Here is a 56238-nt window from a genome sequence, read left to right on the forward strand (position 1 = left end):
CCGGCCTCAAGACGGTGTTCCGGACCGAGGACGGCACGGTCACGGCCGGGAACGCGTCCCCGCTTTCGGACGGGGCGTCCGCGGCCTGGCTCGGGTCCGAGAAGGCCGCCGGGCTGCTGGGCCTGGAACCGCTGGCGCGGATCGCGGGGCGCGGCGCGCACGCGAACGATCCGCAGTTCTTCGGCTACGCCCCGGTGGAGGCCGCGAACAAGGCCCTCGCCAAGGCCGGGATCGGCTGGGACCAGGTCGGCGCCGTCGAACTGAACGAGGCGTTCGCCGCCCAGTCCCTGGCCTGCGTCACCGCCTGGGGCATCGACCCGGGCATCGTGAACCGGCACGGCGGCGCGATCGCGATGGGCCACCCGCTCGGCGCCTCCGGCGGCCGGATCCTCGGCACCCTGGCCCGGTCCCTGCAGGCCTCCGGCGAACGCTGGGGCGTCGCCGCGATCTGCATCGGCGTCGGCCAGGGCCTCGCCGTCGTCCTCGAAAACGTCACCCCAGCCGCCCCGCGGGCAACAACACAGCGGGCAACAGCACCGTCGGCAACAACAGCAACAGTAAAGGGCTAGGACATGTTGAACTTCTTAGAGAGCGTCAACGAGGCCGTCGCCGGCATCAGGGACGGCTCCACCGTGATGATCGGCGGGTTCGGCAACGCCGGGCAGCCGTTCGAACTGATCGACGCGCTGATGGACTGCGGCGCCAAGGACCTCACAGTCGTCAACAACAACGCCGGCCAGGGCGACCAGGGCCTCGCGCTGCTGATCAAGGAAGGCCGGGTCAAGAAGATGATCTGCTCCTTCCCCCGGCAGTCAGACTCCTGGCACTTCGACGCCAAGTTTCACGCCGGCGAGATCGAGTTGGAACTCGTGCCGCAGGGCAACCTGGCCGAGCGGATCCGCGCCGCCGGCGCCGGCATCGGCGGGTTCTTCACGCCCACCGGGTACGGCACCATGCTGGCCGAAGGCAAGGAAACCCGCATCCTGGACGGCCGCGGCCAGGTCTTCGAGACCCCCATCCACGCCGACGTCGCGCTGATCAAGGCGCTCAAGGCCGACGGCAAGGGAAACCTCGTCTACCGCAAGACTGCACGCAACTTCGGCCCGATCATGGCCGCCGCGGCCAAGCACACCGTGGTCCAGGTCACCGAAATTGTCCCGACCGGGGACCTCGACCCGGAGATCATCGTGACCCCCGGAATCTACGTCAACAGCATTGTGAAGGTGGCCTGAAATGAGCGTCAATTCCAACGGCCAGCCGGCCACCCTGGCGGGCATCCAGACTTCCGGGACGCCCCTGGGCCGCGACGACCTGGCCCGCCTCGTGGCCCGGGACATCAAGCCCGGTTCCTTCGTGAACCTCGGCATCGGCCAGCCCACCCTGGTGTCGAACTACCTCGAGCCGGAGCAGAACATCACGCTCCACACCGAGAACGGCATGCTGGGCATGGGACCGGAGGCCACCGGGGACCAGATCGACGGCGACCTCATTAATGCCGGCAAGATCCCGGTGACGGAACTGCCGGGGGCTTCCTACTTCCACCACGCCGACTCGTTCGCGATCATGCGCGGCGGCCACCTGGACATCTGCGTGCTGGGAGCCTTCCAGGTCTCCGCAACGGGCGACCTCGCCAACTGGCACACCGGCGCGCCGGACGCGATCCCGGCGGTCGGCGGGGCCATGGACCTCGCGACCGGCGCCAAGGACGTCTTCGTGATGATGACACTGCTGACCCGTGAAGGCGCGTCCAAGCTTGTCGAGGCGTGCACCTACCCGCTGACCGGCATCGGCTGCGTCACCAGGGTCTACACCGACAAGGCGGTCTTCCTGACCGGGCCCGGCGGGGTGCAGGTCCGGGAAACGTTCGGCTGCACGCTCGAGGAGCTGCAGGACATGGTTCCGGTGCCGCTCACGGCCGTGTCCGCCGCCTGAAGCTGAGCCCGCGCGCAGGGATGCCGCGCACGGATACAGTGGGTGCGGAACCGAGAGGCATGGAAATGATTGAAGCAGTAAAGGGCGCCAGGGCAGGTGGCGCGCCCGCCGCCAGTGACCAGTACGTACAGTCCCTGGCGCGCGGGCTGGCGGTGATCCGCGCCTTCGACACCGACCATCCGAAGATGACCCTGACCGAGGTGGCGGCCCGGACGGACCTCACCCGCGCCACGGCGCGGCGCTTCCTGTACACGCTGGTGGAGCTGGGATACGTCCGCACCGACGGCAAGATCTTCGCCCTGACCGCCAAAGTGCTGCAGCTCGGCTACGCCTACCTGTCGGGACTGTCGCTGCCGCAGCTTGCCCAGCCCCACCTCGAGGCACTGTCCCACCAGTTGGGGGAGTCGACGTCGGCCGCCGTACTGGAAGGCACGGACATCGCCTACATCGCCCGGGTTGCGACGCGCCGGATCATGGCCGTCGGCATCACCGTCGGCACCCGCTTCCCGGCGTACGCGACCTCGATGGGCCGGGTGCTGCTGGCGGCGCTGCCGCCCGCCCAGCTGGAGGACTACCTGGCCCGGACAGAGATCCGGCCCCTGACGCCGCTGGCCATCGGAACGCCGGGGGAACTGCTGGCGGAGCTGGCCCGCGTCAGGGCCCAGGGCTGGTGCCTGCTGAACCAGGAGCTGGAGCTCGGGCTGATGTCCGTCGCCGCGCCGGTCCATGACGGACCCAAGGTGGTCGCTGCAATCAACGTGTCACTGCAGGCCCAGTCGGTCGCGAGCCGTCCGGACCCGGACGCCTACTTGGACTCGGTGCGGGAAGCAACCGTGGCCACCGCCGAACTCATCTCCGCGGACCTGTCCTCCGGCCGCTAGCGCGACTCAGCTGGCGGGGCCCGGCGCCGGCGCCGTGGAGACCGTGATAGTGACCCCACCGGCGTCGTCACGGATATTGAGGTGCAGGTCCTTGCCCACCAGCGCGGCATGGATGTCCTCGCTGTCCGCCGGAGCGATCTGCTCGGCCAGCCTTGTGACGGCCAGCGCCATGGCCCGGCCCCAGTCGTGGGGGTCCCTGCTGGACGCCTCGGCCTCGGCCGAGTAGTTCTCCTGTGGTTCGGACATGTGCTCCCGCTTCCCGCCCCTGGCGCGCATCCTGTCAGGCTTATCCGGACAGGCGGCCCGCCGGCAGATTGGTGCACGCCGGCAGGCTCCAGTACTTGAGCATGGCCAGTCTAGTGACCGCGGCGCGCGGACGTCCACGGTTCGCACCCGCTGTTCCCGAAGTTACGCGCGGATCCCCGCTAGGATTTCACTTCGGACACCCTCCGCCATCCCGCCATCGAAGGACGCCATGCCAGAGAACGATCCCGCGCCGGACAGCCCAACACAGGCCAGACGCGCAGCCGTCATCATCAACCCCGCCAAATCCGGTGGTCCGGCGCTTCAGGGCGCCATCGTCAGGCTCTGCGAGACGCAGGGCTGGGCCGAGCCGCTCTGGCTGGAAACCACCGTTGAAGACCCGGGAACCGGTCAGGCACGCCAGGCGCTGGAAGCTGGGGTCGACGTCGTGATCGCGGCCGGCGGCGACGGAACCGTGCGCTGCGTCGGGGAGGTGCTCGCCGGCACCGGAACGCCAATGGGACTGGTCCCGCTGGGAACCGGCAACCTGCTGGCGCGCAACCTTGGGGTGGACATCACCGACCCGGTCTCGGCCTGCTATGACGTGCTCAACGGAAGCGAACAAGCGATCGACGTCGTCAGGGCCCGGCTTGATCACGCGGACGACGATCAGGTCTTCCTGGTCATGGCCGGTCTGGGCTACGACGCCGCCATCATGGCCGACACCGTTGACGTGCTGAAGGACCGCATGGGCTGGCTCGCGTACGTCGAGGCCGGCATCCGCAAGCTCCCCGGTAAACCGGTGAAGGCGCAGATCAGTGTTGACGGCGGGGAACCGGTCCGCCGCCGGATCCGCAGCGTCATGATCGGCAATTGCGGCCGGATCATGGGCGGAGTCGAAATCTTCCCGGACGCCAAAATCGACGACGGTGCCCTGGATCTGTTGATCCTGGCCCCCCGCGGGCGGCTCGGCTGGTTGGGCGTCGTCGCCGGGATCTTCGGCCGGAACAAGCAGGAGACCGAATCCGTGGAGTACTTCCAGGGCAAATCCGCCGAAATCACGCTGGAACATGAACAGGAGTTCCAGCTCGACGGCGACCACCTCGGCACCGGAACGCATCTGGCCGTCACCGTCGAGCGGGACGCCCTGAAGATTCGAATGGCCGGCTAAACACGCGCCGCCGGCCCGCGGGGATACCTGCCGACCGATTACCGGCGCCAGCATTGAGGAGCAGGTCCGGGTAGTGAGTACTACCCGGATCCTGCCCTCCGGGGCCGGGCGCAAAGGCAGGTAGCTACCACGCGTGACCGTGGTTCTCCCACCAACTTTGATTGGCTCAGGCATCAAACGATGCAGCCAATTGCCTTTTGGAGGGAGTCGCAATGGCCCGCTGGTTCCTTGTCGCCCCGCTTGTCCGGCCGAATGACCGGACAGCGTCTTTTAACCCGGATGCAGCCCCGGCTGACGTCCGGCACACCGACTCTTGCAGGCGACCGTGACACCCCCGGTCGAGGGCAGGCCACTCGAACTGACCCTCCCCAGCGCCGGCCACAGTGCCGGGCGGTCCGGGAGCACGCTGGCCGACCTCGCCTACGCAACCCACACCGCCCACATCCTCAGCACAGTCCACACCGGCCATGGCAACCCGGCGGTCCTGGCGGCCCAGCGGCGGCCGCGCCCCGGACGCCCAACCGGACGCCCCACGGCGGCCGACACTGCCGCGCCGCCGGCCCGGGCCAGACTCTCCGGCCGGGAATGGGCGCTGTTCCTGCGCCGCCTGCTGCGGGGTACCGATTCGCTGCTGGTCGCCGTCTTTGTCCTGGCCGGCTTCCTCATCCACACCGATGGCGGCCAGCCCTTCTCAGGCGCCGCAGCCGACCACAACGGCGCCGTCATCGCAGCCGTCCTCGGCGTGCTGTGGATCGCAGCCCTGAGCCTTTACCGCACCCGCGACCCGAAGATCCTGGGCGTCGGGACCAGTGAATACAAACGCGTGGCCGCTGCCAGCAGCGCGGTCTTTGGCTTGCTCGCCGTCGGCCTGGTGGTCTTCCGCGTCCAGCCCGCGTCCGCGTTCTACCTCGTATCGCTCCCGCTGGGCCTGGTCCTGCTGCCCGGCAGCCGCTGGCTTGCCCGCCGCTGGTACAACGCGCGGCAGGCCCAGGGCCAGTACCTCGTCAGGGCGGTTGTCATTGGCCAGGCCGAGGATGTGCGCTACGTGCTCAAGCGGATCGCCAAGAAGTCCGGCGCCGTCTACGACATACTTGGGGTTGCGCTGCCGGGCGGGCGGCGGGGGACGTGGTTCGACGTCGACGGCCGCCGGGTGCCGGTCCTCTCCTCCACGGATGACGTCGTGCGGACGGTTGGCCTCTGTGGCGCCGAGGCTGTCATCGTGGCAGGCCCCGTACCTGGCGGCAACCAGTACATCCGCGAATTGGGCTGGGGGCTTGAAGAGCACAGGGCGGAACTGGTCCTGGCCTCATCCCTGACCAACGTTGCCGGGCCCCGGATCCACTGGCTTCCGGTGGAAGGGCTGCCGCTGATGCACGTGGATGTGCCGCGGTACAGCGGCGCCAAACATGCGTTCAAACGGCTGATGGACATCATGGTCGCCGCTGCCGCCCTCGTCCTGCTGTCCCCGCTTCTGCTCGCACTGGCGATCATCGTCAAACTCGACAGCCCGGGACACGTCCTGTTCCTGCAGGAGCGGGCCGGCAAGGCCGGAAAGCCGTTCCGGATGGTCAAGTTCCGGTCCATGGTGACGGATGCCGAAACCGCGCTGGCCGGGCTCGGAGCCCAGAATGACGGGGCCGGCGTGCTGTTTAAGATGCGCAACGACCCCCGGGTGACCCGCTGCGGACGCTGGATGCGCAAGTACTCACTGGACGAACTGCCGCAGCTCTGGAACGTCCTGTCCGGGGAAATGAGTTTGGTCGGGCCCCGCCCGCCACTGCAGCGCGAGGTCGGCGGCTACGAACGGCACACGCACCGCCGGCTGCTGATCAAACCGGGGATTACCGGGCTATGGCAGGTCAACGGGCGATCGGACCTGCCCTGGGACGAGGCCGTGCGCCTGGATCTCTATTACGTCGAAAACTGGTCAATCATGGGCGACGTCATCATCATGTGGCGCACCTTCAAGGCGATGTGCGTGCCTGTTGGCGCGTACTGACTGAGTGAGGAAACACAATGAATGAAACACGTTCGGGGTACTCACGCGGCCTGGACCGGGGAGCAGCCGGCGGGCCACTGCGGGTAGCCGTCATCGGTGCGGGCTACTGGGGGCCGAACCTGGCCCGGAACTTCACCGCAAGTCCGCACTGGGAACTGGCCGGAATCGTTGACCTGGACCAGGCCAGGGCTGCCAAGCTCGCCGCCGCCCAGGGCCGGGTGCCGGTCTTCAGGTCCATTGACGAACTGCTCGACACGGCCGACGTCGACGCCGTTGCGATTGCGACGCCGGCCCACACACACCACGGCATCGCCCTGACGGCGCTGCAGGCAGGAAAACATGTGCTGGTCGAGAAACCGCTGGCCGACAGCCGGGTCAAGGGACGGGAAATGGTGGATGAAGCGGAGGGACGCGGTCTGGTCCTGATGGCAGACCACACCTACTGCTATACCCCGGCGGTGCTGAAGATCAAGGAGCTGATCGCCGACGGATCGCTCGGCGAGATTCTGTTCATCGACTCGGTCCGGATTAACCTGGGGCTTGTGCAGCCGGACGTGGACGTCTTCTGGGACCTCGCGCCGCATGACCTGTCCATTCTCGACTTCGTGCTTCCCGATGGGCTGCGGCCGGTGGACGTGACAGCGCACGGCGCAGACCCGCTGGGGACGGGCCGGGCCTGCGTCGGGCACCTGACCTTCGCGCTTCCCAACGACGGCATGGTCCACGTCCATGTCAACTGGCTGAGCCCGACCAAGATCCGCCAGCTCGTGGTGGGCGGTTCCCGGCGGACGCTGGTCTGGGATGACCTGAATCCCCAGCAGCGGCTAAGCGTCTATGACCGCGGCGTCAGCCTTGACCGGGACTCCCGTTCGGCAGCTGACCGCAGGACCTCCGCCATCTCCTACCGGCTGGGCGACACATGGTCGCCCGCGCTGCCCGAATACGAGGCGCTTGGCCAGATGGTGGCTGAATTCGCGAACAGCATCTGGCAGCAGCGGCCCGCCCGGACCAGCGGCGCCTCCGGTCTGCGGGTGCTGTCCGTGCTGGAGGCCGTCAGCGACAGCCTCAGCGCTGACGGCAAAGCCAGCATCGTCGTCGGAAACGAACCGCAACTGGAGGCAAGCAGATGAGCATCCTGCAAGGAGCACAGGTCCTGGTCACGGGCGGAGCCGGGACCATCGGTTCCACTGTCGTGGACCACCTGCTCGACGCCGGTGCCGGCAGGATCGACGTGCTGGACAACCTGGTCCGGGGCCGGCGCGCCAACCTGGACCCCGCCATCGCCGCCGGGCGGGTCCAGCTTGTCGAAGGGGACCTCCGCGACCGGGACCTGGTCCACGACCTGAGCCGGGGCAAGGATATCGTGTTCCACCAGGCGGCCATCCGGATCACCCAGTGCGCCGAGGAACCCCGGCTGGCCCTGGAGGTGCTGGTGGACGGGACGTTCAACGTGCTTGAGGCCGCGTCGGCCCAGCGGGTCGGCAAGCTCGTGGCGGCCTCCAGCGCCTCGGTCTATGGCATGGCGGAGACGTTTCCCACCACCGAACGCCACCACCACTACAACAACGACACGTTCTACGGCGCGGCCAAGTCCTTTAACGAAGCCATGGCCCGCAGCTTCCGCGCGATGTCCGGCCTGGACTACGTGCTGCTGCGCTACTTCAACGTGTACGGACCGCGGATGGACGTCCATGGCCTTTACACCGAAGTGCTGGTGCGCTGGATGGAGCGGATCGAGGACGGGCTGCCGCCGCTGATTTTCGGCGACGGCCAGCAGACCATGGATTTCGTCCACACCCGGGACGTGGCCCGGGCCAATATCCTGGCCGCGGGCAGCGATGTGGACGAGGGCGTGTACAACATCGCCAGCGGTGCCGAGACCAGCCTGCTGGAACTCGCGGAGGCGCTGCTGCGGGCCATGGATTCCGAGCTGCACGTGGAGCACGGCCCGGAGCGGGCCGTCAACGGTGTTGTCCGGCGCCAGGCGGACACCACCGCGGCCAGGCACGACCTGGGATTCAGTGCCGAAACCGGACTTGAGGAAGGCCTGCGCGAACTGGTCGACTGGTGGCGGCCGCTGCGCACTGAAATTTCCGACGCCAGGGTCGGAGGTGCGCGGTGACGGTCAGTCACGACCAAGCCCTGGGCCGGATCAACGTGATGAAGCCGTGGCTTGGGGCCGAGGAAGCCGAGGCCGTGGCCGAGGTGATCGCCTCCGGCTGGGTGGCGCAGGGACCGCGGGTGGCGCGCTTCGAGGAAGCCTTCGCCGCCGCGCAGCAGGTGCGCTACGCCGTGGCGGTCTCCAACTGCACCACCGCGTTGCACCTTACCCTGACCGTGGCCGGCCTCGGACCCGGCGACGACGTGGTGGTGCCCTCCTTCTCCTTCATCGCCACCGCCAATGCGGTCACCTACGTTGGGGCCAGGCCGGTCTTCGCCGACGTCGAGGCGGACACCGGGAACGTGTCCGCGCGAACGCTCGCCGCCGCCCTGACGCCCGCCACCCGCGCCGTAATCGTGGTTGACCAGGGCGGCATGCCGGTCGATCTCGATCCCATCCGCGCCCTCTGTGACGGACTGGGTATCACCGTCATCGAGGACGCGGCGTGCGGGGCGGGCTCCACGTACCGGGGCCGGCCGGTGGGAGCGGGTGCCGAGCTCGCCGCCTGGTCATTCCATCCCCGGAAAATCCTCACCACCGGTGAGGGCGGAATGCTCACCACAAACAACGAGGCATGGGCGGCGCGGGCCCGGAAGCTCCGTGAGCACGCCATGAGCGTCTCAGCGAACGACCGGCACGCCACCGTCCTGGCACCGCCCGAGGAATACGGCGAGATCGGGTTCAACTACCGGATGACCGATATGCAGGCCGCCGTCGGGCTCGTGCAGCTAGGCCGGCTGGATGAGGCGGTCTCCCGGCGCCGGGCCATCGCCGACGGCTACCGGAGGGCGCTCACGGGGGTCGAGGGGCTGCGCTTCAGCCAGGACCCGCTGTATGGCACCAGCAATTTCCAGTCCTTCTGGTTCGAAGTCCTGCCGAACTTTGCGCTCGGGCGTGAGGAACTCCTGGAGCGTCTGGCGCAGGACGGCATCTCGGCCCGGCGGGGCATCATGGCCGCACACCGGCAACGCGCCTACGCGGGGCGGGACACCGGCGGCGCCGACCTCTCCGTGACGGAACGGCTCACGGACCGCACCGTGATTCTGCCGGTTTACCACCAGCTGACCCTGGACGAGCAGTCCCGGGTCATCCATTCAATCGTGAAGGCTGCGGGGAAATCATGACTGAGCTCCTGATGATTGGCGCCAGCGGCCTGGCCCGAGAGGTGCTCGCCTGCGTCCGCGAAAACGGCCAGTTCGACGTCGTCGGAGTCCTTGACGACGACGAATCCAAAGTCGGGTCCACCGTGGACGGCGCCCCGATCGTGGGCCCCGCAAGCCACGCCCTCCGTTACCCGGAAGCCCGCGTGGTCATCTGTATCGGTGCCGGAAAGGGGCGCGAGAAGGTGGCCGCCAGGCTCGCCGGCCTCGGCTTCCCGGCTTACCGTTTCGCGACGGTGGTCGACCCTTCGGTGCGGGTGCCGTACTGCTGCGACATCGGTCCCGGGAGTATCCTGCTGGGCAATGTCACCCTGACGGCCGGGATTACTGTCGGCAGCCATGTCGTGATGATGCCCGGTGTGACGCTGACCCACGACGACGTAGTGGAGGACTTCGCCACGCTGGCCGCCGGCGTATCGCTGGGCGGCGGTGTCCGGATCGGGCGCGCGGCGTATCTGGGCATGAACTCCAGTGTGCGCGAAGGAATCAGGGTGGGCAGCGGTTCGAGAGTGGGAATGGGAGCCGCCGTTTTGGTTAACGTTCCCGACGGCGAAACCTGGGCCGGCGTCCCGGCGCGGGTGCTCGAACCCGCAGCGGCTGCGGCGGGCGGTGCGCGATGACCGGGCCCAGGACTGCCGGGACTTCGGTCCCCTTCGTTGATTTGGGCGCCCAGCAGGACGAGATCGCCGACGAGGTCGAGATCGGGCTGAAGGAAGTCTTCGCGCGAACCTCATTTATTGGCGGCCCCGCCGTGGCCGACTTCGAACAGTCCTATGCCCGGTTCCTCGGCGCCGGACATTGCGTCGGGGTCGCCAACGGCACTGACGCCCTGGAACTGGCGCTGCGCGCGTCCGGAGTCACCGCCGGAGGGGAAGTCATTCTCCCCGCCAACACCTTTATCGCCACCGCCGAGGCCGTGAGCCGGATGGGCGCGGTGCCGGTGCTGGTCGACGTCGATCCGGAGTACCTGCTGATCGATCCCGAAATGGTGGCGGCGGCTGTGACGCCACGGACGCAGGCCATCATTCCCGTTCACTTGTTCGGGCAAACGGCCTTTGTTGAGCGTCTCGTCCCGATTGCGGAGTCCTGCGGCGCCGTGATTGTCGAGGACGCCGCCCAGTCCCAGGGTGCGTCCCGCTACGGCCGCTTCGCCGGCACTCTGGGCCTGGCGGCAGGCACGAGCTTCTATCCGGGCAAGAACCTCGGCGCGGCCGGGGATGCCGGGGCCGTGCTGACAGCCGATGACGGGGTCGCAGCCCGGGTGCGGATGCTGGGCGCGCACGGCAGCGAGCGGAAGTACCAGCACGACGCGGTCGGCATGAACTCACGCCTCGACACCATTCAGGCGGTGGTGCTCAACGCCAAGCTGCGGAGGCTGGCAATCTGGAACGAACGGCGGCAGCGGGCCGCGGCCCGCTACCAGGAACTGCTGGAGGACCTGCCGGGCGTCCTGCTTCCGCGCACCGCCCCGGGAAACGTCGACGTCTGGCATCTGTACGTCATCCGGGTCGCGGAACGGGACCGTGTGCTCGACGCATTGAATCAGGCCGGTATCGGTGCCGGCGTCCACTACCCCGTTCCGGTCCACCTCAGCCCCGCCTACCGGCACCTGGGCCTCGGTCCCGGTTCCTTCCCGGTCGCCGAGCAGGCCGCCCGTGGGATCCTGTCGCTGCCCATCTTCCCTCACATCCGCGGGGCCCAGCAGCAGTATGTGGCGGACCAGCTGCAGCTTCCTGCACGAAGCCCGGCGCGATGACGCCCGCACCCCAGAACAGGCTGCCGCAGCTTCGCACTCCCGCCACATTCGCTCAGGGACCTAGCGCGGATTCCACCGCTGAGGATCAGCGGCGAGTTTTGGACCTGGTAGGGGATGTCAGAAAGGGGTCCATGTGGGCCGGGGCCAGCACCCTGCTCCTGCGCCTCAGCAACATCGTCCTGATGGCGGTGGTGGCGCGGATCGTCGCCCCCGACGAACTAGGCGTCTTCGCGCTGGCCGTCACATGTCATGCCATTCTTATCAGCATTGCGGAGCTCGGCGTTGCATCGGCGATCGCGCGAACGGACCTAGACGTCGACAGAATAGCTCCAACCATCGTCAGCATTTCCGTTACGACGAGTCTGCTTCTTGCAGGGCTGATGACCCTGTTTGCCGGGGCCATCGCTGGTTTTCTTGGGTCGCCCGCAGCCGAGGGGCCGATCCGCATCTTGGCTCTCAGTGTCGCCCTGATCGGGCCCTTCGCTGTCCCCGGTGCGCAGTTACAGAGCACGTTCAGGCAGGACCTTGTCTTTCGGGCAAACATGATCTCGTTTCTTCCGGGCAGTGCGGTGCTGATTCTCGTTGCACTCAGCGGTGACGGCGCGGCGGCGTTCGCCTGGTCGCGGGTTGCGGGTCACCTCGTCGCCGGATTGCTGATGCTCCTAAGCGTGCAAAAGAGATATCCATTTGGTCTCAATCGGGCGTATCTCAGGCCGCTGCTGGCATTTGGTGGGCCGCTCGCGCTGGCCAATGTATTGAGCCAGGTTCTGCTGAACGTTGACTACGTCTTCGTCGGAAGGTTGATGTCCGCAGCGGACGTTGGCCTGTACATGCTTGCCTTCAACATCTGCATGTGGTCGACCGCCATTATCGGCAGCATCCTTAATGGAATCGTCTTGCCCGCGTTTTCAAGCGTCAAGCGTGACGGCGGCGACGTCCCGCAGGCACTAGCCCATGCCACTCGTACTGTCGCCCTAATTGCCTGTCCAATCGCGGCGTTCACCTGTACTTTCGCCACACCTCTTGTCGCGGTGATATACGGAGACCAATGGGGAGACGCCGGGCCGGTGTTGCGCGTGCTTTCGTTCTACGGAGTGGTGTCCGTCCTAGGATTACTCTTTGCGAACGTCGTTATTTCCACTGGCCGCACTTGGGTCCTTTTTGCGGTTCAGGCCACTGCTCTTGTCATCCTGCTTCCGGCGCTAACGGCAGGCATTCATATCGCAGGCCTGGTCGGAATCGGCGTCGCCCACATCGTGGTGATTAGTGCGGTGACCCTCCCCGCCTACTTGTGGGCAGTGGGCAAAGCCACCGGTGCGCGCACCGGGATGGTCCTCCGATCTGTGGTCCGGCCCTCGTTGGCATCCGTGGCTGCAGGCATGGCCGCGGGGCTAGTGACCTGGCCGGTGGCGCCGGATTTGGCCAAGCTCGCAATTGGAGGTCTTTGCGGCGGCGTCGTTTACGGGTTCCTGACGTGGGGGCTCCTGGCGCCCCTGTTCCCCGTGGCCTGGTCCCGGCCGTCCCGGGGAACGGGGCGGCACCTAGTTAGCTCCCGGACAAGCCGTGGACGCGCCGGAAAGTGGGTCTAGACCGTGCCGAAGGTATTGGTTCAGCTGAATAGCCTCGCCCTGGGCGGCACACAGATCAACGCTGTGGATTTCGCAGCCTCAGTAGCCGCACACGGCTACGAATCCTATTTGGTCGGTCCTGCCGATACGCTGCCCCGAGGACCCTCGCTGTTTGACATCGCGAACGAACGCGGTGTGGAACTGGCGAGTCTGGATCGTCCGCAAAGTACCGTTTCCGGCGCAATTGCGATGGCGCGCCTTGCCAAGGCGCACCACGCTGATCTGGTCCATGTCTATGGGTCCTGGACATCCCGTCCGGCCTGGTGGGGACCGTGCCTTCTAGGGCGCCGACCCCTGGTGCAGACCGTGTACGAAATGGCTGTTGATTCGATGACTCCCCGGCACACAGAACTAATTGTGGGCACTAAGTACTTGGAGGAAGAATTCTGTTGGCGCGCAGGGACGACACTGATCAGTCCGCCAGTCGATATCTCCAGGGATGACTCCCATTCGGTGTCCGGGACGTCCTTCATCAACGGGCTCGGCCTGGACCCCGGGAATCTGCGCGTGGTTATGGTCACTCGCCTTGATGAGGATATGAAGGCCGCAGCTGTCGAGTTGACGATCCAAGCCGTCGGTGCGAACGCGAACCCGAAGGTGGATTTGATTGTCGTAGGCACCGGTGACGCCGAAAATCGGCTCCGTGCGCTCGCGGATAAAGTAAACGCTGACCTGCACCGACGCGCGGTGGTTCTTGCCGGCCCGTTAGCCGATCCACGGCGCGCTTACGCCGCCGCCGACGTGGTTATCGGGATGGGCGGCTCTGCGGCGCGAAGCCTGGCTTTCGGCAAGGCCCTCGTCGTCGCCGGTGAGGCCGGCTGGTTCCGGATGTTCAGGCCTGACAACTCGGCGGAACTCTTCCGCAACAGCTTCTGGAGTCCAGAATCCATGCCGGATCCTGTCGGCGAGCTGAGGAAGATCATTGACGCTCTACTAACGGACGGACAGCTGCGCACAGAGATGGGGCACTACGGCCGGGACTTCGCCGTGCAGAACTTCGGGCTTCCGGCTATGACCGAGCGCCTCGTCAGTGTTTACGACCGGGCACTCAGCAGCTCCGGAGTCCAGAGGTGGATCAGGGACGTCCCCCTGGAAATTGAACACCTGCAGGTGCGACTCCGGCGGAAACCGGACCCTACCACGCGTGTTGGTCCGGGTCCGCGCGGTTGGTTTGCGTCGGGGCGGGCAATCTAGAGATGGAGAAGTTATGAGAATCGGACTACTGTATCCGGTCCGGAATCCGGTGGATCCCCGGAACTGGTCCGGGACCCCGCAGGGACTTTCGAGCGGGCTCGCCAGCCAAGGCGTCACAATTGTTCCTTTGGGCGCGGACATCCCGCACGGTCTTCACGAAATAGTGGCCGTCCTGTCCAGAGTCACGGGGCGCCGGGGGGCCGTGATGGACAGGATGTTGGTGAGGAACGTCGCGCGCACCGCGATTCTGGCCAGGCGTATCGACCAAGCGGCTCCGCTGGATGCCGTCGTGGCGATGGGTACGGAAATGTATGATCTAGCAGCCGTAATCCGGGCGGGCATGCCGTGCGCAACGTACGACGACGGGACTCTGCAGCAAATGTGGGACCACCCTGGCTCCGACATCAAGAACGCAGGTTTCCCGCCTGAGCACGTACGTAGGTGGATCCGGCGGCAGTCTGACTCCAGCCGGGCAGCCAGTGTGTGCTGCGTAAGTACTCAATGGGCCGCCCGGTCCTTCGCTGATGACTATGACATTCCGCAGAACCGCATCGCCGTTGTCGGGATGGGACACCGGCCACGCGCTGCCGCGTCGGACGACAAGGATTGGTCGAAACCGATCTTCCTCTTCGTCGGGGTGGACTGGCAGCGTAAGAACGGTGAGCGGGTACTGGAAGCATTCTCTCGCGTTTACGAACGCGTCCCGGGGGCGACGATGCACGTAGTCGGGGAGCATCCGCACATTGTTGCTCCCGGCGTTATCGACCACGGGTTCCTACCCAAGGACGACGCCGCCAGCCAACAGCTCCTCGATCGGCTGTATGCGGTGGCCACTTGCTTTGTCCTTCCCAGTAAATTCGACCCGTCGCCGATCTCCTATTTGGAAGCAGCATCTGCTGGCCTTCCGGTAATCGCAACCCCCAACGGCGGGGCCTGGGAGTTGCTCGGGAGCGGAGCAGTGACGGTGGATCCCTCCGACGTCGGAAGCATTGCCGAGGCGATGGTGCGACTGTCCGCCCCTTCGCGGGCCCGGGCGATGGGGGAAGCCGCCGCCCGGGCGGCGGCGACCGCCTCGTGGACCAATGTAGCTGGGAGGATTCTTTCTGCCTTGTCGATTCCGGTAATGGACAGCCGATCCACTCATGCCGTGAAGCACGGCGAAGGGCATCGGGGAATAGCCGAGCCGGAAGGTGCAATAGCCCCACCGACCAGAGCCGGAACCGGTACCGGTGGAAAACGGACGGGTACTTCGTCGTGAAATGGTTCGAGCAACGTTCAGGCACGAGGGCGGTCGGGAGGCCGGCCCCGATCGCCTTTTACCCGGCTGCACGCCACGGCGTCATCGCACTCCTGGTCCTGTATCTGACCGCGCTCGCGTTGATCGGGTTCTGGCCAAGTCCGGTGGACCGTGCCTGGGAAGGAGCGCTGGCCGACCTCCTGACCGTTCTTCAGGGGCACCCCTTAACAGCGGGCACCGACTACGACGACGTCGAAATCGCGGCCAACATCATCTTGTTTATCCCTATGGGCCTGATGGTCGCGCTACTGGTGCCAGAGCGTCGCTGGTGGCTGGCAGTGCTCTCCGGCCTGTCCACCGCCGCTGTCATCGAAGGGATTCAGCTCGTGGTGCTGAGCCAGCGCCACGGCAGCCTGCGGGATGTTGCCGTCAACAGTCTGGGCGCATTGCTCGGTGCCGTGGCAGTGCAAATCGTGCGCAGCGGGCGCCGGGTACCTGAGACGCGCCAGAGTCCTGCCGCGCCGTCAGCCGATGAAAGGCCGCACACCGTCGCAGGTACTGCAGATGTTGCGCAAACCGCCGTCATCGGAGGCGGAACCAGGATCTGGCACCTCGCCCAGGTCCGCGAGCACGCCGAGGTGGGCGACAACTGCAATATCGGACGTGGCGCATACGTTGGCCCTGCGGTTGTGCTGGGGAACAACTGCAAACTGCAAAACTACGCACTCGTTTATGAGCCGGCGCGCTTGGCCGACGGCGTCTTCGTGGGCCCGGCGGCGGTGCTCACTAATGACCTGCACCCCCGGGCCATCACCCCGGACGGAACACTTAAGGGCGCCGAGGACTGGGACGCCGTGGGCGTGACTGTTGGCAAGGGCGCCTCCATCGGCGCACGGGCCGTTTGCGTCGCCCCCGTATCCATTGGCCAATGGGCCACAGTGGCCGCAGGGGCCGTCGTGACCAGGGACGTGCCGGACTACGCGGTCGTTGTTGGAGTCCCGGCCCGGCAGGCCGGCTGGGTGGGCGAGGCCGGACACCCGCTCAAGGAGGACGGCGGCACGTGGCTCTGCCCGGCCTCCGGCCGGAGATACATCGAAACCAACGGGCAATTGGCCCCTGCGGCACTGCTGGACTGAGGAGGCGGCATGGAAAAGCTGGATAGAAACAGGGTAATCCTGGGTGGCACACCGGTAGACCTGATGGAACCCGAACCGGCGCTGGACAGGATACTCGCCAGGGTGACCGACGGTGATGACCTCCCGCCGCTGGGAGTCGCTTCGGTCAATCTCGACCATTTGCACCACTTCGGCACCGGCGGCCGATGGGCGGGCACTCTGCATGCCGATCCCGCCAGCACCGTCGACTGGCTCTACCTTCTGGACGGCGCGCCCCTGGTCTCCCAGTCCCAGCGGATCACCGGCCACCGGTGGCCCCGGCTGGCCGGCAGCGACCTGGCATCCCCACTGCTGGCGCGGGCAGAACAACTCGGGCTGAGAGTGGGATTCCTTGGCGGATCCGAGGCCAACCAGCGGCTGCTGGAACAGAAGATCGCAGCTGAGCATCCTGACCTGCTACTCGCCGGCCTGTGGTCCCCGAGCAGGGAGGAACTCGCCTCCGTCATTGACTCTGAACGGATCGCCAGCGAGATTGCCGCTTCGGGCACCCAGATCCTCTACGTCGGACTCGGCAAGCCGCGCCAGGAACTCTGGATCGACCGGTACGCGGCGGCCACCGGGGCGGCTGTCCTGCTGGCCTTCGGCGCGGCCGTGGACTTCCTGGCCGGCAGGGTCCAGCGGGCACCCGACTGGTTTTGCGAGCACGGTCTGGAATGGGGCTACCGGCTGGCCCGGGAGCCCAAACGGCTGGCCGGCCGCTATCTCGTGGACGGGCCACCGGCTTACCTGAAACTGCGGACCGCCTCCTGCGCCGTCCCGCCGGACCGCGCGGAACCCCGGCCACAGGCGGCCGCCGCCCCACGCACGCCGGGCCGCTTCACCGGGCCGGAAGGGTCGGCGGACGCCGCCGTAGTTATTGTGACCTACAACAGCGCGGAATGCGTGGGAGCGCTCCTGGAGAGCCTACGGGGGGAAACTGCCGATCAGACGTTGCGTGTTCTGGTGGCAGACAACTCCTCCAGTGACGGCACCCTGGACCGGGTGCGCCGCCGCCACCCTGACGTCCAGGCGTTCGGTACCGGCGGAAATCTGGGCTATTCCGGCGGCATCAACGCCGCGCTGTGCAGGGCAGGCGATGCCGGGACAGTGGTGGTGCTCAACCCTGACCTCACGGTGGAACCGGGCAGCTTCAAAACGATGATGCATCGGCTGCTGGCGTCGCGGGCCGGGGCTGTGGTTCCCCGCCTTGTGAACGAGCGGGGCGAAACCAGCCGCTCACTCTACCGGGAGCCAACTGTCGCGACCGCTGTGGGAGACGCGCTGTTGGGCCGGCGGGCGCCCGGCCGGCCAGGCTGGCTGGCCGGCACGGACTACTCCCCGGAAAGCTACGCCCATCCGCATACCGCGGAGTGGGCAACCGGCGCTGCGCTGATGGTCCGGCGTCCCCTGGCGGACGCGCTGGAATGGGACGAGTCCTACTTTCTCTACAGCGAAGAGACTGATTTCTTCCGGCGTCTGCGGACGATGGGCGAAACGGTCTGGTACGAACCAGCGGCGGTCATGCGCCACACGGGAGGGGCCTCCGGCGCGTCAGCAGAATTGAACGCGCTGCTCGCCGTCAACCGGGTCCGCTACATCCGCAAATACCATTCCGCCGCCTACTCGGCGGTGTTTCACGGCGCCGTCGTGCTTTCTGAACTCTTGCGATGCTGGAAGCCGGAAAACCGGGGCGTGCTGCGGACGGTGCTGAACGAGGGAAGCTGGTCAGCGCTGCCTGGCCCGAGCCTGGACACCGGGCAGAACCTGGACGCCGAAAGTTTCCCGCACGGTTCGGTGATCATTCCGGCGCATAATGAAGCCGCCGTGATCGCGCGGACCTTGGCTCCGCTGGCCCCCCTGGCGGCGGCAGGACAACTTGAGGTGATCGTGGCCTGCAATGGTTGCAGCGACGACACGGCCGCAATTGCGCGCGCGTTCGATGGCGTGACAGTGCTGGAGTTGGAGCAGCCTTCCAAGACGGCAGCGCTCAATGCCGGTGACGCCGTCGCCTCCCACTGGCCCCGGCTGTATCTCGACGCGGACGTGCAGATCAGTCCGGGCACGGTGCGCGACGTCCTCAATGCGCTGCTCTCCGGCCAGGTCCTCGCCGCACGCCCGGCCGTGCGGTTCGACCTTCACGATGCGCACCCGCTGATCCACTCGTACTACCGCACCCGGCTGAAGCTCCCGATGGCCCGCAGCGGACTGTGGGGAGGCGGCGTCTACGGCCTGTCCCAAGAAGGGCGGCAACGTTTCCAGCAGTTCCCCGACCTGACCGCGGATGATCTGTTCGTGGACCGCCTTTTCGAGCCCGCGGAAAAAGCCGTCCTGGAAGTGGACCCGGTGGTGATCTGCCCGCCGCGGACACCCAAGGACCAGCTGGCCGTGCTGCACCGCGTATACCGCGGCAACGCCGAGCAGAACGGCCGGAGCGGTACGGCGGGCCAGACGCTATCGGAGGTCGTCCGCTCAATCCGTGGTCCGCTCTCCGCTGTCCACGCCTCGGTCTACCTGGGATTTGCCCTGGCCGGCCGCCGGGGGACAGCACATCCGGGGGGTTGGGAACGCGATGCCAGCAGCCGCGGGCCGGCTTCCGGCGGGAACCAGACTGAGGGCACACGGTCCCGGCACTGAACCCGGCGGGAACCTGAAGCGTCACCGGCCGGCGACCGGCCGGTGCGCGAGAATCTCGGCGAGCTCGGCCAGCCGGTGCGCCCGCGCTGATTCCGCCGGGGTGAAGGGTTCGCCGGGGCGGGAAAAGGTGATCGGGCCGTGCCACGCGGTCGGGATCCTCAGCACGGTCCCGTCCGTTGCCGGCAGTGAGCCGGCGCCGGCGGTAGCCGCCGGAGCCACTGAGCCCGTGTCCGTTCGCGCCTCGATCCGGGCGTGCAGGAGTTCCGCCACGGCGAGCGGCAACTCCTCGGGGTTGGCCGCGATCCTGGCCGCTAGGCTCAGCGCACCGGTCTGCCCGTCGGCCATGGCCAGCGCGGTGGTGGGCCAGACGTGCGGATCGCTGCCGCCGCCGTCGCGCAGGGCCTTCAGAAGTTCCCCCTCGCGCAGCTCGCCGGGAGCGGACAGCACAAACTCGTCCAGCACGCCGCCGTCGACCGGGTGGACATGGATGCTCAGGATGTTGCTGTCCAGCCGGGCCAGCGACTGGGTGAGTTTCTGCAGCGAGCCGGGGCGGTCCTGCAATACCGTGCGGGCCCGCCACAATGCCGGCGCGGCGCCGAGCCGGCTGCGGTGCCGCAGGGCCGGGGCGTGCAGCCAGCGCCGCAGCATCCGCGCGGCAGAAGGTTCGGCCACCCAGATCACCAGAATGGTGGCGGTCAGGGTGAGGACCAGGACCTTGGCCGCATAGGGCAGATGGGTCCCGACGACTGCCGCATGAACCACGAGCTCGATGGGGAGCATCACGGCGATGTTGGCGAGGGTCAGCCGGGTCTTGGTCGGTTCGGGCATCTGGCCGCAGACTTCGCAGCTCAGCTCGGCGGCGGCGGTGGCGCGGGTTGTATCGGTTTTCCTGCCAGGGGCTGAGGACTTCATGGTCCCATGATGTCCGCCGGCTGTTACCGGCCCATTGCCGGCCGGTGACGATTACGCTCGCGCTACACTGCAACGCGGAGTCACCTACGGCCTATCCCGGAGAGGATTATCGGCCGGAAGTGACCCCGCGTTGCTGGTTGTGGCTGGCGTCGTGGCCGTGCGCGGGACCGGCGAGCTGGGCCAGCAGGTCACGGATCTCGGCCAGCAGGGCCGTGTCGGCGGGGAGCGCCTTCTCCTCCGGCTCTGCGGTGGCCAGGCGCTTCTTGACCAACTGGTTGATCCGGTTCATCGGCGCCACGAAGATGAAGTAGACGACGGCGGCGGTGATCAGGAAGGTGACGAACGCGGTGATGACCGCTCCGAAGTTGAGGAAGGTCTTGTCGTTCCCCGCCCAGATGCGGAAGCCCAGCCCGTCGGTTTCGACCCCGCCGGCCGCCGCAATGATGGGGTTCACGATGTTTGACGTAAACGCGCTGACCAGGGCGGTGAAAGCGGTGCCGACCACGACGGCGATGGACAGTTCGATCACGTTGCCGCGCAGGATAAAGTCCTTGAATCCTTTGAGCATGGGGTCCTCCGGTGTGCCTTGAAATAAGTCTGGGTGCCGTGTCCCGGCAAGGGAATCAACCGCTAGACGCTATCACCTCCACAGTCCTGGGCCGGTTCCACTGAATGGATTTTGATGCCGGGCTCCGTGCCTGCCGGCGTAGAATTCAGCTGGATGCCAGCGCCGCCGTCGTTACCATCCGACCGCAAGAAAGGCACCTCCCGCCCGTGAAGCTGCTCGCCGAGCTGTTCACCTTGGCTCCTGCCAACAAGGACCACCAGGTCGCCATCCGCTGTGCAGTCGGTGTCTTTGTCCCGCTGATCACGCTGGTGCTGCTGGACCGCCTCGACCTGGCCATCTTCGCCTCCTTTGGTGCCTTCACCGGAATCTACGGCCGAAACCAACCGCACGCCACGCGCTTCGTCCTGCAACTGCGCGCCGGGTCGCTGATGCTGCTGGTGCTCCTGGCCGCCGCCCTGACTGCCCGTGCCGGGACGGCTCTCGCGCTTCCGGCCGCGCATACCATCTGGCTCCAGGTCTTCGCCACGACGTTGGTGGCAGGCGGCTGTTCGCTGATCGTGGCCTGGTGGCGGCTCCGCCCCGCAGGCTCCTTGTTCCACATCTTTGCCTTTGCCGCGATCGCCTCGATCCCCGACCAGCCGCCGCTCTGGCAGGGCATGCTCGTGGCGGTGCTGACCGTCGGCTTCTCTTTGCTGGTCGGCATGTCCTCCCGGGTGCTCCGGCGCCGCCGGACGCCGTGGGTCATCCCGGCCCGTACCCCGCCCAGCCAGGCTGAAAAGCGCGCGGCTCTGCTTGACGGCAGCAACCACCTTGTGGCGGCCGGCCTGGCCGGAACCCTGGCGACGCTGTTGGGTGAATGGCTGGGCTTCGGCCACAACTACTGGGCCATGGTGGCCGCCGTCGTGCCGCTCGTGGGGCACTCCACCCGGCACCGGGTCAGCCGCGGGGTGCAAAGAATCCTCGGCACGGCGATCGGGCTGGTGCTGCTGGCGGGGATCCTGCTGCTGCAGCCCGCCCCCTGGCAGACCGTACTGGTGATCGCCGCCTGCCAGTTCGGCGCCGAGCTGTTCATCGCGCGCCAGTACGTCCTGGCCCAGATCTTCGTCACCCCGCTGGCGTTGATTTCAACGTTGCTGGTGGTGCCTTCCTCGCCCGGCGCCCTGCTGCGCGACCGGATTTTTGAGACCGTCATCGGAGCCGCCGTTGGCGTCGCCGTCGTGCTCGCCCCGACGGTCTGGCGGCGGTTGCGCGGCAGCCAGGCTGCGCTGGCAGACGGCCCGGCGCGCCCCGCTGACCCGTCAGGACGGGTCTAAGGACCCTGTCCCGGCGGATGCCCGCACGAAAGGCTACTCTGGGCACAGCCGTGTGCGCCGAGACTTTGGGGGAGTGCTGTGGAAGTTGTTGAGGTACGAACGAAGGACGTGCTGCACGTCAGCGGACTCGTCAAACGGTACGGCGAGCTGACCGCCGTCGACGACGTTTCGTTTCATATCCGCGCCGGGGAAACGTTCGGGCTGCTGGGCCCCAATGGCGCCGGCAAGACCACCATCATTTCCATGGTCGCGGGCCTGATTCCGGCCAGCGAGGGAACCATCCGCGTGGCGGGCCGGGACATGACCCCGTCCGAGACGGAGGCCAAGCGGGTCATCGGCCTGGTCCCGCAGGAACTGGCCATCTACCCGGACCTGACCGCCCGGGAAAACCTGAAGTTTTTCGGCCGGCTGCAGGGACTCACCGGCAAGGGGCTCACCGAGCGCACCAACGAGGTGCTGGAGCTGATCGGTCTGAGCGACCGTGCCGGCGACCTGACCAAGAAGTACTCCGGCGGCATGAAGCGCCGGCTGAACATCGGCATCGGCCTGCTCCACCGGCCCAACCTGCTGATCCTGGACGAACCGACCGTCGGAGTGGACCCGCAGTCCCGCAACTCCATCCTGGAATCCGTGGAAAAGCTCTCCGTCGAGGGCATGGCGGTGCTCTACACAACCCATTACATGGAGGAAGCCGAGCGGCTCTGCGACCGGATCGCGGTCATTGACGAGGGCCGGATTCAGGCCGAGGGCACCCGGGACCAGCTGATCACGCTGACCGGCGGGGTGGACCGGATCAACCTCCGCGGCGGCGGCAACATGTCCCGGGCCGCGGAGGCCCTCCGTCTGCTGCCGGCCGTGCAGCGCGTCGACACGGACGGGACCGGGCTGATGCTCACGGTCAGCGATGGACCCACCGCGCTCGCACGGATCGTGACCGGCGCCGGTGACGCCGGGATGTCGGTGACCTCCGTGGAGATCGTCCGGCCGGACCTTGAGTCCGTCTTCCTGCACCTGACCGGCAAAGCGCTGAGGGACTGATGATGCGGGGATTGTGGACCATGGTCGGGAACGACCTGCGCCAGCGCGTCCGGGACAAGTCCGTTTTCATCTTCTCCCTCGTCGTCCCGCTCGCGCTCATGGGAGTGTTGAGCCTGGTGTTCGGCGGGGTGGGCGAGGACACCGTTGAACTGCGGCCCGCCACCGTCGTCGCCAGCGCGGACGACGCCGACCAGTTGGCGGCGGCGCTGCTCGGCACCGTCGATTCACTTGAGATTCTGGACGTCACGGTCAAGCGGGTGCCATCCGACGCCGTCCGGACGGAGACCCGGGCCAGCGGGGCCGAGCTCGGCATCATCATTCCGGCGGGCTTCAGCGACGCCGTGCTGTCCGGACAGGCCGTTTCCGTCCAGCTCGTCGAGGGCAACGGCGCCAGCCTGGAAACCAACGTACTGATCACCGTAGTCCGGGGGATCGTGGACCAGTTCGCGGCCGGAACGGTGACCGCTGCCGCCGGCAGCATTTCCGGGCTTCCGGCCCAGGACCTCGCGGCGCTGGCCCGGCAGGCCTCGGCCGGGGCGCCCCTGCTGACGCTGGCCGAAGGCCAGGCCGCGGCCGAGCAACTCTCGCTTCGCGGCACACTCGTGGCGGGCCAGGCCGGGCTGTTCCTGATGTTCACGGTCGGGTTCGGCGTGCTGGGGCTGCTCGCGGAAAGGGAACAGGGCACCCTGGCCAGGCTGCGGTCGATGCCGGTCAGCGGCGGCACGGTGATAACGGCCAAGGCCTGCACCGGCTTCATCCTCGGGGTGGTCGCCACCACCGTCCTGCTCACCGCCGGCTCCCGGCTGTTCGACGTGTCCTTCGGCTCCCCGCCCGTGGTGGCCGTCCTGATCCTCGCCGTGGTGACGGCCGCCACCAGCCTGACGTTCGTGGTGGCGCGCCTGGTCCGGACAGCGGAGCAGGCCAACGTGGCGCAGTCCATCCTGGCGATGGTGCTGGGGATCGCCGGTGGCGCTTTCTTCCCGGTCCAGGGCACCGGCTTCGCCGCCACGCTGCTGGACCTCAATCCGATCGGGGCGTTCATCCGGGGACTCGGGATCTCCGCCGGCGGTGGAAGCTTCGGCGACATCCTGGCGCCGGTTGCAGTGATGCTGGCCTTCGCCGCGGCCGGGCTGCTGCTCGCTCGCCTGCTCCCGAACCGGGGGGCCCAGGTATGAGCGCCATCGCCGCGATCGCCGCCGTGGAACTGCGGCGCTTTCTGCGTGACAGGTCGAACATCTTCTTCGTCTTCATCTTCCCGTTCCTGCTGATCCTGCTGCTCGGTTCCCAGTTCGGTGCCGGCAGCAGCCAGGCACGGGTGGCCATCGCCGGTCCCAGCAGCGCTCTCTCCCAGGCCCTGAGCGCGGAACTCACCTCAGCCGGCGCCCACGTCGTTGACAGCAGCGCGGACGCCGCGCGGGCGGACCTCAGTCGCGGCCGCACCGACGTCGGGTTGTTCCTGGACGAGGCCGCCGCGAAGGCCTTCGACGCCGGTCAGCCGGCGGAGCTCGACGTCGTGATGGCCTCGCAGTCCTCCGCGCAGGCCGTGATCCAGCAGGTCCGCACCGCAGTGCAGGCCGTGGGCCTGGAGCGGACCCGCGTTGCTGCCCTAACCGGCGCCGGAATCCCCGAGGGGCAGGCGCGCCAGGCCCTTGACCAGGCCGCCGCGCAGGTGGCGGTGCCGAACGTGGAGATCGTGGACATCGACGCGGCCGTCCAGGAGTTCCGGGGACTGGGCCAGTTCGACCTCGGCGCCTCCCAGCAGGTGCTGCTCTTTGTGTTCCTCAGCTCGCTCGCCGGCGCGGCCACGCTGATCCAGTCACGGCGGTTCGGAGTGGTCGGACGGGTCATGTCCACGCCGGTTTCCAGCGGCCAGATCGTGGCCGGTCAGGCGCTCGGACGGTTCGCCATCGCCTTCGTCCAGGGCGGTGTCATTATGGTCGGCACCGCGCTGCTGTTCGGCGTCGACTGGGGCAACCCGTGGCTTTCCGGCCTGGTGCTGGTGATCTTCTGCGCCGTGGCGGCGGCCGCCGCGATGATTGTCGGTTCGGTGGTGGACAACGACACCGCCGCCTCCGGCGTGGGCGTGGGCGGCGGGCTGGTGCTGGCTGGCCTGGGAGGCTGCATGGTGCCTCCGGAGATCTTCCCGGAAGCGCTGGGCGCCGTCTCCTTCGCAACCCCGCACCGGTGGGCCTACGAGGCATTCGCCACCATCCAGCGGCAGGACGGCACTCTCGGTGACATCCTGCCCCAGCTTGGTGTGCTCGCGGGCATGGCAGCGGTGTTGCTCCTGGTCGGCGCCGGGCTCCTGCGGCGAAGCCTCGGCCGGGCCCTCTGACGAAGCCGGTCCGGCGCCGCACACCTCGTACCGGCGCCGACCGGCAGCGTAGAGTGGACGCAGAATCCATTCAACGGAAGTGAGCGTTATGGCCAACTCCGGCACCGGGGACTCGGTGGTTGACCGCGTAGTGAGGGTGATCGCAGCGTTCCCCGCGGGCGTCACCGTGCTGCCGCTCTCCGAGCTCGCGGACCGGGCCGGACTGCCGCTGAGCACCGCCCACCGGCTGGTCCGGCAGCTCGCCGGACACGGGCTCCTGGAGCTGGGCGGCGGCGGGTCCGTGCGGCTGGGACTGCGCCTATGGGAGCTGGTCAACCGGAATTCCCCCACCCTGGCCCTGCGCCAGGCGGCGATGCCCTTTATGGAGGACATCCAGCAGGTGCTGAACCAGAATGTAAACCTCGCCGTGCTGGAAGGCTGGGAGGCGCTCTTCGTCGAGCGGCTGTCCCGCCGCGGTTCCGTGGCCAACCGGGCCCAGATCGCCGGCCGGATGCCGGTACACGTCTCTTCTGCCGGGCTGGCCCTGATGGCCAACCAGCCGGCGGCGGTCCAGGCCGAGTACCTCCTCCAGTTCCACGATCCCGACGGCAGGGTGCAGCCCGACGAGCTCCGTACCCTGCTGCAGGAGACGGCCGGCCATGGCTTTGCGCAGCTGGCAGGCGTCGTGGACTCCGACACCTGGGGGATTGCCGTGCCGGTGCGGGACGCGAGGAACCGCACGGTGGCGGCGCTCGGCGTCGTCGTTCCGTTGCGGGAAGTGCGGCTTCAGGCGCTGGTTCCGGCCCTGCAGACGGCCGCCCGCGGCATCGGGCGGCAGCTGCAGGATCCGAGGGACACCCCGGCATTCCATTCAGCGGAATCTCTGTAACGCCTGTCACGTGTCCGGGCGCACACTGTAGCCAGAGAAACCATCCGGCCCCGGACGCCCAGCAGTCCGGGCCCCGCAACGAAGCGAGGACAGCATGGCACAACGCAAAGTCATCACCACCCAGGTCGCGATCATGGGCGCCGGCCCGGCAGGGCTGATGCTCTCCCACCTGCTGGCCAAGCAGGGAATCGAATCCACCGTGATCGAGATCCGCAGCCACCAGGAAATCTCGGAAACCGTCCGCGCCGGCATCCTTGAACACGGGTCCGTGAACATGCTCGTGGACAGCGGCGTCTCGGACCGCGTCCTGCGCGACGGCGACCGGCACGACGGGATCGAGCTGCGCTTCAACGGCGAGAGCCACCGGATCGACTTCCAGGACCTCGTCGGCGAGTCGGTCTGGCTCTACCCGCAGACCGACGTCTTCCTCGACCTCGCCGCCCGGCGCCAGTCCGACGGCGGCGATGTCCGCTACAGCGTCACCGACACCACCATTCATGACCTTGAGGGCAAACCGAAGGTCTGGTTTACCGATGCCGAGGGCGTGGAATGGGAGCTGCAGGCGGACTTCATCGCCGGCGCCGACGGCTCCCGCAGCCACAGCCGCTTCCAGATCCCCGAGGCCCAGCGCAAGTGGTATTTCCACGAATACCCGTTCGCCTGGTTCGGGATCCTGGCCGAGGCGCCGCGGAGCTCCGACGAACTGATTTACGCCAACTCCGAGAACGGGTTCGCCCTGATCAGCCAGCGGACCGAAACCGTGCAGCGGATGTACTTCCAGTGCGACCCGGACGAAGACGTCAACAACTGGAGCGAAGACCGGATCTGGGACGCCTTCCGCAGCCGGGTCAACGGCAACGGCTTCGAACTCAAAGAGGGCCCGGTGATCGACAAGACGGTGCTGAAATTCCGCAGCTTCGTGCACGCCCCGATGCGGCACGGCAAGCTGTTCCTCGCCGGCGACGCCGCCCACACCGTCCCGCCGACCGGGGCCAAGGGCCTGAACCTGGCGCTGCACGATGTCAAGGTGCTGTTCGAAGGCTTCGACAGCTTCTACAAGACCGGGAACACCGTGCTCCTGGACGCCTACAGCGACCGGGCTTTGGACCGGGTCTGGAAGGCCCAGCAGTTCTCCTACTGGATGACGTCCATGCTGCACACCCCGGCCAACGGCGATGACTTCGCGCGTGCCCGCCAGCTCGGCGAACTCAACTCCGTGGTGTCCTCCCGCCACGGCCGGGCTTACCTGGCCGAGGCCTACACCGGCTGGCCGGGATCTCACTAGGTCTCATTCTGACGGCCCGGACGTCCACCGAGACTCCGCACGTCGTGCATTAGTCCATCGACAGGCTCCAGGGCCAGGACTAGCCTATATACGTTCCAGCACGACCCGACAAGGACGACGGAGAGGTGTCCGATCATGGGAACCGCAGAGAATGCTGAACTGGTCCGGCGGGGGTTTGAGGCCTTCAACGCCGGTGATATGGCGAGCCTCAGCGAGATGTTCGCGGAGGACGCGGTCTGGCACGTTGCCGGAAGCGGCGTGCTGTCCGGCGCGAAGCAGGGCCGCGACGCCATCCTGGCCTACTTCGGCGAACTGGGAGCGCGCACCCAGGGCAACTTCCAAGCCAAGGTCGAGGACATCGTCGGCGGGGAAAACCACACGGTCGCGATCCAGCAAACCCAAGCAACAATCAACGATAAAACCCTGGACATGGCCACCATCATCACCTTTGTGGTCCGCGACGGAAAGATCACCGAAGGCCGGGAGTTCTTCGAGGACACGCGAAAGACGGACGATTTCTGGGTCTAACGGGCGGCCCGAAAAGGCCCCCGGACAAGTTAGGCACTCGGTGAGTTGGCAGTCCTACCCGCGTCGGCAGGCGCCGATCAGGGCAAAAGCGCGGGATCTTTGCGCGCTGCCTCCGCCAGGACCGGCGCCGGGCCTTGCTCGGCGGCCCCGGCCTTTGCGGTTCTCGCTTGCCTCCGGCCCGTCCTGCCGTACACCAGATACATCGTCACTCCGGTGATGACCATCAGCAGCACCGTGTAGACGAAGGTGTTGGACACCCCGTCGACGCCCTCGGCGCCGTCGGTATTGGCCTTGATGACCAGGCCAAGCGGCTGGAACAGCGGGTGGGCCAGGAAGATCGCCGTGTCGTAGTCGTCCAGCATGCTGTTGAAGTTCAGCGCCGTGATTGCCGCCGCGGCCGGCAGCACAATCGGCAGCAGGATCCGGCGGAAGATGTACAGCGTCTTGGCGCCCATGATGTTGGCGGCCTCTTCGAGCGAGGAGTTGACCGACGCGAAGGACGCCTTCAGCATCCGCAATGTGAACGGGATCTTCACGGTCACGAAGGCGATCAGCAGGATGACCGTGGTTCCGGTCAGGACCGCGCCGCCCACCAGCGGGTTGGGGTGGTCGTAGCTCAGGATCAGGCCCAGGGCCAGCAGCGCCGACGGCAGGATCCACGGGATGTGGAGCAGGTATTCGAACGCCGTGGTGACCCAGTTGCGGTATTTCTGCAGCATCCGAGCCACAAAGAGCAGCCCTCCGACGGCAATCAGCGAAGCCAGGGCGCTGTAAACGATGCTGATCACGAAGGGCCGGAGGCCCGAGGACTGGGTGAGCACCCGCACGTAGTTGTCCAGGGTCAGGCTGCCCGGCGACAGCTGTCCGGTCTGGATGGCGGCGCCATCGGCAAACGAGTACACCACGATCAGCACGACAGGCAGGGTGTAGACAGCGAACAGCAGATACGCGATGACGTGGACGGCGGCGTTGGCGGCGGGGTTGCGGATCTGCTGTTTCTGCAGCCCGGAGGAGACCTTGGAGACCGAGAAGTAGGTGCCGCCCTTCTCCAGCCGGGTCATGACAGCCAGCATCAGGATGGTGGCCACGCCGAGGATAACGGCGAGCAGCGCGGCGAGGTCCCGCGACGTCGGGCTGTTGGAAAAGGTGAGGATCATCGGGGTGATGGTCTGGAAGTCCCGTCCACCCAGCACCTGCGGGGCGCTGAGGGCACCGAGGCCGGTCAGGAACGAGAGTACGGTCACGGCAAAGAGTGTGGGCTTGAGCATCGGCAGGACAATCCGCCGCAGGATCGTCCAGGTGGACGCGCCCATGTTCCGGGCGGCCTCGATGGTCTGGTAATCCACCCCTTTGAGGGCGTTGGCGACGAAGAGCATGTGGTTCGTGGTGGTGGCAAAAGTCATCACGGCAAGGACGGCAAAGAACCCGGAAAACCACCCGGGGTCCATGCCGGGAAACAGCGACAGCAGGAAACCGGTGACAATGCCCTTGTCCCCGTAGATGAACTTATAGCCGGCCGCCAGCACAATCCCGCCGTAGATAAAGGTCGAGGCGTAGCCGAGGAACAGGATCCGTGAGCCGCGAATCCGGAAGTACTGGGTGACCAGCACAATGAAGATTCCGACTGCATTGACGGTAATGGACAGGGCGACCGCCAGCAGGAAGCTGTTGCCGAGTGACTTCATGGCCCGCTGGGAGGAGAAGAGCTTCTCGGCGGCGCGTCCCGAGAAGCTTCCGTTCGGGAAGAAGGTCTGGATCAGCACGTTCGCATTGGGCCAGACGAGGAAGGCCGCGATGAACCAGGTCAGCACGACACCGGCGATCAGGACAGCGGGGGAGCGCAGCATGCTCCGGGTGCTGGCACCGTTCTGGGCGCCGCCGCTGCTCACGGCCGGGCCGCTTCCGGCAGCCGGGTGCCCAGTGACTGGCCTGTTTCCGCGTGGTACTGCAGGACGTGCCGCGGCTGGACGTACACGGTTGCCTGGCTGCCGGTATCGGGATGGTCACCGCCGTCTTCCTTGACGAGGAGCCGGACTTCGGATCCGTGGCAGCTCACGACATACCGGCTGTGTAGCCCGTGGTAACTCTTCGAGACGACTGTCCCCTGCATCGGAACGGCGGAGCCGTCCCCGCCGTCAGGTTCCAGCGAGGCCTTTTCCACCCGCAGGTAGGAATTGGCCGTGGGGTCGAGGGCGTAGGTCGACTTCCGGTTCAGTTCGGCAACGAAGTCTCCGGTGAGGCGCGAGCTGTCGCCGATGAAATTGCAGACGAATTCGGTCGCGGAGTCCTCGTAGATGTCCTGCGGGGTGCCCACCTGCTCCACCACACCCTTATTGAAGACGGCCACCCGGTCGCTCATCGCCAGGGCCTCGTCCTGGTCGTGGGTGACGTAGACGGTGGTGATGCCGAATTCGTGCTGCAGGTCCTTGAGCTGCTGCCGCAACTGGTGCCGGAGTTTGGCGTCCAGGTTCGAGAGCGGCTCGTCCAGGAGCAGGATTTTGGGCTGCAGAACGAGTGCCCGGGCGACGGCGACGCGCTGCTGCTGCCCGCCGGAGAGCTCCGTGACATTCTTGCGCAGCTGGTCGTCGGACAGCTCCACGCGCCGGGCGATTTCGCGCACGAGCCGGTCGCTCTCGGCCGACTTTTCCTTGCGAACCTTGAGGCCGAAGGCGATGTTTTCCCACACGCTCATGCTGGGGAACAGGGCGTAGTTCTGGAACACCATGCCGACCTGCCGTTTGTCGCTCGGGAGCCGGGTGACCGGCTTGCCGTCGACGTACACTTCACCGGCGGACGGCTCAATGAACCCGGCCAGGGTTCGCAGCGCCGTCGTCTTCCCGCAGCCGGACGGCCCCAGGAGCGTAAAGAACTCACCTGGTTTTACCTGGAGATTCAGCTCTGGGATGGCGGTGAAGTCACCGAAGGTGACTTCGATGTTCTCGAAACGGATCATCGGAAACCTGTTCTTTCTGGCGGCTGGGCGCTTGGCGCGAAGTACGGCAGTGGGCCCGTGTGGCCGGCATCAGCGCCGGCCACACGGGGCCGCACCCCTAGCTCATGTATTCAAGTTCGATCTTTTCCACCCAGGCGCCCATGTTCGCCTGGACGAACGTCCAGTCGATGTCCTGCTGCTTGAGCGTATTGAAGAACTCGACGACCTCCGGCTTGGCCTTGGCGACGGCCGTCTTGTTGACCGGCATGGAATTGAACTGCTGCGCCCACGCGCCCTGGGTCTCGGCGCTGCCGAACCAGTCGATGAACTTCAAGGCCTCGTCCTTTTTGTCTGTGCCCTTGACCAGGGCAACCTGCTCGATGGCCAGCGGGACGCCGACTGTCGGCATGACCGTCTCAACATTGACCTTGAAGGAGTTCTCACGCTCGGTGATGATCGAGGACGGCATCTGGCCCATGTCGGTGTCGCCCGAGGCGATGCGGGCGAAGAGGTCGGTCTTGGCGACGGCCGGGGTGCCGTTCTTGAAGTAGCCTTCGATCTGCTTCCAGCCCTCGTCCGAGATACCCAGCTCGCCGCTGTCGTCCTTGTAACGGGTCAGGATGCTGGCGAACACCAGTTGTGCGGTCGCGGTTCCGAGGCCCGTGACGCGCTCATAGCGGGACTTGAATTTGTCCTGCGTCCACAGGTCGGTCCAGTCCTTGGGAGCCTCGTCCTTGCTGAACTTGTCGGAGTTGTAGCCGAGCAGGATGGCCTGCTGCACCAGCGGCCAGTAGGCCTTGTTGGCACCCTTGTCGCCCTTGGCGGCGTCGACGTCGGCCGACCAGGAGGGTGTGATCGGCTCGATCGCGCCCGCGGCCTTGATCTGCTCGAAGTACATGTTGTTCAGCCCGAACGCGACGTCGGCGATCGGGTTGTTCTTTTCGGCAATCAGTTTGTTGGTGGCATCGGCGCCGCCCGCACCTACGATTTCGATTTTGAAGCCGGCCGCCGCGGCCTGCTGCGTGAGCCATTCGCCGCGGCCCTCACCGTTGGAATTGGTGTAGACGATCAGTGTTTCGCCGGTGGGAGGTCCGGAGGGGGCTGCGGCGGCGGTGCCGGGGGCGGGTTCGGACGGTGCGGGGGCTGCAGCGCCCGCACCGCAACCGGAGAGAAGGGAGACGGCGACAATGCCAGCGACCATGATTTTCAATCTGCGCACGAGGGAGACTCATTTCTGAATGGGACCAGAGGTCAACGTCCGGCCAGCCTATAGCGGCAGGAACCGGTTCCGCGCTCAATGGCCATCAAATCGACTAAATAACTCGGAGTGGGGCCTCGAGTCTGGTCGACCTGCCGCAACAGCTGGCTTCCCCCGTCTTAACGGGCCGTGAATATCGGTCGCGTCGGCACGGCCGCTGGCTGTCGTCGAACCCGGCTGGTCCCTAGTTCTCCGCGAGCGTCTCCGTCAGGTGGTGCGTCGGGATCCGGTCCCGGTCATAGGTGATCCCGGTGTAGCCGTGGGGTGCGGGCTTGCCGTGCGGATCGAGGTTCACAAAAACGATTTCCTCGATCGTGAGGATGCTCTGCCGGGTGATCATGTTCCGGACCTCGGCGCGCATGGTGAGCGATGTCCGGCCGAAGCGGGTGGCGGTCAGCCCCATCTCGATCAGGTCGCCCTGGACGGCCGAGCTGACGAAGTTGATTTCGGAGATGTACTTGGTGACGGCACGGCCGTTGCCGAGCTGCAGGATGGCGTAGATCGCGGCTTCCTCGTCGATCCATTTCAGCAGGCTCCCGCCGAACAGCGTGCCGTTCGCGTTGAGGTCTTCGGGGCGCACCCACTTTCGGGTGCGGAAGGTGATGTCTGCCTTTTCCATAGTGCGAGGTTAGCCGACGCCGGCACGCCGGACCCTGTGTGACGGCGGCGGCACTGCCACCGGCCCTGCCCAACGTCCCGCCCAACGCTGCGCTAGCGCCGGCCGTAGACTCTGGGCATGGACGCAATCTCGGTCATCGGCGGCGGCATCGCCGGCCTGGCGCTGGCCGCCTGCCTTGACCCCCACCGCTTTACGGTGACCGTCCACGAGCGCCGCGCAGAGCCGCCGCCGGTGGAGGCGTCGCTGGCCGTGTGGCCGGAAGCCCAGCGTGCCCTGGCCGTGCTGGGCATTCTCCCGGCGGTCCGTGCGGCCGGATCGGGCTTCGGAGCCCTGGCGCTCCGGGACGGAGCCGGGAACGTTTTGTTCACGGCCGGGGCATCAGGCGTCATCGGGGTGTCCCGTGCGGATCTGCTCCGGCTGCTGGACGCGGCGGTGCCCGACTCGGTTGCCAGGGTCCACGGCGAGGTGGCAGCACTGCCGGGTCCGGGCCTTGTGGTCGGCGCCGACGGAGTGCACAGCATTGTCCGCCGGAGCGTCTGGGGCGAGCGCACCGGGGCCAGGCTCAGCCCCTATCTTGCGCTACGCGGCATCATCGACGAGCCGGTCCCGTCCGGCGGCGGCGGTGAATACTGGGGCCGCGGACAGTTGTTTGGCATTGCGCCCGCGTCCCGGGACCGGACCTACTGGTACGCCTCGTACCGCTCGGCGCTGGGGCCCGGCGGCATCGACGTCGAAGAAGCCCTGGACCACACCCGCGCGCGTTTTTCCGGCCGGGCCGCCGGCATGGACCGGGTCCTGGCCGCCGCGACGCCGGCCGGGACGCTGGCGCAACGGGTCTGGACGGTGCTCTGTCCGGGCAGCTACGGGCGGGACGGCGCGGTGCTGGTGGGCGACGCGGCGCACGGCATGACCCCCAACCTGGGCCGCGGCGCCTGCGAGGCGCTGATCGACGCCGTCACGCTCGCGGAACTGCTCAACTCCCGCCCGCTCCCGGAGGCCCTGCGGGCGTACAACCGGCGGAGACTGCTGCGCAGCCAGGCGTTGCGCGTGGCGTCCTCGGCGATGGCACGGCTGGCACTCGCGGAGGGTGCCCAGCCGCTGCGCGACCGGCTGCTGCGGCTGGCCGGCAGCCGGGGCGGCGCCGGCGTCGAACGCTGACGGCTAGGCCATGGCGGTGTGCGCTGCGCTGTGCGAGTCGATCGCCTTCGCGTAGCAGGAGGAATGCTCCACCCCGACGTAGGGTCCGAAGTTCGGCACCGGGGCAAAGCCGGAGCTCTCGTAGAACTGCCGGCCGTCCGTCTGCACCGAACCGGCCTCCGCGGTGATGGAGGTGATGCCGAGGGAATGGGCATGTCCTTCCAGGGCCGCGAGGATGGAACTGGCCACCCCGGAGCCGCGGGTGTACGGGAGCACATAGAGCCTTTTGATTTCCGCCGTGTGCGAGTCGAGGATGCGCAGCCCGCCGCAACCCACGGGCTGCCCGGACGCCTTGTCGTGGGCGACGAGGAACACGGCCGTGTCAGCGTCCGACGGCGGCGGCCCGGGTTCGTGGTCGTTGGTGCCGAAGCGGGCGTCCAGTTCGGCCTGCTGGGCGGCGCGGAGATCCGCGCCCACCGGGTTGGCCCAGGTGACCTGACGGATGTTAAGCCGCGGGTTGGTCTGCATGACTGCCTCGTTTCGCCGAAGGGTTATGCAGTCTAAGGCTAGGCACCTGCCGTTTCAGCCGTGTTTCCTGCCGGTAAGCGTTGCGCTACGCCGGACGGCCGGTGGGGTCCTCCGCCGTCGGATCCGCCAGGGCGAGGCCTCCCACGGGGCTCTCGTCCCAGTGGATCAGCCGCCAGCCGGCGTCGGGATCGCCCTCCAGCGCCACGATGCCCGTGTTGGCAATGACGTGGCGGACCGCGAACTCGGGTTCCACGTTGGCGGCACGCAGCCCTGCCCAGACCCTGATGGCGGCGCCGTGGCTCACCACGGCCACCGCGCCGGAACCCGGGGCGCCCCCGGCTGCGCCCGCAATCCGGGCTATCGCGGCGTCAAACCGGTCGAAGAAGTCGTGGCCGCTGGGCCCGGCCGGTATCCGGCGGTCCAGGTCCCCGGCGGTCCAGGCGGCGACCGTTCCGAAGTAGCGCTGGTGCGATTCATGGTCTGTCAGCTTTTCCAGGGAACCCGCCTCGATTTCCCGCAGGCCCGCGAGGATGCCGACGTCGAGTCCGCGCCGGGTGGCCAGGGGTTGCGCCGTGATCTGGGTACGGATCAGCGTGGACGCGAACAGGAGGTCGACCTGCTCATTCGCCAGCGACCGCGCCAAGGCGGCGGCCTGCCGCTCCCCGAGGTCGGTCAGGCCGGGTCCGGGGTGCGCGGTGTCCAGCTGGCCCAGGACGTTTCCGGGTGTCTGGCCGTGGCGGATGAGCAGCAGCCTCATGCGAGGTGGTCCACCAGCTTGTCCGCGATGCCGGTGTACTTGCCGGGGGTGAGCGCCAGCAGCCGGGCTTCGGCGTCGGTGGACAGGCCCAGGCTGAGGACGAACTCCTGCATCCGGGCGGCGTCGACGCGCTGCCCGCGGGTCAGGTCCTTGAGCCGCTCGTACGGGTTCTCCATGCCTTCGACGCCGGCGATGGCCTCGGCGCGCATGACCATCTGGACGGCCTCGCCCAGGACTTCCCAGTTGGTGTCAAGGTCCGCGGCGAGCACGTCCTCCGCCACCTTCAGGCGGTCCAGTCCCTTCGCCACGTTGGAGACGGCGAGCAGTGAGTGGCCGAATGCCACCCCGATGTTGCGCTGCGAGGAGGAGTCGGTCAGGTCGCGCTGCCACCGGGAGGTAACCAGGGTGGAGCCCAGGACATCCAGCAGCCCGGAGGAGATCTCCAGGTTGGCCTCGGCGTTCTCGAAACGGATCGGGTTGACCTTGTGCGGCATGGTGGAGGAACCGGTGGCGCCCTCGACCGGGATCTGCACAAAGTAGCCGATCGAGATGTAGCTCCAGATGTCCGTGCAGACGTTGTGCAGGATCCGGTTGAACCGCGCGACGTCGGCGTACAGCTCGGCCTGCCAGTCGTGGCTTTCGATCTGGGTGGTCAGCGGGTTCCAGTTCAGGCCCAGGCCTTCGACGAAGCTCTTCGCGACGTGCTCCCAGTCGGCGCCGGGGACGGAGGCCACATGGGCCGCGTAGGTGCCGGTGGCGCCGTTGATTTTGCCGAGGTACTCGGTCCGGGAGATCCGGTCCAGCTGGCGGGTCAGGCGGTGCGTGATGACGGCCAGTTCCTTGCCGAGCGTGGTCGGGGTGGCCGGCTGGCCGTGCGTGCGGGAAAGCATCGGCACCGCCCGGTTGGCTTCAGCCATGGCGCTGATCTGTGCGACCAGCGTCCGGGCTGCGGGCAGCCACACGTCCTCCACGGCGCCCTTGATACCCAGGGCGTAGGAGAGGTTGTTGATGTCCTCGGAGGTGCAGCCGAAATGCACCAGGGCGGTCAGGTGTTCGATCCCGATGCCGGCCAGGCGGCGGCCGATGTAGTATTCGACGGCTTTGACGTCGTGCACCGTCACAGCTTCGATCTCCGCCAGTTCGCGCACGGAGCCGGCGTCGAATTCGGTGACGATGGCGCGCAGCTTCTCCTGCTGCTCGGCGGTCAGTGCCCCGGCGCCGGGCAGCACGTTGTTGCCCGTCAGGTGGATGAGCCATTCAACCTCGACGGCGACCCGGTCGCGGTTAAGGGCGGCCTCGGAAAGGTAGTCGACCAGCGGCGCGACGGCGGACTGGTATCGGCCGTCCAGCGGGCCGAGCGCGATCTGGAGGTCGGACGCGGCGAGGGCCAGGCGTCCGGACGGCGTGCGGGTATCGGCTGTGGCGGCAGTTTCAGGCATAGGCCGATTCTTTCACGAACTGCCTCCGGGCCTTAAGCGCGCCGATCCATGTGACTTCCGGCCGGGGTGCGCCGGGATCCTGGGGACCGGTTCGCCGGCCCTTCGGTCCGGCTGTTCTGCCGGCGTTGTCCACATAACCACTCTGGGAGCTTCAGTCCGCCGGCCGGTTTCCCTAGCGTCGGTGGTATGAGCTCGGGGACCAGCAGCACCAGTACCACCGGATACAGAGCTGCCGGACATGGCGCTGCCGGAGACAGCACCGCCGGAAACGGCACCGTGGGCACCGCCGGCGGCAGTGCGTCGGCGGGCGCCTTGCTGGCCTCCGACACCGCCGCCTGCGCTTCGCGCTGCTATGAGGTCCAGCAGCTGGGCGCCCGCCTGGCCGCCTGCGCAGACCGCACCGACGCCGTCCTGGCCCAGCTCGTCCGGACGGAACTGCAAAGCTGGCAGTCCCCGGCCGGCAGGGCGTACCGGACGGCGCTGTCGCTGCAGGCTGCGGCCCTGAGTCGGAGTCGAACGGCCCTGCAGGAGGCTGTTGCCGCGGTGCTCCGGCATGCCCAGCTCGTGGCCGTATCCTCTGGACGGCCGGGCTACTAATGGCCGAGGCCTCACCAGCCGGCACCGGTGGGGCGCCGGTATCCGCCGCTCCCGTGGACGGTCTCATGATCCGCGGGGGAGTGGGCGGACTCAGCTTCCAGTTCGAGGAATTGCTTGCCGGGGTTGCGGTCCTGGAAGGAGTCGTCCGGGAGCTGGCTGCCGTGGAGGCGGAGACCGACGGAGTGCGTCGGGCCCTGTTCCCCTACCAGTTTGACGCGTACTCCAGTGGCAGCCAGGCGATTATCGCCGTCGGGGAAGGGAGCCGCGCCGTCGGCCGCGTCCGGATGGAGCTCGAGCGCCTGTGCAACGAGGTCCGGGCGAGCCATCACGAGTATGAGTCCGCCGAAGCCGGGAACACCCTGCTGCTGCGGATCGCCCGGACCGGTCCCGGGTTCTGGCCTCTGTGGGGACTGTTCGGGCTGCCTCCCATCACCGTGCGCGACTCGGTGCAGGACGAGATCGCCCAGGCGCCCACGAGGCTGGCGCTCCTGCTTGGCCTGCCGGCCGGGGCGGAAGGCGTGACGGGGGTGGCCGCGGCAGCGGCTACAGCGGGAAGCGCGGCCGGTGTCCGCTCGGCCATCCGCGGGTTGACGGCCGGGCAGGGCCTGGAGTTCCTTCGGCCCAGGCCGGTCCGGATCGCCGGCCGGGAAACCCGGACCGAAGAGGTCGACGTGTCACCGGCAGGGTTGCTGCTGCGGGCCGAGGCCGTCGGCCGGAACAGCGGGGACATCGAGGTCCTCGAGCTGGGGGAGGGCAGCAGCCGCGCCTGGGTGGTGGTCATCCCCGGCACACAGCTCGAGGGGCTGCCGCCGGGCACCAACCCCTTCGACACCGGCGGCATCGCGGAAGGACTTGGCTTCGGCTCGGCGGAAACAGCCGCGGCCATCCGACAGGCGCTGGCTGAGGCGGGCGCCGAATCCGGTGACCAGGTGGCGGCGGTCGGCTTCAGCCAGGGCGGTATCCACGCCATGAACCTCAGCCAGGACAGGGCGTTCCTGGCCGACTACGATCTGAAGTTCGTGCTCACGGCGGGTTCGCCGGTGGGCGGGATCGAGCCGGTTGCCGGCACCAGCAGCCTGCATCTGGAACATGAGCAGGACTGGGTGCCAGGGGCGGACGGGCTGCCCAACCCGGACACTAAAAACCGGGTAACCGTGACCTCGGCCAGTCCGATCCCCGGCCACGAATGGCTGAGCCCCGGCATGGGACCGGGCCACGAGATGGGCCGCTACGCCGACAGCGCCCGGATCGCCGCAGCCAGCCCGGACCCGTCACTCCAGGCTTCGACCGCTGCGCTCGTGGGCGTCGTGGGCGCCGGCGGCACCGCCACGGTCACCCGTTTCTCCCTGCGGCGCGACGCCATGCCGCCGCGCCCCGGACAGCCCCAGGCGCCGGGGCCGCGGCCCGGGCGGGGAGATGCTGCCGGCGTCGGTCCTAACGCTCGAGCGCGGGAAGGCGGTTCGCCACAAGGGACACAGCGCTGACAATGAGGGCGGCCAACACGGCGGTCCAGAAGAAACTGTCAATGGTGAAGTGCACCGTGGTGTAGCTGCTGATCCAGGACGTCAGGTAGAGCATTGCCGCGTTGATGACCACCGTGAACAGCCCCAGCGTGAGGATGGTGATCGGCAGCGACAGCACGCTGACGATGGGCTTGACGAAGGCGTTGACGAGGCCGAAAATCAAGCCGATGAACAGGTAGCCCAGGAGGACGCTGGCCGTGTCGTTGCCGGGCGTGGAAATGTCCAGGCCGTTGAGGACCCAGCATGCCAACGCCAGGGCCAGACCGTTGATGATGACTCGAACGATGAATGAGCGCATGGGCCCATGCTGTCATAACCCCGCCGCCGGTGGCAGGACCGGGAAGTAGGCTGGTTGGCATGACTTCATCAGAGAACACGGCCGGGGGCGTCAGGCCCCGTCCCGTGATGGACCTTCTTCCCCGCTACGCGGCCGGCAAACCGCCCGTCCCCGTCGAGGGTCTGGCCAGCTACAAGCTTTCCTCCAACGAAAACCCGCTCCCCCCGATCCCTGCAGTGCAACAGGCCATCGCGGCGCAAAGCGACTTCAACCGCTACCCGGATCCGCTGAGCAGCAGGCTGCGCGCCGCCCTCGCCGGATTCCTCGATGTTCCCGCCGAGGACATCGTCACCGGAGCCGGAAGCCTCGGGGCCCTGAACCAGCTGCTGGCCACGTTCGCCGGGCAGAACGACGACGGCAAGCCGGACGAGGTCATCTACGCCTGGCGCTCCTTCGAGGCGTACCCGATCTCCGTGGGCCTGGCCGGGGCAGAGAGCGTCCGGATCCCGTTGACCGGTGACGGCCGCCACGATCTCGACGCCATGGCCGAAGCAGTAACGGCGCGCACGCGGATGATCCTGCTGTGCACGCCCAACAACCCCACCGGCCCTATTCTCACCGCCGAGGAAACCGAGCGCTTCATCAAGCGGGTCCCCTCCGACGTCGTGGTAGTCATCGATGAGGCCTACCAGGAGTTTGTCCGCGACGAGCACGCCGTCGATGGCATCGAAATGTACCGAAAGTACAACAACGTTGTTGTCCTTCGGACGTTCTCCAAGGCCCACGGCCTGGCGGGGCTGCGGGTCGGCTACAGCGTCTCCCACCCCGACCTCACGCAGTACCTGCGCGTCGCCGCCACCCCGTTCGCGGTCTCCCAGATCGCCGAATCCGCGGCCGTGACGTCACTGGGACACTTCGGCGAGGTTGTAGAAAGGGTACAAAGCATCGTGGACGAACGGGACCGGGTCACCGCCGGTCTGCGTGACCTCGGCTGGTACGTTCCGGAAGCCCAGGGCAACTTCGTCTGGCTCGATCTGGGCGCCGACAGTGCGGAATTCGCCGCCCTTGCGGCGGAACGTGCCCTCTCCGTGCGGGCCTTTGCCAACGAGGGGGTGCGGGTCAGCATCGGCGAGGCGGAGGCCAACACCCGCTTCCTGGAACTCTGTTCGATCTATACAAAACCGCCCCGGCGTTCCTAGCGCTTAACATGACGGCCGCGGCCTGGCTGCTGCGGATAAAGTAAGGACCAGTAAGCCAAAATATATGCCGGACCGGGAATGTATTACCGGTCCGGCATATATCCCAGCGATTGCGGCGCATTCGGATGCGGCAAGCAAGGAGACGGTATGGGCGCCACACATCTGCCCGCTACCGAGTTCGACGGAAGCGACATTGAGGACCGGCTTGAGGCGGAAGCCGAAGCGCGGCTGGGCGATCCTGCCGAGCCGATGGTGCAGCTCCTCGCTCCGGACGGAACTCTCGGCTCCGATCCCGTCTTCTCGGCGTACGCCGAGCGGATCGACCCGGAGAAACTGCGCGGATTCTATGCCGACATGGCCAGGATCCGCCGCTTTGATGTTGAGGCCACCGCGCTCCAGCGGCAGGGCCAGCTGGCGCTGTGGGTGCCGCTCACCGGCCAGGAGGCCGCCCAGATCGGCTCCGGCAGGGCAAGCCAGCCGCAGGACTATATCTTCCCCACCTACCGCGAGCACGGCGTCGCCCTGACCCGCAACGTGGACCTTGCCGAACTGCTGCGCCAGTTCCGCGGCGTCTCGAACGGTGGCTGGAACCCCAAGGACACCAACTTCCACCTCTATACCCTGGTCCTCGCGGCCCAGACCCCGCACGCCGTGGGCTACGCGATGGGCATCCAGCGCGACCAGAAATTCGCGGCCGCGGCCGCCATCGCGGACGGGGCCGGGGCCGCGGGCCAGGCCGCAGAGCCCAACGCGGCGGTGATGGTCTACTTCGGCGACGGCGCCAGCTCCGAAGGCGATGTGCACGAGTCGATGGTGTTCGCCGCGTCCTACAAGGCCCCCGTCGTGTTCTTCTGCCAGAACAACCACTGGGCCATCTCCGTCCCCAGCTCCGTACAGACCCGCATCCCGCTCGCCAACCGGGCCAAGGGCTACGGCTTCCCGGGCATCCGGGTGGACGGAAACGACGTGATCGCAGTCCATGCCGTCACCGAGTGGGCGCTGGAACGGGCCCGCCAGGGTGAGGGACCGGTGCTGATCGAGGCCTTCACCTACCGCGTCGGGGCCCACACCACGGCCGACGATCCCACGAAGTACCGGGAATCCGCCGAGGAAAGCCGGTGGCGGGCCAAGGATCCGCTGGAGCGGCTGGAGAAGTACCTCCGCGCCCAGGGGCTGGCCGACGACGCTTTCTTCGAGCAGGTCCGGGCCGACGGCGACGAACTCGCCGCCTATGTCCGCAAGACCACCTACGACCTCGAAACTCCGGACATCCGGACCGCTTTCGCCAACACCTACGTGGAAGCGCACCCGCTGGTGGCCGAGGAGCTGGCCTGGTTCGAGGAGTACAGCGCAGGATTTGCCGAGGAGGCGTCCGCCGATCACGCGTCTGCCGATCAGGCACAATCAGGCACGGCAGCACCTGCAGCCACGGCCCCGGCAGAAGGGGCGGCCAACTGATGGCCACCATGACCATTGCCAAGGCCATCAATGAAGGCCTCCGCGCGACACTGACCAACCACCCCCGGGCGCTGCTGATGGGCGAGGACATCGGCCCGTTGGGCGGGGTGTACCGCGTCACCGACGGCCTGATCGCCGAGTTCGGCGCCGACCGCGTGGTGGATACACCGCTGGCCGAGTCCGGCATCATCGGCACCGCGATCGGTCTGTCCCTGCGCGGCTACCTGCCGGTCTGTGAAATCCAGTTCGACGGCTTTGTGTTCCCGGGTTTCAATCAGATCACCACTCAGCTGGCCAAGATGCACTCCCGCAGCAACGGCAACCTGACCGTGCCGGTCGTCATCCGGATCCCCTATGGCGGCGGCATCGGATCGATCGAGCACCACTCGGAGTCCCCGGAGGCGCTGTTCGCCCACACGGCCGGGCTGCGGATCATCACCCCGTCCAACCCGCACGACGCCTACTGGATGATCCAGCAGGCGGTCGACTGCCAGGATCCCGTGATCGTCTTCGAACCGAAGCGCCGCTACTGGCTCAAGGGTGAAGTCGACACTGAGTCCCCCGGGGCGTCCGCGGATCCGTTCAAGGCTCACGTGCTCCGCGAGGGAACGGACGCCACGGTCGTGGTCTACGGCCCCCTGGTGCCGGTGGCCCTGGCGGCCGCCAATGCCGCCTCGGAGGACGGCCACAGTGTCGAGGTCATCGACCTGCGGTCCATCTCACCGATCGACTTCGACACCGTCACGGACTCCGTCCGGAAGACGGGCCGGCTGGTTGTGGCCCACGAGGCGCCGACTTTCGGCGGAATCGGTGGGGAAATCGCGGCGCGGATCAGCGAGCGAGCCTTTCACTCGCTCGAGGCGCCCGTGATCCGCGTCGGCGGCTTCCACATGCCGTACCCGGTGGCCAAGGTGGAGGAAGACTACCTGCCGGACATCGACCGCATCCTTGAAGCACTGGACCGTGCCCTTTCCTACTGACCGCTTCCGCTGAGGCGCCTTCTCCCACCAAGGACAACATGACTCTCCACAAGTTCAACCTCCCCGACGTGGGCGAAGGGCTGACCGAGGCCGAAATCGTCGCCTGGAAGGTCAAACCCGGCGACACGGTGGCCATCAATGATGTCCTGTGCGAAATCGAGACGGCAAAGTCCCTCGTGGAACTGCCGTCCCCGTTCGCCGGAACCGTCACCGAACTGCTCGTCCCTGAGGGCCTGACAGTCGACGTCGGGACCCCGATCATCAGCGTCAGCGATGCGGCGCCGTCCAGCGCGGCAACCGGCCCGGCTCCGGGCACCGCCCCGGCCCCCGATGCTCCGATGTACGGAACGCTGGAGCCGGACACGGCCGACGCCGGCGAACCGGCAGGGCGCCCGGCAGGCGGTCCGCTGGTGGGCTCCGGTCCCAAGGCCGACGCCGTCAAGCGCCGCCGGCGGGTGGCCGCTCCGGCGGCGAAGCCGGCGGTTTCTACAGGCGCCGTCGCCAGGCCGGTTCCGCTGGCCGAGCCCGTTGAGGCGCACGACATCTGGATCAGCCCGGAGGCCGTCGCCCAGGCGGAGCGCCCGGCCCCGGCTGACAACATCGACCTGCGGCCCACGCTCGGCGGCGCCATCAGCGGCCTGGTCAGCAGAGTCCTTGCCAAGCCGCCCGTGCGAAAGATTGCCCGGGATCTCGGTATCGATCTGGCCGATGTCGTCCCCACCGGAGCCCGCGGCGAAGTCACCCGTGAGGACCTCGTGAGTTACCAGGCGCAGCGCGACGCCGAGGTGGACCAGGCCGACACGTTCTGGGGCAAGACCGGCCGCCCGCAGGAGCAGCGGATCGAGCGGATTCCAGTCAAGGGGGTCCGCAAGGCCACCGCGAGGGCCATGGTCGAGTCGGCCTTCGCCGCCCCGCACGTCAGCATCTTCGTCGACGTCGACGCCAGCCGGACCATGGAGTTCGTCAAGCGACTCAAGGTGTCACGCGATTTCGAAGCTATCAAGGTCTCCCCGCTGCTGATCCTTGCCAAGGCCGTCATCTGGGCCGCAGCCCGCAACCCCAGCGTCAACGCGACCTGGGTGGACAACCCGGACGGAAGCGACTCCGCCGAGATCCACGTCAAACACTTCATGAACCTGGGAATCGCCGCCGCGACGCCCCGTGGCCTGATGGTCCCGAACATCAAGAACGCCCAGGATCTCTCGCTCAAGGAACTGGCGCTGGCGCTGAATGACCTCGCCACCACGGCCCGCGCCGGCAAGACCCAGCCGGCCCAGATGCAGGGCGGGACCCTGACGATCACCAACATCGGCGCTCTCGGGATTGATACCGGCACCCCGATCATCAACCCCGGCGAGGTGGCGATCGTCGCCTTCGGCACAATCAAGCAGAAACCCTGGGTCCTCGACGGCGAGGTGATCCCACGCTGGATCACCACCCTCGGCGGCTCCTTCGACCACCGCGTGGTGGACGGTGACCTCTCGGCACGGTTCATGGCCGACGTGGCAGCGATCCTGGAAGAGCCGGCCCTGCTGCTCGACTAAGCCGCCATTGGTATGCAAAACGTCCCAATAACTTGGAAATATGTATTTCCCCTTACTAATCCACTCTCCTAAGCTGGTCTGAGCACGGCATACTGCCTGCTCGGAGCTGCCCGGGAGCCTCAATGGAGACGCGACACCTCAAGTACTTCATTGCCGTCGCCGAGGAACGCCATTTTGGCCGCGCAGCCCAGCGGCTGCACATGGCCCAGCCGCCACTGTCGCAGCAGATCCGCCAGCTGGAGGAACAGCTCGGCACCCCCCTGCTGGTGCGCACCACTCGAAAGGTGGACCTCACCCCGGCCGGGCAGGTCCTGCTGGACCGCGAACGGCTGCTGCTACAGGAACTGGGCGCGCTCGAGGAGGACGTGCGGCAGGTCGGCGCGGGCGCCACCGGCGTCCTCCGCGTCGGCTTCACCGGAACCGCCACCTACCGGCTGATGCCCAGCATCGTCCAGACCGCCCGCCGCACCCTTCCCGGCCTCCGCATCACCGTCCAGGGCGAAATGCTGACGCCGCAGATGGAGTCCGCCCTCCGGAACGGTGGCCCTCAAACTGCTCGAACAGGATCAGCTGGTGGCGGCACTCCCGGCGGACTCGCCGCTGGCCGAAAAAGGGACCCTGGAACTGGCGGAGCTCACCGGCCAGGACTTCATCGGCTACCCGAGCTACTCCGCAGTAAGCAGCATCGTCGTGGACGCCTGCCGGAAAGCCGGGTTCCAGCCCCGGCTGGTGCAGGAAGCGCGGGAAACCTCCACCCTGCTCTCCCTTGTCGCGGCGGGGATCGGCATCGCCCTGGTGCCGATGACGTCGCGGATGTTTTCGTTTCAGGGTGTGGTTTTCCGCCCCCTTCGCAACCCGCCGCCGGTCGACCTCGCCGTCGCCTGGATCCGCGACTCCGAGACCCCCCTGCTGCGCAGCTTTCTGCAGCTCTTCGATTCCCTGCCCGCGGCAGACCCGGGCCGGCAGCAAAACCCGCTCCCGCCGTCGGAGCCACCAGCACCATCAACGTCAGAACCACAGCCCACAGCCGCCGCAAAAGGAATTCCGCAGTGAAAATTGAACGCATTGAGGCCATCCCCTATTCGATCCCGTACGCGCGGCCGCTGAAATTCGCCAGCGGCGAGGTAACCTCCGCCGAACACGTGCTGGTCCGGATCTACACGGACACCGGCATCTGTGGGGTCGCGGACACTCCACCACGGCCCTACACCTATGGCGAAACCCAGGATTCGATCCTCTCGGTCGTGACCAAGGTCTTTGCCCCGCAGCTGATTGGGCTGGATCCCCTGGACCGCTCCAAGGTCCAGCAGTTGCTCCGCAGGACGGTCAATAATCCCACGGCCAAGGGTGCGCTGGACATTGCGCTCTGGGACGTCATCGGAATCTCGTTGGGCACCCCGGTGCACAAACTGCTGGGAGGTTTCACCGACAGCATGCGGGTCTCGCACATGCTGGGATTCAAACCGGCCGCCGAACTGCTGGAAGAAGCGCTGCGGTTCCGCGAAATGTACGGCATCAACACCTTCAAGCTCAAGACCGAACGGCGGCCGCTCTCCCTCGACGTCGAGGCCTGCCATGTGCTGCGCGAAGGACTCGGTGAGGACACCGAGATCTATCTCGACGCCAACCGCGGCTGGACGGCGAACGAGGCCATGGAGGTCCTCCGCCGGACCGAAGGCCTGGGCCTGTCCATGCTGGAGGAGCCGTGCGACGCCGGGGAGGCTCTGGGCCGACGCCGGCTGGTACAGAGCTCCAGTATCCCGATCGTGGGCGACGAAAGCGTCCCCACACTCGGCGACGTCTCCCGGGAACTGCTCTCCGGCGGGAGCAATGCGATCTGCATCAAGACCGCACGCAGCGGCTTCACTGAGGCCCAACAGATCCTCGGCCTCTGCGTGGGACTCGGCGTCGACGTCACGATGGGCAACCAGATCGACACCCAGGTCGGCAGCCTCGCCACAGTCACCTTCGGCGCGGCCTTCGAAGCCAGCTCCCGGCGGGCTGGCGAGCTCTCCAACTACCTGGACATGACGGATGACCTGCTCGCGGAACCGCTCGAAATCACCGGCGGCGCCATCCGGGTCCGCGACGTGCCCGGCGTCGGCGCAGCCATCGACGTCGACAAGCTGCAGCAGTACCGGCAGGACTAACAAACCCGGCCAGACAGCCATCCCCACAGCAAGGAGAACCGCATGATGTACCTGGTCCGCATGGACGTTAACATTCCGCTGGACATGCCCAAAGAACGGGCAGATGCCATCAAATCCGAGGAACGGGAGTATTCCCAGCAGCTCCAGCGCGACGGCCGCTGGGCGCATTTGTGGCGGGTCGTCGGCGAATATTCCAACTACTCGGTGTTCGACGTCGCGGACAACGACGAACTGCACACCCTGCTCTCCGGGCTGCCGCTCTTCCCCTACATGGACATCAAGGTCACGCCGCTGGCCAAGCACCCTTCCGCGGTCGAATAGCCTCAGCGCACGTCGACTGGCCCACGCGCATTCATATCGAACAGCTTTCAATAGGGCGGAAATAGGTATTTCCCATCGCTCAATTGCGGGCCTACCGTGGACACAACACCTGATGTGATCCGCGGCACGGCGCGCAGCGCAACTGCCACTCGGGAACCCGCCGGCACCCGCCTTTACCATCGTTCTTACTGACAAGGGAGTCACCATGACACTGGAAACCGAAGCCACAGCAGCCTCCTCGGGCGCAGGCGCAACCGCCCGCTTCCGCGAGAACAAGCACATCGCCGCCAGCACCAGCCAGGAGCGGGTCAGCGCCCTGGCCGGCCGGCTGGTCAAGGCCGTCAATGACATCGTCCTCGACGAAAAAGTCACCTACGACGAGTACAACGCCTTCAAGGCCTGGCTGATCCAGGTCGGTGAGGACGGCGAATGGCCGCTGTTCCTGGACGTCTGGGTGGAGCACTCCGTCGAGGAGGTCGCCAACTCCAACCGCCATGGTTCCAAGGGCAGCATCGAAGGACCGTACTACATCCCGGACGCACCGACGCTCAACACCCCGGCCACCCTGCCGATGCGCGACGACGAACCGGGCACCCCGCTGCTGTTCCAGGGCCAGGTCACGAACGTCGCGGGCGAGCCGCTCGCCGGCGCCCTGATCGAACTGTGGCACGCCGATGACCTCGGCTTCTACTCCCAGTTCGCTCCCGGACTGCCCGAATGGAATCTCCGCGGCTCCATCGTCGCCGACGCCCAGGGAAACTTCCAGATCAACACCATGCAGCCCGCGCCGTACCAGATCCCCACCGACGGCGCATGTGGTGCCCTCATCGCCGCGGCAGGCTGGCACGCGTGGCGCCCCGCCCACCTCCACCTGAAGGTTTCAGCGCCGGAGCACCAGCTCATCACCACCCAGCTGTACTTCCAGGGTGACGAGCACGTCGCAGACGACATTGCCTCGGCTGTGAAGCCGGAGCTCATCCTCGCCCCGACCGAGCGCGCCGACAGCAAGGGCCGCGAAGTCACCTACAACTTCGTCCTCGACCCCCAGGACTAAGCCTCTGCGTCGGGCCCGGGCGGCACCCAAGCGCCCCCGGGCCCGACGCAGATCACGCCGGCACACGCCGTACTGCCGTCCGCCCACAATAAGGGGCGGTCAGCGCTGAGTTAGTCACCGGACAGCACGCACCGGACAACACTCACTGGACAGCACGCACTGACACCAGCAGACAGGAGGGGCCCATGGATCAGAAAGTTATGCGGGCCATTGATCCCCGCGATCTGCGCCAGGCCTTCGGTTCATTCGCCAGCGGTGTCACCGTGGTCACTACCCGGGGGGATGACGGTGCGCCGCAGGGGGCCGCCGTCAGCGCCTTCACCGCAATATCCCTGGACCCGCCGCTGGCCCAGGTAACCCTGACCCGCAGCTCGCGCGCCGCCCGCTACCTTGAAGGGGCCCCGTTCGCGATCAACGTCCTGTCCCTCGACCAGCTGCCGGCGGCACTTTTCTTTGCCGGCAAGGCCCCTGAGGAGGAACCGGAGTGGACCCTGGAGGGCAACGTCCCGGTGCTGACCCGGAACGCCGCCACGCTCGAATGCCGGCCGTGGAACATCTACGACGGAGGCGACCACATCATCGTCGTCGGCGAGGTCATCGGAATCAACGTCACCGAGCGTGAACCCCTCCTGTCCCTTGGCGGCGGGTTCCACCTGATCGGACGCCGAGTCGAAGACACCGGGAGGAATCACCCCGGGACGGCCACCGGGTCGGGCTGGTTCGCCGGCTCCAGTTCCTTCAAACCGCCTCACGGCCCCAGACCGCTGTAGCCGACGCCCGGTCTAGCCGACGCCCGGTCCGGGAGCCCAGTCGAGCCCGGATGGACTCCGAAGCGACGCTCACGCCCAGTTGCTTCGGCGTGCTTCGGCCCGAACCATGCAGCGCCCCCGGATTTCCGCGCTGGTCCGTCGCAAAATCGCCTTCGCACCGCCAGTAACTGGGCGGGAACGCGTACGACGCTAGGGCTAGCTTCCCGTGTAACTCGTCAACAGGGCGGTGATCTCGGGGTCGCTGCTGATCCCGGCGAGGGCGACAGCGGCTGCGAACAACGCGCCGGCGAAGCCCGTGCTGACCGCGGTTACCACGGCAAAGAACTTCCAGTCGTCGCGGAGCACGCTCCGAATCGTTTCGGGCATCCGCAGGCTCGGCGTGATCACGTTGGGGGCACTGTCCGTGGAACCGTCGTCCAGCAAAGCGACCACCCTGCCGGAGTGGCGGTCCACACGCAGGGAGCAGATGTGATTGCCATGGCGGGCCAGGAGAATGTCGTGACCAACGAGTTGGCGGCGCTGAAGAGTAGGCATTTTCATCCCCTGAAAAGTAAGAAATCTAGGATGTCCACGCCGTTGGGGGCACTCTCAATTTTACCGCCGGCCACGGGCTGCGGCGGGCCAAGATCGGCGTGAGGCTGCCCACTGGACGGGGTGACGCGGCCCGGCGCCGGTCCTGTCCAGCAGGGCTTGGCGGCACTAGAGTGGCACCAGCCGCCGCCAGCTGGGCGGACGCGGATCAAAGGAGATGTTGCGTGTTTTCTAGCCCGTTCCCCGATGTGGAAATTCCCGACCTCAGCCTGTACGACTACCTCTTTGGCGGCCTGGCCGAGGCGGACCTGGACCGGATCGCCGTCGTCGACGGCACAACCGGCGCGGGAATCAGCTACCGGGCCCTGGTGGCGCAGATTGACGCCGTGGCCGGAGCCGTCGCGGCCCAGGGACTGGGCCTCCACGGCGTCGCAGCCATCCTGTGCCCCAACGTCCCGGCGTTCGCCGTCGTTTTCCACGGACTGCTGCGGGCCGGTGCGACAGTCACCACCGTCAACTCCCTGTACACGGCGGACGAGATCGCCCTTCAACTCGACGACGCCGGCGCGGACTGGCTGTTCACCGTCTCCGCCTTACTCCCCGCTGCCCAGGAAGCGGCGGCGCGGGCCGGAATCCCGGCCGACCGGCTCGTTGTCCTCGACGGCGCCGCCGGCCACCCCTCGCTGCAGGACCTGCTCAGTGCCGGCGCCCCGGCCCCGGACGTCAGCTTCGATCCGGCTACGCACGTGGCCGTGCTGCCGTACTCCTCCGGAACCACCGGCCGGCCCAAGGGCGTCATGCTCAGCCACCGGAACCTCGTGGCCAACGCGGAGCAGTCCCGCGGGCTGCTCAGAGTCACCCCGGACGACCGGCTGCTGGCACTGCTGCCGTTCTTCCACATCTACGGCCTGACCGTGCTGCTGAACCTCGCCCTGCGCCAGCGTGCCTGCCTGGTCACCATGCCGAAATTCGAGCTGGCCGAGTTCCTGCGGATCATCCAGGACCAGAAATGCAGCTATCTGTTCATCGCCCCGCCGGTTGCTGTGGCCCTGGCCAAGCACCCGCTGGTTTCCGATTATGACCTCAGCTCCGTGCACACCACCCTGTCCGGTGCCGCGCCGCTCGACGGCGAACTGGGCAGCCGGCTGGCCGAACGCCTCGGCTGCCGGGTGCTGCAGGGCTACGGCATGACCGAGATGAGCCCGGTGTCCCACCTGATTCCGCTGGACGCCACCGAACCGCCCGTCAGCTCGGTCGGATTCACCGTCCCCAACATGGACTGCCGGCTGCTGGATCCTGCCACCGGGGAGGAAATCGGCTTCCCGGACGAGGGCACCAGCGCGCCCGGACACCTGCTGTGCCGCGGACCGAACGTCATGCTGGGCTACCTCAACCGGCCCGAGGAAACGGCGGATACCCTCGACGCCGACGGCTTCCTGCGCACCGGGGATATTGCCACCGTGCGCGCCGACGGCGTGGTGACAATCGTGGACCGGCTCAAGGAACTGATTAAGTACAAGGGCTATCAGATCGCACCGGCGGAGCTTGAGGCGCTGCTCCTCACCCACCCAGGCATCGCCGACGCCGCGGTGATCGGAACTTCCGACGCCGACGGCCAGGAAGTTCCGATGGCGTTCGTAGTGCGCCAGCCAGGGGACGACGGCGGGCGGCTCGATGAGGCCGCGGTGATGGACTACGTGGCCGCCAAAGTGGCGCCCTTCAAGAAGATCCGCCGGGTCGAATTCATCGACGCAGTGCCGAAGTCCTCCTCCGGCAAGATCCTGCGGCGGATGCTGAAGACTGCCGGGGCGGCGGCGGGGCAGGCCTGAGCCCCGCGGGCACCGGACGATAGTGACCGGGGCCCGCGGGCGCCACGGCGGACCAGACAGTCCGCTCCGAGGGTGGCGCACGCCACAGCGCCGACGTGGAGTCGTCGACTAGGTTAGGACCAGCCGACGTCCGGACCTGCGCGTTCTAGTGAAAGTGGACCCAGTCCTTGAAGACCTCCTCTGCTCCGAAGAACGTGGCTCGCGGAACGCGCAGGGTATTGCGGGTTCTCGGCGCCGTCGGTCTCGCGCTGGTTGTGCTGGTTGCGGCCTCCGCAGTGACCAACCTGGCCATTGGTGCGCTCGAGAAAGCGAACACCCGTCCCTACGGCGAGAAAATCAGCATTGGCGGCGGCGAGGTCAACGTCCTGGTGGCAGGGGACTCGGACCGGACCCTGGTGTTGCTCGGCGGCTATGGCGCGGCCTCGCCGGCGCTGGACTTTAAGCCACTCATCGATGAACTGGATGAGGACTTCACGGTCGTGGTCATCGAGCGGTTCGGGTACGGCTACAGTGACCTGGATGTCACCGCCCGCACCGTCGAGAACATCTCGACCGAGCTCCACGACACCCTGGCGGGGCTGAAAATCCAGGGGTCGTACGTGCTGGTGTCCCACTCGCTGGCCGGAATCTACAGCCTGGACTACGTCAATCGCTTCCCCGGTGAGGTCTCGGCCCTCGTGACGATCGATGCGACGGTCCCTGAGGACTTCGCTCTGGCACCCCGGAGAAGTCCGTGGGAACGCCTCCTGTCGGTCAGCGGCTGGGTGCGGTGGATGACGGCTCTGAATCCTGCCCTCACCGCACCGGCCGCCCCCGCCGGGGTGTATCCGGAGGCCGCGATCGGGGCGATCCGGTCGATGACGGTCTGGAATTATGCCAACCCGGCGGTCATCGACGAGAACAACCAGATGGCGGGGAACTTCGCAGCGGTGTCCGCCCTGGGCTATCCGTCGGATCTTCCCGTGCTGGCGTTCCTCTCCCAACAGCTCGTCACCGCCAACTCCGAGTGGTATCCCGCCCACGAACGGCAGCTGGAGTCGCTTGAACGATCCCAGCTCGTCGTGCTCCCGGGCGATCACTACCTGCACTGGACACACTCCCGGGAAATGGGCGACGCACTGCGGCAGTTCCTCCGCTGAACGAGCAGCCGGAAGCTGCGGCGGAGCACCGTGTCATCCGGCGGGAATACCGGCCGACAGATCGATGAGAGGTTAGGTACAGCATGGTTCTCACGACACGCCCAACGTCGGATTTTCGCACCAACATTACCCACACGCTGAAGCGGGTCGCTGCATCGCCGTCCGCCTGGTTCTATACCGCGCTGTGGTCCGCCAGCGCGCTCGTGCTCGCCATCGGAGGTGCCGGCTTGTCGGTGCTGGTGAGCCTGCTGGTAGGTTGCATTTTGCTGCTGCTCAGCCTGCTGGTGGTCGGAGCCACCCAGCCGGTACCAGCAGTGGTTGCCCGCACCGGAGTCACCACCAGAGGGAAACGCCGCCGCGTTTGGCTGCAGCTCGGAATCGGGCTGGCGTTCGTCGTCCTGACCGGGTGGAACAACCTTGCCTTCCACCATGTTCTGCCGCAAGACTCGGGCCTGCCGGGGTGGACGGCGCTGGTTGACTGGCTCCGACGGCTCGGGGAGCAATGGTTCGGCGCTGGTCTGGGGACCTTTGTGGTCAACCCGGTGACGTACGTCGCGATACCGCTGGCGCTGCTGCTGCTCGCGGGCGCCCGTCTGCCCGGCCTGGGCTTCGGGCCGGGCCACCGGGTGGGTCGGGCGCTGCTGATCTGCTGCGCCCTGCCGTTCGCGTGGTTCGTCTTTGTCCTGGCAACCGGGCAGTCGACAGTTCTCAGGCTGCTGGGAAACCTCGGATCAGATTTTATCCAGAGCGGCTTCGTTGAGGAGTTCCTCTTCAGGGGCGTGCTGCAGACACGGCTGCGCCTCCTGGCGGGCGCGGGGTGGGCGCTGGTGCTCCAGGCGCTGGTCTTCGGCGTCTGGCATCTTGGCTTGGGCTTTACCAACACCGGGCACGCCGGGCTGGTGCCGGCGATTGCCAGCACCATCGTTCACCAGTCACTTATCGGGCTGGCGCTCGGTGTCCTGTTCGAGCGGACCAGAAACATGCTCGTCCCCTCCGTGGTGCATGTCGCCCTTAACAGCATGGGATGAGGGCTGCAGCGCCCCCGGCGCGTCCGGGGGAGCACCTACTCGGAAGCGTCGGTCTTCGCGATATACACGTCGCACGGGGCGTTGTGGGCCACGGAGTTCGCGACACTGCCGAGCACCCGGCCGAGTCCCTGCATCCTCCGGTTCCCGACCACGATCAGCTGGGCCCCGGAACGTGCCGCCTCGTCGATCAGGGCCTCGGCCGGCTTGCCGCGGGCAGCGGCATAGGTAACGTGCAGTGCCGGGGTGCGGAGGCTGTCCGCGACGCTCCGGGCAACCTTTTCGGCGTCCCCGGCGTCGGAGACGATCCACTTGTCGCTGCCGCTGCCGTAGACCTCGGTCCTGTCGCTGTCGAACGCGCTGACCACATGCAGGGTGGCCCCGAGCGAGGCAGCCAGGTCGCGGGCTGTGTGCGCGGCCTTCAGGGCAGTCTCGCTGCCGTCAACGCCGACAACAATAATTCCGGTCATGAAATGCTCCTTGAGCTCGACGAACGACTTCGGCCATGCACCAATGACTCAGGCTACAGCGCCGCGATGGCTTCGCGCAGGACCGGCGCCAGCCGTCGTACTCCTTCGCGGATGGACTCCGGCGGGACGGCGCTGAAGGCCAGCCGGATCTTGTTGGACGGATTGTCGGAATGGGTAAATGCTGCACCGGGAATGAAGACCACCCCGGCGTCGATCGCCTTCTTCAGGAGCGGGTAGGTGTCCACGCCCTCGGGCAGCGTGACCCAGACGAAGAAACCTCCCTCCGGGCGGGTCCAGCTCAGGCCCGGCGGCATGTACTCGTCGAGTGCGGCCAACATCGCATCGCAGCGCTCCTTGTACAGCCCCCGGTACGTCTCGATCTGGCCGCGCCAGTCGTAGTCGCGCAGGTACGCGGAGACCAGCATCTGGTTGAGGGTCGGCGGACACAGGGTGACGGCCTCCGAGGCCAGGTAGTAGCGGCGCTGCAGGTGAGCCGGGACGAGGGCCCAGCCGATGCGAAGGCCGGGCGCGAAAATCTTCGAGAAGGATCCCATGTAGATGACGTCGTTCGGGTTGGCGGCCCTCAGCGTGGTGAGCGGCTTGCCGTCGAAACGCAGCAGCCCGTAGGGGTTGTCCTCCAGCACCAAGATATTCGCATTGCGGCATATATCGACGACCTGCTGCCGCCGCTCCACGGACAGAGTAATGCCCGAGGGGTTGTTGAAGCTCGGGATGGTGTAAAGGAACTTGATGTTCTTGCCGGCCGCCTGCAGTTCGGCGATCCTGGCCTCGAGCAGGTCCGGGATGATGCCGTCGCCGTCCATCGGCACCGTGGCGACCTCGACCTGGTAGGCCTCAAAGGTGTTGAGGGCGCCGACGTAGGTGGGGTCCTCGACCAACACCACGTCGCCAGGGTTGCAGAAGACCTTCGTCGCAACATCCTGCGCCGACTGTGAGCCTGCGGTGATCACAACATTCTCGGGCTTGGCGTCCAGGATCCCCTCAGCGGCCATCACCTCGCAAACCTGCGTGCGGAGTTCCTCGGTGCCCTGTCCGCCGCCGTACTGCAGTGCGGTCAGGCCCTGTTCGGCGATGATCTTCGCGGCGGTCTGACCGAGCCGTTCCAGTGGCAGGGACTGGAGGTAGGGGCTGCCGCCCGCCAGCGAGACGAGGCCGGGGCGCATCGAGATGTCGAAGACATCGCGGACTGCCGACTGCTTGATATTTGCTGCGCGCTCCGAGAAGAGGTCCTCGTGGCGGTGGGCGGACGTAGCCGCGCGTTCGATTGCATCAATTGCCTCTGCCGGGAGTACCTCTGCGGCGGCATCAAGTGTTTCGTGGGTCACATCTCCCAGCCTACAACCCGTGTTGTCATATAGAAAACCTTTGTTGCCAAAAATTTCAAAAAGGCTCCGGGCCCGGAATCCGCTGCGGAAATCGTGACCCGGCGCGAAGGCCGCGGGACGGAGTGCTGCCCCGGACGCAGAACACCCCCGGCCGCTGACGCGCGCCGGGGGTGTTCAGGGTTCAGCTGGAAACTAGGCTGCGGCGACCGTGCGGGATTCTTCCAGGGCGGCGAAGACGCCCTTGATCTGCTCGACAACCTCGGCGTCGTCCTTCGGGTGGACCTCGGCGAAGCGGACCATGGAGCCTGGGACGGCGAGCTTGACGTCCTCGAGGACCTGGGCGCCGGCGATGCCGACGGCCTTGCGGGCCTCGTCCTGGGCCCAGACTCCGCCGAACTGGCCGAAGGCGGTGCCGACGACGGCGGTCGGCTTGCCGGAGAGGGCGCCGGCACCGTACGGGCGGGACAGCCAGTCGATCGCGTTCTTCAGCGAGGCGGGGACGGTGCCGTTGTGCTCCGGGGTGACCAGGAGCAGGGTGTCGGCGTCGTTGGCGGCGGCGCGCAGGGCGGCTGCGGCGGCGGGGACCTGGCCCTCGACGTCGATGTCCTCGTTGTAGAACGGGATGTTGCCGAGGCTCTCGTGGATGAGAACCTCAACGTGCTCGGGAGCGTTCAGCTGGATCGCTTCGGCGAGCTTCTGGTTAGTGGAGTCGGCGCGCAGGCTGCCGACCAGGGTGAGAACGGTGTTCGTCATGGGTACTCCTAAATGTGGCGCCGCGGACGGAACTGCGGCTGGCTGATTATGGAGGCTTTGCCGGCCTTCACAGATCTAAACGGACTGCGGTCCGGTTCTATTTCCCCGGAGCTAGACTGTGCGGTGTGAGCTTGATCCCAATCCGCCCGGCAGTGGAGCCTGAGCGCCGTGACGCCGCCCGCAACCGCGAGCTGCTGCTCCGGGCTGCCCGCGAACTCATTGACGAATGCGGCGCGGACGGCCTGACCATGGCCTCCCTGGCGGACCGGGCCGGCGTGGGCAAAGGGACGGTGTTCCGCCGCTTCGGCAGCAGGGCAGGACTCATGATGACGCTGCTCAGCGACGCCGAGGCTGAATTCCAGGAGCGATTTATCTTCGGGCCGCCGCCGCTGGGCCCCGGCGCCCCGCCGCTGGAGCGGCTCATTGCTTTCGGCGCGGAGCGCATCGCCTGGGTGCTGGAATACGGCGAGCTTGCGCGTGCCGCAGACGTCTCGGCCTACAACCGGTTCGACGTCCCGGCGGCCGTGTTGTGGCACCGCCATCTGGAGATGCTCCTGCGGGAGGCGGGCGTGACGGGTGAACCCTGGCTGATGGCCACTTCGCTG

The 56238-nt window shown here is 67.1% G+C and carries 55 protein-coding genes and 3 pseudogenes (1 of these 58 only partly in view); 42 read left to right on the top strand and 16 right to left on the bottom strand.

Annotated elements, in window-relative coordinates:
- The 4 genes from AC50X9_RS10360 to AC50X9_RS10375 all read left to right on the top strand — a co-directional run.
- The coding region (locus AC50X9_RS10360; RefSeq protein ID WP_494893184.1) for a thiolase family protein at positions 1-569 on the top strand (569 nt) is incomplete at its 5' end.
- Positions 570-572: 3 nt separating this feature from the next.
- Positions 573-1232 carry a 3-oxoacid CoA-transferase subunit A gene (locus AC50X9_RS10365; RefSeq protein WP_494893186.1) on the top strand — a complete coding sequence of 220 codons (660 nt, stop codon included), beginning with the start codon at positions 573-575 and terminating at the stop codon, positions 1230-1232.
- Between the two features lies 1 nt (position 1233).
- Positions 1234-1932: a 3-oxoacid CoA-transferase subunit B gene (locus tag AC50X9_RS10370; RefSeq protein WP_494893187.1), complete on the top strand. Its 699-nt coding sequence runs from the start codon at positions 1234-1236 to the stop codon at positions 1930-1932.
- A gap of 65 nt (positions 1933-1997) precedes the next feature.
- Positions 1998-2813: an IclR family transcriptional regulator domain-containing protein gene (locus tag AC50X9_RS10375; RefSeq protein ID WP_494893188.1), complete on the top strand. Its 816-nt coding sequence runs from the start codon at positions 1998-2000 to the stop codon at positions 2811-2813.
- Between the two features lie 6 nt (positions 2814-2819).
- On the opposite strand, the gene AC50X9_RS10380 is transcribed toward AC50X9_RS10375, so the two are convergent.
- Complete coding sequence (locus AC50X9_RS10380) at positions 2820-3059, bottom strand: hypothetical protein (RefSeq protein WP_494893189.1); 240 nt, start codon at positions 3057-3059, stop codon at positions 2820-2822.
- A gap of 229 nt (positions 3060-3288) precedes the next feature.
- On the opposite strand from AC50X9_RS10380, the gene AC50X9_RS10385 reads away from it, so the two are divergent.
- The 14 genes and pseudogenes from AC50X9_RS10385 to AC50X9_RS10450 all read left to right on the top strand — a co-directional run bounded on the left by AC50X9_RS10385 (position 3289) and on the right by AC50X9_RS10450 (position 19150).
- Positions 3289-4227 carry a diacylglycerol/lipid kinase family protein gene (locus tag AC50X9_RS10385; protein WP_494893190.1) on the top strand — a complete coding sequence of 313 codons (939 nt, stop codon included), beginning with the start codon at positions 3289-3291 and terminating at the stop codon, positions 4225-4227.
- A 484-nt stretch (positions 4228-4711) separates the two neighbouring features.
- Positions 4712-6226 (top strand): sugar transferase, encoded by a 1515-nt coding sequence (locus tag AC50X9_RS10390; RefSeq protein ID WP_494893449.1) that lies wholly within the window; start codon positions 4712-4714, stop codon positions 6224-6226.
- A gap of 17 nt (positions 6227-6243) precedes the next feature.
- On the top strand, positions 6244-7356 hold the full coding sequence (locus AC50X9_RS10395) for a Gfo/Idh/MocA family protein (protein WP_494893191.1): 1113 nt from the start codon (positions 6244-6246) through the stop codon (positions 7354-7356).
- Entirely contained in the window at positions 7353-8348 is a 996-nt protein-coding gene (locus tag AC50X9_RS10400) for an NAD-dependent epimerase/dehydratase family protein (protein WP_494893193.1), read from the top strand. The genes AC50X9_RS10395 and AC50X9_RS10400 overlap by 4 nt, the downstream gene beginning before the upstream one ends.
- Before the next feature lie 38 nt (positions 8349-8386).
- Positions 8387-9511 carry a DegT/DnrJ/EryC1/StrS family aminotransferase gene (locus tag AC50X9_RS10405; RefSeq protein WP_494893451.1) on the top strand — a complete coding sequence of 375 codons (1125 nt, stop codon included), beginning with the start codon at positions 8387-8389 and terminating at the stop codon, positions 9509-9511.
- Positions 9508-10167, top strand: a complete 660-nt coding sequence (locus tag AC50X9_RS10410; RefSeq protein WP_494893195.1) for an acetyltransferase — start codon at positions 9508-9510, stop codon at positions 10165-10167. The genes AC50X9_RS10405 and AC50X9_RS10410 overlap by 4 nt, the downstream gene beginning before the upstream one ends.
- Positions 10164-11303, top strand: a complete 1140-nt coding sequence (locus tag AC50X9_RS10415; protein WP_494893197.1) for a DegT/DnrJ/EryC1/StrS family aminotransferase — start codon at positions 10164-10166, stop codon at positions 11301-11303. Before AC50X9_RS10410 ends, AC50X9_RS10415 begins: the two co-directional genes overlap by 4 nt.
- A 131-nt stretch (positions 11304-11434) precedes the next feature.
- Positions 11435-12892 carry an oligosaccharide flippase family protein gene (locus tag AC50X9_RS10420; RefSeq protein WP_494893199.1) on the top strand — a complete coding sequence of 486 codons (1458 nt, stop codon included), beginning with the start codon at positions 11435-11437 and terminating at the stop codon, positions 12890-12892.
- Between the two features lie 3 nt (positions 12893-12895).
- Positions 12896-13240, top strand: a pseudogene (locus AC50X9_RS10425) (glycosyltransferase family 4 protein); the annotation flags it as partial.
- 144 nt (positions 13241-13384) lie between these two features.
- Positions 13385-14125: a glycosyltransferase gene (locus tag AC50X9_RS10430; protein ID WP_494893453.1), complete on the top strand. Its 741-nt coding sequence runs from the start codon at positions 13385-13387 to the stop codon at positions 14123-14125.
- A gap of 220 nt (positions 14126-14345) precedes the next feature.
- Entirely contained in the window at positions 14346-15383 is a 1038-nt protein-coding gene (locus tag AC50X9_RS10435; RefSeq protein ID WP_494893201.1) for a glycosyltransferase family 4 protein, read from the top strand.
- Positions 15380-15826 (top strand): annotated as a pseudogene (locus AC50X9_RS10440) (VanZ family protein); the annotation flags it as partial. The gene AC50X9_RS10435 and the pseudogene AC50X9_RS10440, both read left to right, overlap by 4 nt.
- Before the next feature lie 120 nt (positions 15827-15946).
- Positions 15947-16498, top strand: coding sequence for an acyltransferase (locus tag AC50X9_RS10445; RefSeq protein ID WP_494893455.1), 552 nt, complete (start codon positions 15947-15949; stop codon positions 16496-16498).
- A gap of 9 nt (positions 16499-16507) precedes the next feature.
- Positions 16508-19150, top strand: a complete 2643-nt coding sequence (locus AC50X9_RS10450) for a WecB/TagA/CpsF family glycosyltransferase (RefSeq protein ID WP_494893203.1) — start codon at positions 16508-16510, stop codon at positions 19148-19150.
- 21 nt (positions 19151-19171) lie between these two features.
- Here the strand turns inward: AC50X9_RS10450 and AC50X9_RS10455 are convergent, their stop codons facing one another.
- A complete protein-coding gene (locus AC50X9_RS10455) occupies positions 19172-20062 on the bottom strand; it encodes an ACT domain-containing protein (RefSeq protein WP_494893205.1) in 891 nt (296 codons plus the stop codon).
- Between the two features lie 106 nt (positions 20063-20168).
- A complete protein-coding gene (gene mscL / locus AC50X9_RS10460) occupies positions 20169-20630 on the bottom strand; it encodes a large conductance mechanosensitive channel protein MscL (protein WP_494893207.1) in 462 nt (153 codons plus the stop codon).
- 206 nt (positions 20631-20836) lie between these two features.
- Between mscL and AC50X9_RS10465 the strand changes: the two genes are divergently transcribed.
- From AC50X9_RS10465 to AC50X9_RS10495, 7 genes are all read left to right on the top strand, one after another.
- The gene (locus tag AC50X9_RS10465) at positions 20837-21943 is read left to right on the top strand and encodes an FUSC family protein (RefSeq protein ID WP_494893209.1); all 1107 of its coding nucleotides are present in this window, start codon (positions 20837-20839) and stop codon (positions 21941-21943) included.
- 78 nt (positions 21944-22021) lie between these two features.
- Entirely contained in the window at positions 22022-22981 is a 960-nt protein-coding gene (locus tag AC50X9_RS10470) for an ABC transporter ATP-binding protein (protein WP_494893211.1), read from the top strand.
- Positions 22981-24156 (top strand): ABC transporter permease, encoded by a 1176-nt coding sequence (locus tag AC50X9_RS10475; RefSeq protein ID WP_494893213.1) that lies wholly within the window; start codon positions 22981-22983, stop codon positions 24154-24156. The genes AC50X9_RS10470 and AC50X9_RS10475 overlap by 1 nt, the downstream gene beginning before the upstream one ends.
- Complete coding sequence (locus AC50X9_RS10480) at positions 24153-25316, top strand: ABC transporter permease (protein ID WP_494893215.1); 1164 nt, start codon at positions 24153-24155, stop codon at positions 25314-25316. The genes AC50X9_RS10475 and AC50X9_RS10480 overlap by 4 nt, the downstream gene beginning before the upstream one ends.
- Before the next feature lie 88 nt (positions 25317-25404).
- Positions 25405-26184: an IclR family transcriptional regulator gene (locus AC50X9_RS10485; protein ID WP_494893457.1), complete on the top strand. Its 780-nt coding sequence runs from the start codon at positions 25405-25407 to the stop codon at positions 26182-26184.
- Between the two features lie 94 nt (positions 26185-26278).
- The gene (locus AC50X9_RS10490; RefSeq protein WP_494893218.1) at positions 26279-27469 is read left to right on the top strand and encodes a 4-hydroxybenzoate 3-monooxygenase; all 1191 of its coding nucleotides are present in this window, start codon (positions 26279-26281) and stop codon (positions 27467-27469) included.
- A 135-nt stretch (positions 27470-27604) separates the two neighbouring features.
- Positions 27605-27997: a nuclear transport factor 2 family protein gene (locus AC50X9_RS10495; protein ID WP_494893220.1), complete on the top strand. Its 393-nt coding sequence runs from the start codon at positions 27605-27607 to the stop codon at positions 27995-27997.
- Positions 27998-28074: 77 nt separating this feature from the next.
- Here the strand turns inward: AC50X9_RS10495 and AC50X9_RS10500 are convergent, their stop codons facing one another.
- The 4 genes from AC50X9_RS10500 to AC50X9_RS10515 form a co-directional block, all read right to left on the bottom strand.
- Positions 28075-29844: an ABC transporter permease gene (locus AC50X9_RS10500; RefSeq protein ID WP_494893459.1), complete on the bottom strand. Its 1770-nt coding sequence runs from the start codon at positions 29842-29844 to the stop codon at positions 28075-28077.
- A 38-nt stretch (positions 29845-29882) separates the two neighbouring features.
- Entirely contained in the window at positions 29883-30950 is a 1068-nt protein-coding gene (locus AC50X9_RS10505) for an ABC transporter ATP-binding protein (protein ID WP_494893224.1), read from the bottom strand.
- Between the two features lie 97 nt (positions 30951-31047).
- Positions 31048-32130, bottom strand: coding sequence for an extracellular solute-binding protein (locus AC50X9_RS10510; protein WP_494893226.1), 1083 nt, complete (start codon positions 32128-32130; stop codon positions 31048-31050).
- Positions 32131-32371: 241 nt separating this feature from the next.
- Positions 32372-32806, bottom strand: coding sequence for an acyl-CoA thioesterase (locus AC50X9_RS10515; RefSeq protein ID WP_494893228.1), 435 nt, complete (start codon positions 32804-32806; stop codon positions 32372-32374).
- 117 nt (positions 32807-32923) lie between these two features.
- Between AC50X9_RS10515 and AC50X9_RS10520 the strand changes: the two genes are divergently transcribed.
- Entirely contained in the window at positions 32924-33964 is a 1041-nt protein-coding gene (locus tag AC50X9_RS10520) for an FAD-dependent monooxygenase (protein ID WP_494893230.1), read from the top strand.
- Between the two features lie 3 nt (positions 33965-33967).
- Here AC50X9_RS10520 and AC50X9_RS10525 read toward each other — a convergent pair whose 3' ends face one another.
- The 3 genes from AC50X9_RS10525 to purB all read right to left on the bottom strand — a co-directional run bounded on the left by AC50X9_RS10525 (position 33968) and on the right by purB (position 36667).
- Positions 33968-34471, bottom strand: coding sequence for a GNAT family N-acetyltransferase (locus tag AC50X9_RS10525; RefSeq protein ID WP_494893232.1), 504 nt, complete (start codon positions 34469-34471; stop codon positions 33968-33970).
- An 85-nt stretch (positions 34472-34556) separates the two neighbouring features.
- Complete coding sequence (locus AC50X9_RS10530) at positions 34557-35228, bottom strand: histidine phosphatase family protein (RefSeq protein ID WP_494893234.1); 672 nt, start codon at positions 35226-35228, stop codon at positions 34557-34559.
- Positions 35225-36667, bottom strand: coding sequence for an adenylosuccinate lyase (gene purB, locus AC50X9_RS10535; RefSeq protein ID WP_494893236.1), 1443 nt, complete (start codon positions 36665-36667; stop codon positions 35225-35227). The genes AC50X9_RS10530 and purB overlap by 4 nt, the downstream gene beginning before the upstream one ends.
- 186 nt (positions 36668-36853) lie before the next feature.
- Between purB and AC50X9_RS10540 the strand changes: the two genes are divergently transcribed.
- Together AC50X9_RS10540 and AC50X9_RS10545 are read left to right on the top strand one after the other, a co-directional pair.
- The gene (locus tag AC50X9_RS10540; RefSeq protein ID WP_494893238.1) at positions 36854-37264 is read left to right on the top strand and encodes a hypothetical protein; all 411 of its coding nucleotides are present in this window, start codon (positions 36854-36856) and stop codon (positions 37262-37264) included.
- A 53-nt stretch (positions 37265-37317) separates the two neighbouring features.
- Positions 37318-38748, top strand: coding sequence for a hypothetical protein (locus AC50X9_RS10545; RefSeq protein ID WP_494893240.1), 1431 nt, complete (start codon positions 37318-37320; stop codon positions 38746-38748).
- Here the strand turns inward: AC50X9_RS10545 and AC50X9_RS10550 are convergent.
- Positions 38699-39085: a phage holin family protein gene (locus AC50X9_RS10550; protein ID WP_494893242.1), complete on the bottom strand. Its 387-nt coding sequence runs from the start codon at positions 39083-39085 to the stop codon at positions 38699-38701. The two genes, AC50X9_RS10545 and AC50X9_RS10550, sit on opposite strands and share 50 nt — an antisense overlap.
- Before the next feature lie 59 nt (positions 39086-39144).
- On the opposite strand from AC50X9_RS10550, the gene AC50X9_RS10555 reads away from it, so the two are divergent.
- The 5 genes and pseudogenes from AC50X9_RS10555 to AC50X9_RS10575 all read left to right on the top strand — a co-directional run.
- The gene (locus tag AC50X9_RS10555; protein WP_494893244.1) at positions 39145-40263 is read left to right on the top strand and encodes a histidinol-phosphate transaminase; all 1119 of its coding nucleotides are present in this window, start codon (positions 39145-39147) and stop codon (positions 40261-40263) included.
- A gap of 147 nt (positions 40264-40410) precedes the next feature.
- Positions 40411-41721: a pyruvate dehydrogenase (acetyl-transferring) E1 component subunit alpha gene (gene pdhA / locus AC50X9_RS10560; RefSeq protein ID WP_494893246.1), complete on the top strand. Its 1311-nt coding sequence runs from the start codon at positions 40411-40413 to the stop codon at positions 41719-41721.
- Positions 41721-42701, top strand: a complete 981-nt coding sequence (locus AC50X9_RS10565) for an alpha-ketoacid dehydrogenase subunit beta (RefSeq protein WP_494893248.1) — start codon at positions 41721-41723, stop codon at positions 42699-42701. Before pdhA ends, AC50X9_RS10565 begins: the two co-directional genes overlap by 1 nt.
- 38 nt (positions 42702-42739) lie before the next feature.
- Positions 42740-44245, top strand: a complete 1506-nt coding sequence (locus AC50X9_RS10570) for a dihydrolipoamide acetyltransferase family protein (RefSeq protein WP_494893250.1) — start codon at positions 42740-42742, stop codon at positions 44243-44245.
- A 122-nt stretch (positions 44246-44367) separates the two neighbouring features.
- A pseudogene (locus AC50X9_RS10575) lies at positions 44368-44493 on the top strand (LysR family transcriptional regulator); the annotation flags it as partial.
- 87 nt (positions 44494-44580) lie between these two features.
- On the opposite strand, the gene AC50X9_RS10580 reads toward AC50X9_RS10575, so the two are convergent.
- Positions 44581-44796, bottom strand: coding sequence for a hypothetical protein (locus AC50X9_RS10580; protein WP_494893477.1), 216 nt, complete (start codon positions 44794-44796; stop codon positions 44581-44583).
- A gap of 22 nt (positions 44797-44818) precedes the next feature.
- On the opposite strand from AC50X9_RS10580, the gene AC50X9_RS10585 reads away from it, so the two are divergent.
- The 5 genes from AC50X9_RS10585 (at position 44819) to AC50X9_RS10605 (ending at position 48540) form a co-directional block, all read left to right on the top strand.
- Positions 44819-45298 (top strand): LysR family substrate-binding domain-containing protein, encoded by a 480-nt coding sequence (locus AC50X9_RS10585; protein ID WP_494893461.1) that lies wholly within the window; start codon positions 44819-44821, stop codon positions 45296-45298.
- Complete coding sequence (locus AC50X9_RS10590; protein WP_494893463.1) at positions 45295-46395, top strand: mandelate racemase/muconate lactonizing enzyme family protein; 1101 nt, start codon at positions 45295-45297, stop codon at positions 46393-46395. Before AC50X9_RS10585 ends, AC50X9_RS10590 begins: the two co-directional genes overlap by 4 nt.
- Before the next feature lie 42 nt (positions 46396-46437).
- A complete protein-coding gene (catC, locus tag AC50X9_RS10595) occupies positions 46438-46716 on the top strand; it encodes a muconolactone Delta-isomerase (protein WP_494893252.1) in 279 nt (92 codons plus the stop codon).
- A 205-nt stretch (positions 46717-46921) separates the two neighbouring features.
- A complete protein-coding gene (catA, locus tag AC50X9_RS10600) occupies positions 46922-47770 on the top strand; it encodes a catechol 1,2-dioxygenase (protein ID WP_494893254.1) in 849 nt (282 codons plus the stop codon).
- Between the two features lie 185 nt (positions 47771-47955).
- Positions 47956-48540 carry a flavin reductase family protein gene (locus tag AC50X9_RS10605; protein ID WP_494893256.1) on the top strand — a complete coding sequence of 195 codons (585 nt, stop codon included), beginning with the start codon at positions 47956-47958 and terminating at the stop codon, positions 48538-48540.
- A 195-nt stretch (positions 48541-48735) separates the two neighbouring features.
- On the opposite strand, the gene AC50X9_RS10610 is transcribed toward AC50X9_RS10605, so the two are convergent.
- Positions 48736-49074, bottom strand: coding sequence for a hypothetical protein (locus tag AC50X9_RS10610; protein ID WP_494893258.1), 339 nt, complete (start codon positions 49072-49074; stop codon positions 48736-48738).
- A gap of 221 nt (positions 49075-49295) precedes the next feature.
- Between AC50X9_RS10610 and AC50X9_RS10615 the strand changes: the two genes are divergently transcribed.
- From AC50X9_RS10615 to AC50X9_RS10625, 3 genes are all read left to right on the top strand, one after another.
- Positions 49296-50900 (top strand): AMP-binding protein, encoded by a 1605-nt coding sequence (locus AC50X9_RS10615; protein ID WP_494893260.1) that lies wholly within the window; start codon positions 49296-49298, stop codon positions 50898-50900.
- A gap of 167 nt (positions 50901-51067) precedes the next feature.
- Entirely contained in the window at positions 51068-52039 is a 972-nt protein-coding gene (locus AC50X9_RS10620; RefSeq protein WP_494893262.1) for an alpha/beta fold hydrolase, read from the top strand.
- Between the two features lie 83 nt (positions 52040-52122).
- Entirely contained in the window at positions 52123-53067 is a 945-nt protein-coding gene (locus AC50X9_RS10625; RefSeq protein ID WP_494893264.1) for a CPBP family intramembrane glutamic endopeptidase, read from the top strand.
- Positions 53068-53102: 35 nt separating this feature from the next.
- Here AC50X9_RS10625 and AC50X9_RS10630 read toward each other — a convergent pair whose 3' ends face one another.
- From AC50X9_RS10630 to AC50X9_RS10640, 3 genes are all read right to left on the bottom strand, one after another.
- Positions 53103-53534: a universal stress protein gene (locus tag AC50X9_RS10630; protein WP_494893266.1), complete on the bottom strand. Its 432-nt coding sequence runs from the start codon at positions 53532-53534 to the stop codon at positions 53103-53105.
- A 53-nt stretch (positions 53535-53587) separates the two neighbouring features.
- Positions 53588-54880: an aminotransferase-like domain-containing protein gene (locus AC50X9_RS10635; RefSeq protein WP_494893268.1), complete on the bottom strand. Its 1293-nt coding sequence runs from the start codon at positions 54878-54880 to the stop codon at positions 53588-53590.
- A 192-nt stretch (positions 54881-55072) separates the two neighbouring features.
- Positions 55073-55633 carry an NAD(P)H-dependent oxidoreductase gene (locus tag AC50X9_RS10640; RefSeq protein WP_494893270.1) on the bottom strand — a complete coding sequence of 187 codons (561 nt, stop codon included), beginning with the start codon at positions 55631-55633 and terminating at the stop codon, positions 55073-55075.
- A 125-nt stretch (positions 55634-55758) separates the two neighbouring features.
- Here AC50X9_RS10640 and AC50X9_RS10645 point away from each other — a divergent pair, with 125 nt between their 5' ends.
- On the top strand, positions 55759-56238 hold the 5' portion of the coding sequence (locus AC50X9_RS10645; RefSeq protein WP_494893272.1) for a TetR/AcrR family transcriptional regulator. It continues 117 nt past the right edge of the window; only the first 480 of its 597 coding nucleotides appear in the window; its start codon is at positions 55759-55761; its stop codon lies off the right edge, out of view.

This window comes from Pseudarthrobacter sp. HLT1-3 (genome assembly GCF_059383535.1).

Coding starts and splice junctions, on each gene's coding strand:
- catC (WP_494893252.1), top strand. CDS start 46,438: ATGATGTACCTGGTCCGCATGGACGTTAACATTCCGCTGGACATGCCC.
- AC50X9_RS10420 (WP_494893199.1), top strand. CDS start 11,435: ATGTGGGCCGGGGCCAGCACCCTGCTCCTGCGCCTCAGCAACATCGTC.
- AC50X9_RS10505 (WP_494893224.1), bottom strand. CDS start 30,950: ATGATCCGTTTCGAGAACATCGAAGTCACCTTCGGTGACTTCACCGCC.
- AC50X9_RS10500 (WP_494893459.1), bottom strand. CDS start 29,844: ATGCTGCGCTCCCCCGCTGTCCTGATCGCCGGTGTCGTGCTGACCTGG.
- AC50X9_RS10475 (WP_494893213.1), top strand. CDS start 22,981: ATGATGCGGGGATTGTGGACCATGGTCGGGAACGACCTGCGCCAGCGC.
- AC50X9_RS10370 (WP_494893187.1), top strand. CDS start 1,234: ATGAGCGTCAATTCCAACGGCCAGCCGGCCACCCTGGCGGGCATCCAG.
- AC50X9_RS10625 (WP_494893264.1), top strand. CDS start 52,123: ATGGTTCTCACGACACGCCCAACGTCGGATTTTCGCACCAACATTACC.
- AC50X9_RS10485 (WP_494893457.1), top strand. CDS start 25,405: ATGGCCAACTCCGGCACCGGGGACTCGGTGGTTGACCGCGTAGTGAGG.
- AC50X9_RS10395 (WP_494893191.1), top strand. CDS start 6,244: ATGAATGAAACACGTTCGGGGTACTCACGCGGCCTGGACCGGGGAGCA.
- AC50X9_RS10610 (WP_494893258.1), bottom strand. CDS start 49,074: ATGCCTACTCTTCAGCGCCGCCAACTCGTTGGTCACGACATTCTCCTG.
- AC50X9_RS10570 (WP_494893250.1), top strand. CDS start 42,740: ATGACTCTCCACAAGTTCAACCTCCCCGACGTGGGCGAAGGGCTGACC.
- AC50X9_RS10630 (WP_494893266.1), bottom strand. CDS start 53,534: ATGACCGGAATTATTGTTGTCGGCGTTGACGGCAGCGAGACTGCCCTG.
- AC50X9_RS10365 (WP_494893186.1), top strand. CDS start 573: ATGTTGAACTTCTTAGAGAGCGTCAACGAGGCCGTCGCCGGCATCAGG.
- AC50X9_RS10640 (WP_494893270.1), bottom strand. CDS start 55,633: ATGACGAACACCGTTCTCACCCTGGTCGGCAGCCTGCGCGCCGACTCC.
- catA (WP_494893254.1), top strand. CDS start 46,922: ATGACACTGGAAACCGAAGCCACAGCAGCCTCCTCGGGCGCAGGCGCA.
- AC50X9_RS10385 (WP_494893190.1), top strand. CDS start 3,289: ATGCCAGAGAACGATCCCGCGCCGGACAGCCCAACACAGGCCAGACGC.
- AC50X9_RS10450 (WP_494893203.1), top strand. CDS start 16,508: ATGGAAAAGCTGGATAGAAACAGGGTAATCCTGGGTGGCACACCGGTA.
- AC50X9_RS10380 (WP_494893189.1), bottom strand. CDS start 3,059: ATGTCCGAACCACAGGAGAACTACTCGGCCGAGGCCGAGGCGTCCAGC.
- AC50X9_RS10540 (WP_494893238.1), top strand. CDS start 36,854: ATGAGCTCGGGGACCAGCAGCACCAGTACCACCGGATACAGAGCTGCC.
- AC50X9_RS10495 (WP_494893220.1), top strand. CDS start 27,605: ATGGGAACCGCAGAGAATGCTGAACTGGTCCGGCGGGGGTTTGAGGCC.
- AC50X9_RS10375 (WP_494893188.1), top strand. CDS start 1,998: ATGATTGAAGCAGTAAAGGGCGCCAGGGCAGGTGGCGCGCCCGCCGCC.
- AC50X9_RS10515 (WP_494893228.1), bottom strand. CDS start 32,806: ATGGAAAAGGCAGACATCACCTTCCGCACCCGAAAGTGGGTGCGCCCC.
- pdhA (WP_494893246.1), top strand. CDS start 40,411: ATGGGCGCCACACATCTGCCCGCTACCGAGTTCGACGGAAGCGACATT.
- purB (WP_494893236.1), bottom strand. CDS start 36,667: ATGCCTGAAACTGCCGCCACAGCCGATACCCGCACGCCGTCCGGACGC.
- AC50X9_RS10400 (WP_494893193.1), top strand. CDS start 7,353: ATGAGCATCCTGCAAGGAGCACAGGTCCTGGTCACGGGCGGAGCCGGG.
- AC50X9_RS10405 (WP_494893451.1), top strand. CDS start 8,387: ATGAAGCCGTGGCTTGGGGCCGAGGAAGCCGAGGCCGTGGCCGAGGTG.
- mscL (WP_494893207.1), bottom strand. CDS start 20,630: ATGCTCAAAGGATTCAAGGACTTTATCCTGCGCGGCAACGTGATCGAA.
- AC50X9_RS10455 (WP_494893205.1), bottom strand. CDS start 20,062: ATGAAGTCCTCAGCCCCTGGCAGGAAAACCGATACAACCCGCGCCACC.
- AC50X9_RS10410 (WP_494893195.1), top strand. CDS start 9,508: ATGACTGAGCTCCTGATGATTGGCGCCAGCGGCCTGGCCCGAGAGGTG.
- AC50X9_RS10605 (WP_494893256.1), top strand. CDS start 47,956: ATGGATCAGAAAGTTATGCGGGCCATTGATCCCCGCGATCTGCGCCAG.
- AC50X9_RS10490 (WP_494893218.1), top strand. CDS start 26,279: ATGGCACAACGCAAAGTCATCACCACCCAGGTCGCGATCATGGGCGCC.
- AC50X9_RS10525 (WP_494893232.1), bottom strand. CDS start 34,471: ATGCAGACCAACCCGCGGCTTAACATCCGTCAGGTCACCTGGGCCAAC.
- AC50X9_RS10555 (WP_494893244.1), top strand. CDS start 39,145: ATGACTTCATCAGAGAACACGGCCGGGGGCGTCAGGCCCCGTCCCGTG.
- AC50X9_RS10550 (WP_494893242.1), bottom strand. CDS start 39,085: ATGCGCTCATTCATCGTTCGAGTCATCATCAACGGTCTGGCCCTGGCG.
- AC50X9_RS10530 (WP_494893234.1), bottom strand. CDS start 35,228: ATGAGGCTGCTGCTCATCCGCCACGGCCAGACACCCGGAAACGTCCTG.
- AC50X9_RS10415 (WP_494893197.1), top strand. CDS start 10,164: ATGACCGGGCCCAGGACTGCCGGGACTTCGGTCCCCTTCGTTGATTTG.
- AC50X9_RS10565 (WP_494893248.1), top strand. CDS start 41,721: ATGGCCACCATGACCATTGCCAAGGCCATCAATGAAGGCCTCCGCGCG.
- AC50X9_RS10480 (WP_494893215.1), top strand. CDS start 24,153: ATGAGCGCCATCGCCGCGATCGCCGCCGTGGAACTGCGGCGCTTTCTG.
- AC50X9_RS10510 (WP_494893226.1), bottom strand. CDS start 32,130: ATGGTCGCTGGCATTGTCGCCGTCTCCCTTCTCTCCGGTTGCGGTGCG.
- AC50X9_RS10520 (WP_494893230.1), top strand. CDS start 32,924: ATGGACGCAATCTCGGTCATCGGCGGCGGCATCGCCGGCCTGGCGCTG.